52 protein-coding genes, 3 tRNA genes and 9 pseudogenes (1 of these 64 running past the window's edge) are annotated in these 57,671 nt (G+C 38.4%); 25 read left to right on the top strand and 39 right to left on the bottom strand.

The genetic code is table 11. The annotated features are described in order from the left end of the window. Both AEX56_RS00320 and aspS read right to left on the bottom strand, forming a co-directional pair. A protein-coding gene (locus AEX56_RS00320) for a YitT family protein (RefSeq protein ID WP_049617459.1) crosses the window boundary here: on the bottom strand, positions 1 to 633 show its 5' portion. 315 nt of this gene lie to the left of the window's left edge; the window shows 633 of its 948 coding nt (coding positions 1-633); its start codon is at positions 631 to 633; its stop codon lies beyond the left edge, outside the window. Positions 634 to 723: 90 nt separating this feature from the next. Beyond that, positions 724 to 2,420: pseudogene (aspS, locus tag AEX56_RS00315) on the bottom strand (aspartate--tRNA ligase). A 128-nt stretch (positions 2,421 to 2,548) separates the two neighbouring features. On the opposite strand from aspS, the gene AEX56_RS08490 reads away from it, so the two are divergent. Further along, positions 2,549 to 2,725: a hypothetical protein gene (locus AEX56_RS08490; RefSeq protein ID WP_160315152.1), complete on the top strand. Its 177-nt coding sequence runs from the start codon at positions 2,549 to 2,551 to the stop codon at positions 2,723 to 2,725. Positions 2,726 to 2,741: 16 nt separating this feature from the next. Here the strand turns inward: AEX56_RS08490 and AEX56_RS00305 are convergent, their stop codons facing one another. From AEX56_RS00305 to AEX56_RS08065, 19 genes and pseudogenes are all read right to left on the bottom strand, one after another. Beyond that, the gene (locus AEX56_RS00305) at positions 2,742 to 3,185 is read right to left on the bottom strand and encodes a GNAT family N-acetyltransferase (protein WP_049617457.1); all 444 of its coding nucleotides are present in this window, start codon (positions 3,183 to 3,185) and stop codon (positions 2,742 to 2,744) included. Between the two features lie 10 nt (positions 3,186 to 3,195). Further along, a pseudogene (locus AEX56_RS00300) lies at positions 3,196 to 4,093 on the bottom strand (aldo/keto reductase). 370 nt (positions 4,094 to 4,463) lie between these two features. Next, positions 4,464 to 5,075 carry a 30S ribosomal protein S4 gene (rpsD, locus tag AEX56_RS00290; RefSeq protein WP_049617455.1) on the bottom strand — a complete coding sequence of 204 codons (612 nt, stop codon included), beginning with the start codon at positions 5,073 to 5,075 and terminating at the stop codon, positions 4,464 to 4,466. A gap of 374 nt (positions 5,076 to 5,449) precedes the next feature. After that, positions 5,450 to 5,701, bottom strand: a complete 252-nt coding sequence (locus AEX56_RS00285) for a Veg family protein (protein ID WP_049617454.1) — start codon at positions 5,699 to 5,701, stop codon at positions 5,450 to 5,452. 5 nt (positions 5,702 to 5,706) lie between these two features. Beyond that, a pseudogene (locus AEX56_RS00280) lies at positions 5,707 to 6,998 on the bottom strand (replicative DNA helicase). A 66-nt stretch (positions 6,999 to 7,064) separates the two neighbouring features. Next, the gene (gene rplI / locus AEX56_RS00275) at positions 7,065 to 7,517 is read right to left on the bottom strand and encodes a 50S ribosomal protein L9 (protein WP_049617453.1); all 453 of its coding nucleotides are present in this window, start codon (positions 7,515 to 7,517) and stop codon (positions 7,065 to 7,067) included. 1 nt (position 7,518) lies between these two features. After that, the gene (locus AEX56_RS00270) at positions 7,519 to 9,480 is read right to left on the bottom strand and encodes a DHH family phosphoesterase (RefSeq protein ID WP_049617502.1); all 1,962 of its coding nucleotides are present in this window, start codon (positions 9,478 to 9,480) and stop codon (positions 7,519 to 7,521) included. Between the two features lie 112 nt (positions 9,481 to 9,592). Next, positions 9,593 to 11,500: a tRNA uridine-5-carboxymethylaminomethyl(34) synthesis enzyme MnmG gene (gene mnmG / locus AEX56_RS00265; protein ID WP_049617452.1), complete on the bottom strand. Its 1,908-nt coding sequence runs from the start codon at positions 11,498 to 11,500 to the stop codon at positions 9,593 to 9,595. 3 nt (positions 11,501 to 11,503) lie between these two features. Then, a complete protein-coding gene (locus AEX56_RS00260) occupies positions 11,504 to 11,959 on the bottom strand; it encodes an NUDIX hydrolase (protein ID WP_049617451.1) in 456 nt (151 codons plus the stop codon). A gap of 149 nt (positions 11,960 to 12,108) precedes the next feature. Continuing rightward, positions 12,109 to 13,171: pseudogene (gene mnmA / locus AEX56_RS00255) on the bottom strand (tRNA 2-thiouridine(34) synthase MnmA). A 279-nt stretch (positions 13,172 to 13,450) separates the two neighbouring features. Next, entirely contained in the window at positions 13,451 to 13,678 is a 228-nt protein-coding gene (locus AEX56_RS00250; protein ID WP_049617450.1) for a PhoU domain-containing protein, read from the bottom strand. Between the two features lie 9 nt (positions 13,679 to 13,687). Further along, the gene (locus AEX56_RS00245) at positions 13,688 to 14,104 is read right to left on the bottom strand and encodes a phosphate signaling complex PhoU family protein (protein ID WP_049617449.1); all 417 of its coding nucleotides are present in this window, start codon (positions 14,102 to 14,104) and stop codon (positions 13,688 to 13,690) included. A 9-nt stretch (positions 14,105 to 14,113) separates the two neighbouring features. Then, positions 14,114 to 14,866 carry a phosphate ABC transporter ATP-binding protein PstB gene (gene pstB, locus AEX56_RS00240; protein WP_049617448.1) on the bottom strand — a complete coding sequence of 251 codons (753 nt, stop codon included), beginning with the start codon at positions 14,864 to 14,866 and terminating at the stop codon, positions 14,114 to 14,116. 2 nt (positions 14,867 to 14,868) lie between these two features. Next, the gene (pstA, locus tag AEX56_RS00235) at positions 14,869 to 15,684 is read right to left on the bottom strand and encodes a phosphate ABC transporter permease PstA (RefSeq protein ID WP_049617447.1); all 816 of its coding nucleotides are present in this window, start codon (positions 15,682 to 15,684) and stop codon (positions 14,869 to 14,871) included. Next, positions 15,681 to 16,541 (bottom strand): phosphate ABC transporter permease subunit PstC, encoded by an 861-nt coding sequence (gene pstC, locus AEX56_RS00230; RefSeq protein ID WP_049617446.1) that lies wholly within the window; start codon positions 16,539 to 16,541, stop codon positions 15,681 to 15,683. The genes pstA and pstC overlap by 4 nt, the downstream gene beginning before the upstream one ends. A gap of 57 nt (positions 16,542 to 16,598) precedes the next feature. Next, positions 16,599 to 17,453, bottom strand: coding sequence for a substrate-binding domain-containing protein (locus AEX56_RS00225; protein ID WP_049617445.1), 855 nt, complete (start codon positions 17,451 to 17,453; stop codon positions 16,599 to 16,601). Between the two features lie 27 nt (positions 17,454 to 17,480). Next, on the bottom strand, positions 17,481 to 17,918 hold the full coding sequence (locus AEX56_RS00220) for a sensor histidine kinase (protein WP_049617444.1): 438 nt from the start codon (positions 17,916 to 17,918) through the stop codon (positions 17,481 to 17,483). Between the two features lie 151 nt (positions 17,919 to 18,069). Then, the gene (locus tag AEX56_RS09410) at positions 18,070 to 18,177 is read right to left on the bottom strand and encodes a hypothetical protein (RefSeq protein ID WP_131542301.1); all 108 of its coding nucleotides are present in this window, start codon (positions 18,175 to 18,177) and stop codon (positions 18,070 to 18,072) included. Positions 18,178 to 18,343: 166 nt separating this feature from the next. After that, positions 18,344 to 18,886, bottom strand: a pseudogene (locus AEX56_RS08065) (winged helix-turn-helix domain-containing protein); the annotation flags it as partial. 109 nt (positions 18,887 to 18,995) lie between these two features. Here AEX56_RS08065 and AEX56_RS00205 point away from each other — a divergent pair. Beyond that, on the top strand, positions 18,996 to 19,559 hold the full coding sequence (locus AEX56_RS00205; protein ID WP_049617443.1) for a histidine phosphatase family protein: 564 nt from the start codon (positions 18,996 to 18,998) through the stop codon (positions 19,557 to 19,559). Positions 19,560 to 19,604: 45 nt separating this feature from the next. On the opposite strand, the gene AEX56_RS00200 is transcribed toward AEX56_RS00205, so the two are convergent. The 10 genes and pseudogenes from AEX56_RS00200 to AEX56_RS08700 all read right to left on the bottom strand — a co-directional run bounded on the left by AEX56_RS00200 (position 19,605) and on the right by AEX56_RS08700 (position 26,524). Continuing rightward, a complete protein-coding gene (locus tag AEX56_RS00200; protein ID WP_082326122.1) occupies positions 19,605 to 20,156 on the bottom strand; it encodes a LysM peptidoglycan-binding domain-containing protein in 552 nt (183 codons plus the stop codon). 113 nt (positions 20,157 to 20,269) lie between these two features. Next, positions 20,270 to 21,082 (bottom strand): energy-coupling factor transporter transmembrane component T family protein, encoded by an 813-nt coding sequence (locus tag AEX56_RS00195; protein WP_049617441.1) that lies wholly within the window; start codon positions 21,080 to 21,082, stop codon positions 20,270 to 20,272. Continuing rightward, positions 21,075 to 21,917: an energy-coupling factor transporter ATPase gene (locus AEX56_RS00190; RefSeq protein WP_049617440.1), complete on the bottom strand. Its 843-nt coding sequence runs from the start codon at positions 21,915 to 21,917 to the stop codon at positions 21,075 to 21,077. Before AEX56_RS00190 ends, AEX56_RS00195 begins: the two co-directional genes overlap by 8 nt. Then, positions 21,893 to 22,729, bottom strand: coding sequence for an energy-coupling factor ABC transporter ATP-binding protein (locus AEX56_RS00185; protein WP_049617439.1), 837 nt, complete (start codon positions 22,727 to 22,729; stop codon positions 21,893 to 21,895). Before AEX56_RS00185 ends, AEX56_RS00190 begins: the two co-directional genes overlap by 25 nt. Then, entirely contained in the window at positions 22,729 to 23,268 is a 540-nt protein-coding gene (pgsA, locus tag AEX56_RS00180) for a CDP-diacylglycerol--glycerol-3-phosphate 3-phosphatidyltransferase (protein ID WP_049617438.1), read from the bottom strand. Before pgsA ends, AEX56_RS00185 begins: the two co-directional genes overlap by 1 nt. Positions 23,269 to 23,277: 9 nt before the next feature. Beyond that, positions 23,278 to 23,583 carry a hypothetical protein gene (locus tag AEX56_RS08705; RefSeq protein WP_236682927.1) on the bottom strand — a complete coding sequence of 102 codons (306 nt, stop codon included), beginning with the start codon at positions 23,581 to 23,583 and terminating at the stop codon, positions 23,278 to 23,280. Further along, positions 23,531 to 24,067: a helix-turn-helix domain-containing protein gene (locus tag AEX56_RS00175; protein WP_236682926.1), complete on the bottom strand. Its 537-nt coding sequence runs from the start codon at positions 24,065 to 24,067 to the stop codon at positions 23,531 to 23,533. Before AEX56_RS00175 ends, AEX56_RS08705 begins: the two co-directional genes overlap by 53 nt. 82 nt (positions 24,068 to 24,149) lie before the next feature. Next, positions 24,150 to 25,378: pseudogene (gene yfmH, locus AEX56_RS00170) on the bottom strand (EF-P 5-aminopentanol modification-associated protein YfmH). Next, entirely contained in the window at positions 25,284 to 26,099 is an 816-nt protein-coding gene (locus AEX56_RS00165; protein ID WP_236682925.1) for a M16 family metallopeptidase, read from the bottom strand. The pseudogene yfmH and the gene AEX56_RS00165 overlap by 95 nt, the downstream one beginning before the upstream one ends. Positions 26,100 to 26,125: 26 nt before the next feature. After that, on the bottom strand, positions 26,126 to 26,524 hold the full coding sequence (locus AEX56_RS08700; RefSeq protein ID WP_053093880.1) for a hypothetical protein: 399 nt from the start codon (positions 26,522 to 26,524) through the stop codon (positions 26,126 to 26,128). Positions 26,525 to 26,598: 74 nt separating this feature from the next. Between AEX56_RS08700 and yaaA the strand changes: the two genes are divergently transcribed. Together yaaA and recF are read left to right on the top strand one after the other, a co-directional pair. Then, complete coding sequence (yaaA, locus tag AEX56_RS00155; protein ID WP_049617437.1) at positions 26,599 to 26,982, top strand: S4 domain-containing protein YaaA; 384 nt, start codon at positions 26,599 to 26,601, stop codon at positions 26,980 to 26,982. 2 nt (positions 26,983 to 26,984) lie between these two features. Further along, the gene (recF, locus tag AEX56_RS00150; protein WP_049617436.1) at positions 26,985 to 28,076 is read left to right on the top strand and encodes a DNA replication/repair protein RecF; all 1,092 of its coding nucleotides are present in this window, start codon (positions 26,985 to 26,987) and stop codon (positions 28,074 to 28,076) included. A 38-nt stretch (positions 28,077 to 28,114) separates the two neighbouring features. Here recF and guaB read toward each other — a convergent pair whose 3' ends face one another. From guaB to AEX56_RS00130, 4 genes and pseudogenes are all read right to left on the bottom strand, one after another. After that, positions 28,115 to 29,596 (bottom strand): IMP dehydrogenase, encoded by a 1,482-nt coding sequence (gene guaB / locus AEX56_RS00145; RefSeq protein ID WP_049617435.1) that lies wholly within the window; start codon positions 29,594 to 29,596, stop codon positions 28,115 to 28,117. A gap of 231 nt (positions 29,597 to 29,827) precedes the next feature. After that, positions 29,828 to 31,117 carry a metallophosphoesterase gene (locus AEX56_RS00140; protein ID WP_082326121.1) on the bottom strand — a complete coding sequence of 430 codons (1,290 nt, stop codon included), beginning with the start codon at positions 31,115 to 31,117 and terminating at the stop codon, positions 29,828 to 29,830. 45 nt (positions 31,118 to 31,162) lie between these two features. Beyond that, entirely contained in the window at positions 31,163 to 32,185 is a 1,023-nt protein-coding gene (gene trpS / locus AEX56_RS00135; RefSeq protein WP_049617433.1) for a tryptophan--tRNA ligase, read from the bottom strand. 32 nt (positions 32,186 to 32,217) lie between these two features. Next, positions 32,218 to 32,785: pseudogene (locus tag AEX56_RS00130) on the bottom strand (GNAT family N-acetyltransferase). Between the two features lie 368 nt (positions 32,786 to 33,153). Here AEX56_RS00130 and AEX56_RS00125 point away from each other — a divergent pair. From AEX56_RS00125 to AEX56_RS00115, 3 genes and pseudogenes are all read left to right on the top strand, one after another. Continuing rightward, positions 33,154 to 34,026 (top strand): YitT family protein, encoded by an 873-nt coding sequence (locus AEX56_RS00125; protein ID WP_049617432.1) that lies wholly within the window; start codon positions 33,154 to 33,156, stop codon positions 34,024 to 34,026. 69 nt (positions 34,027 to 34,095) lie between these two features. Then, positions 34,096 to 35,651, top strand: a pseudogene (locus AEX56_RS00120) (ATP-binding cassette domain-containing protein). A gap of 425 nt (positions 35,652 to 36,076) precedes the next feature. Beyond that, a complete protein-coding gene (locus tag AEX56_RS00115) occupies positions 36,077 to 38,671 on the top strand; it encodes a YfhO family protein (RefSeq protein ID WP_049617431.1) in 2,595 nt (864 codons plus the stop codon). 38 nt (positions 38,672 to 38,709) lie between these two features. Here the strand turns inward: AEX56_RS00115 and AEX56_RS00110 are convergent. Together AEX56_RS00110 and AEX56_RS00105 are read right to left on the bottom strand one after the other, a co-directional pair. Further along, positions 38,710 to 38,782 (bottom strand) — tRNA-Asn (locus AEX56_RS00110). Between the two features lie 5 nt (positions 38,783 to 38,787). Next, positions 38,788 to 38,859: transfer RNA gene (locus AEX56_RS00105), tRNA-Glu, on the bottom strand. A gap of 105 nt (positions 38,860 to 38,964) precedes the next feature. On the opposite strand from AEX56_RS00105, the gene AEX56_RS00100 reads away from it, so the two are divergent. After that, a tRNA-Arg gene (locus tag AEX56_RS00100) sits at positions 38,965 to 39,038 on the top strand. A 16-nt stretch (positions 39,039 to 39,054) separates the two neighbouring features. Here AEX56_RS00100 and AEX56_RS00095 read toward each other — a convergent pair. Continuing rightward, the gene (locus tag AEX56_RS00095) at positions 39,055 to 39,729 is read right to left on the bottom strand and encodes a YoaK family protein (protein ID WP_049617430.1); all 675 of its coding nucleotides are present in this window, start codon (positions 39,727 to 39,729) and stop codon (positions 39,055 to 39,057) included. A 24-nt stretch (positions 39,730 to 39,753) separates the two neighbouring features. Beyond that, on the bottom strand, positions 39,754 to 40,233 hold the full coding sequence (gene rlmH / locus AEX56_RS00090) for a 23S rRNA (pseudouridine(1915)-N(3))-methyltransferase RlmH (RefSeq protein ID WP_049617429.1): 480 nt from the start codon (positions 40,231 to 40,233) through the stop codon (positions 39,754 to 39,756). Positions 40,234 to 40,373: 140 nt separating this feature from the next. On the opposite strand from rlmH, the gene AEX56_RS00085 reads away from it, so the two are divergent. From AEX56_RS00085 to ftsH, 17 genes and pseudogenes are all read left to right on the top strand, one after another. Further along, positions 40,374 to 41,570: a S1C family serine protease gene (locus AEX56_RS00085; RefSeq protein ID WP_049617428.1), complete on the top strand. Its 1,197-nt coding sequence runs from the start codon at positions 40,374 to 40,376 to the stop codon at positions 41,568 to 41,570. A gap of 61 nt (positions 41,571 to 41,631) precedes the next feature. Then, positions 41,632 to 42,393, top strand: a complete 762-nt coding sequence (locus AEX56_RS00080) for a ParB/RepB/Spo0J family partition protein (RefSeq protein ID WP_049617427.1) — start codon at positions 41,632 to 41,634, stop codon at positions 42,391 to 42,393. 193 nt (positions 42,394 to 42,586) lie between these two features. Next, on the top strand, positions 42,587 to 43,954 hold the full coding sequence (gene dnaA / locus AEX56_RS00075; RefSeq protein WP_131542297.1) for a chromosomal replication initiator protein DnaA: 1,368 nt from the start codon (positions 42,587 to 42,589) through the stop codon (positions 43,952 to 43,954). Positions 43,955 to 44,110: 156 nt separating this feature from the next. Further along, positions 44,111 to 45,247: a DNA polymerase III subunit beta gene (gene dnaN, locus AEX56_RS00070; RefSeq protein ID WP_049617425.1), complete on the top strand. Its 1,137-nt coding sequence runs from the start codon at positions 44,111 to 44,113 to the stop codon at positions 45,245 to 45,247. 184 nt (positions 45,248 to 45,431) lie between these two features. Continuing rightward, positions 45,432 to 45,641: a DUF951 domain-containing protein gene (locus AEX56_RS00065; protein WP_049617424.1), complete on the top strand. Its 210-nt coding sequence runs from the start codon at positions 45,432 to 45,434 to the stop codon at positions 45,639 to 45,641. Positions 45,642 to 45,748: 107 nt separating this feature from the next. Beyond that, positions 45,749 to 46,132, top strand: coding sequence for a helix-turn-helix domain-containing protein (locus tag AEX56_RS00060; protein ID WP_049617501.1), 384 nt, complete (start codon positions 45,749 to 45,751; stop codon positions 46,130 to 46,132). A gap of 20 nt (positions 46,133 to 46,152) precedes the next feature. After that, positions 46,153 to 47,271, top strand: a complete 1,119-nt coding sequence (gene ychF / locus AEX56_RS00055) for a redox-regulated ATPase YchF (RefSeq protein ID WP_049617423.1) — start codon at positions 46,153 to 46,155, stop codon at positions 47,269 to 47,271. Positions 47,272 to 47,337: 66 nt separating this feature from the next. Further along, on the top strand, positions 47,338 to 47,907 hold the full coding sequence (pth, locus tag AEX56_RS00050; RefSeq protein ID WP_049617422.1) for an aminoacyl-tRNA hydrolase: 570 nt from the start codon (positions 47,338 to 47,340) through the stop codon (positions 47,905 to 47,907). Continuing rightward, positions 47,908 to 51,344 (top strand): annotated as a pseudogene (mfd, locus tag AEX56_RS00045) (transcription-repair coupling factor). A gap of 121 nt (positions 51,345 to 51,465) precedes the next feature. Further along, positions 51,466 to 51,888: a helix-turn-helix domain-containing protein gene (locus AEX56_RS00040; RefSeq protein ID WP_236682924.1), complete on the top strand. Its 423-nt coding sequence runs from the start codon at positions 51,466 to 51,468 to the stop codon at positions 51,886 to 51,888. A gap of 198 nt (positions 51,889 to 52,086) precedes the next feature. Then, positions 52,087 to 52,359 (top strand): RNA-binding S4 domain-containing protein, encoded by a 273-nt coding sequence (locus AEX56_RS00035; protein ID WP_049617421.1) that lies wholly within the window; start codon positions 52,087 to 52,089, stop codon positions 52,357 to 52,359. After that, a complete protein-coding gene (locus AEX56_RS00030; RefSeq protein ID WP_049617420.1) occupies positions 52,346 to 52,717 on the top strand; it encodes a septum formation initiator family protein in 372 nt (123 codons plus the stop codon). Before AEX56_RS00035 ends, AEX56_RS00030 begins: the two co-directional genes overlap by 14 nt. Then, positions 52,714 to 52,842, top strand: a complete 129-nt coding sequence (locus AEX56_RS00025; RefSeq protein ID WP_049617419.1) for an SP_0009 family protein — start codon at positions 52,714 to 52,716, stop codon at positions 52,840 to 52,842. Before AEX56_RS00030 ends, AEX56_RS00025 begins: the two co-directional genes overlap by 4 nt. Before the next feature lie 12 nt (positions 52,843 to 52,854). Next, positions 52,855 to 54,135 (top strand): serine hydrolase, encoded by a 1,281-nt coding sequence (locus tag AEX56_RS00020; RefSeq protein ID WP_049617418.1) that lies wholly within the window; start codon positions 52,855 to 52,857, stop codon positions 54,133 to 54,135. Then, positions 54,132 to 55,403 carry a tRNA lysidine(34) synthetase TilS gene (gene tilS / locus AEX56_RS00015; RefSeq protein WP_049617417.1) on the top strand — a complete coding sequence of 424 codons (1,272 nt, stop codon included), beginning with the start codon at positions 54,132 to 54,134 and terminating at the stop codon, positions 55,401 to 55,403. The genes AEX56_RS00020 and tilS overlap by 4 nt, the downstream gene beginning before the upstream one ends. A gap of 8 nt (positions 55,404 to 55,411) precedes the next feature. Next, entirely contained in the window at positions 55,412 to 55,954 is a 543-nt protein-coding gene (gene hpt / locus AEX56_RS00010; RefSeq protein WP_049617416.1) for a hypoxanthine phosphoribosyltransferase, read from the top strand. 21 nt (positions 55,955 to 55,975) lie between these two features. Beyond that, positions 55,976 to 57,671, top strand: a 1,696-nt coding sequence (gene ftsH, locus AEX56_RS00005; protein ID WP_049617415.1) for an ATP-dependent zinc metalloprotease FtsH, incomplete at its 3' end; no start/stop codon positions are given.

The raw sequence follows: 57,671 nt of genomic DNA, 5'->3' as shown, positions 1-57,671 counted from the left end.
GACCATTGAGTAGAGTGCGGATTGCCAACCAAAGAGAATTCCCGCGATAATCATAATCATGACATTGACGATAAGTGAGATACTACCAACACTTCGTCCTGTTTTTCGTCGAACGGTCAGACTGACAATATCGGTCCCACCACTTGAAATATTATTTTTCAGGGCAAAACCAATCCCCGAACCCATGAAGAGACCGCCAAAAACGGCATTAATCAGAGGGGCCGTTGTTAGTACCACTTCCGGCATGAATTGAATAAAGATCGAGCTCATGGTAACCGTAATAAAAGTAAAAATAGTGAATTTTTTACCAATGGTATGCCAAGCTAAAATCAAGAGAGGAAAGTTAATGGCATAAAAAGCTAAGGAAACAGGAATCCCAAAGTCAAAAAGCTGGTGGCTAACGGTTGATATAATCTGAGAAATCCCTGTCACACCGCTCGAGTAGACATGTCCTGATTGAAAGAAAAAATTTACAGCGATAGACGACAAAAGTCCATACAAAATCGAAGCAGAAATTTTCTCATCGTATTTTTCACGAGAAATACTGCGAATAGTTTGCCAAAGGCCAAATTTCTTGGCCCATCGACGCACAGAGCGCTTTAATTTTTTCCAAAAAGTTGTTTTTTTAATCATATCGCTAGGAAATTCTCTCTATCAGGTGACTGATCAGAATCGGATAGGATCGAAGGCTGAGGACTTCGTCCCAGCCTTATTCCTTTTTATTTATTGATTATCATTTGAAAGTGCTACATGGAGTGCCAACTCGTCCAACTGCTTCTCTGCAACCATGCTTGGAGCCTGTGTCATTGGGTCAGATGCCTTGTTGTTTTTAGGGAAAGCAATGACTTCACGAATATTGTCCTTACCAGCAAGTAGCATCACAAAGCGATCAAGACCAATAGCAAGACCACCATGTGGTGGAAAACCGTAGTCCATAGCTTCCAAAAGGAAACCAAACTGTCCATTGGCTTCTTCAGCCGAGAATTCAAGAGCTTTGAACATGCGCTCTTGCATCTCTTTTTGGTTAATACGAAGGCTTCCACCGCCGAGTTCGTAACCGTTGAGGACGATATCGTAGGCTACAGCACGCACATTTTTGAGTTGACCTTCCAACTCATGAGCAGATTCTTGTGTTGGCAAGGTAAATGGATGATGAGCAGACATGTAGCGTCCCTCTTCTTCAGACCACTCAAACATTGGCCAATCCACAACCCAAAGGAAGTTGAACTTAGAGTTGTCAATCATGTCAAGCTCTTTGGCAATGCGGCTACGCAGAACACCAAGCGTATTATTAGCTACTTCAAGCGTATCTGCTACAAAGAGTACTAGATCATTTTCTTCTAACTGTAAACTTGTTGTCAACTTTTCTTCGACAGCTGTCAAGAATTTAGCAACTGGTCCTGCAATGGCACCGTCTGTGACTTTAATCCAAGCTAGACCTTTGGCACCAAACTGCTTAGCGAATTCTGTTAATTTATCAATGTCTTTACGAGAATACTTATCTGCATTATTTTTGACCACAATAGCTTTGACTGCCTCTGCTTCTGCAAAAACTTTAAAGTCAACACCTTTGACAACTTCTGTCAAGTCCTGCAAAAGCATCTCAAAGCGTGTATCTGGCTTATCAGAACCATAGCTACTCATAGCAACATCATAGGCCATACGAGGGAATGGCAGAGCCACTTCAATTCCCTTCGTATCTTTCATGACTTTAGCAATCATACCCTCAACAATATCTTGGATTTGTTGCTCAGATAAGAATGATGTCTCCAAGTCTACCTGTGTAAATTCAGGCTGACGGTCTCCACGCAAGTCTTCATCACGGAAACATTTGACGATTTGATAATAACGGTCAAAACCAGCGTTCATCAAAAGCTGCTTGGTAATCTGCGGACTTTGAGGAAGTGCATAAAAATGCCCTTGACTGACGCGCCAATAAACTCAAGCTCATCCAGATAATTGCGAATAGAATGTGTCACTTTAGCACGGAGTTTAAAGTTTTCTAACATCTCTGGACGACGAAGATCCAAGTAGCGGTAACGCAAACGGTTATCATCTGATACTTCTACTCCATCCTTGATTTCAAATGGCGTTGTTTTTGCCTCGTTGAGAACTGTTAACTCAGAAACTTTCAGTTCAACTGCACCCGTTGGCAGATTTTTATTTTCTTGCTCACGCGCAGCTACAAGACCTGTCACTTCAATAACAAATTCACTACGTAAGCTTTCTGCAGTTGCCATCACTTCCTTAGATACTTCCTCAGGATTGATGACCAGTTGCATAACCCCTTCACGATCACGCAAATCAATAAAGATTAAGCCCCCAAGGTCACGACGGCGGGCCACCCAACCCTTCAAAGTCACTTCTTCACCAATGTGCTCACTACGCACACGACCAGCATATAGGCTACGTTCTTTCATGTTTTTCCTCTTTTTTCATCAATAGTATACTCTTTTTATTCTACCACAAAAGCCACTATTTTGGGATGATTCTGCGTATTTTCTTTGCCAAAGATGATATAATAGAAAAAAATATTTTTGGAGAAACTATGACCCATATTAATCAATTAAAACTGTCCTTAGCACTAAATCTCATCACTATTTTGATTGCTGTTCCACTAATTTTCATGACCAAACGCTACCTTCTAAGCATCATTGTGATCTTCTGCGCCAGCCGTTTTTGGACCAATTGGCAACAGTACAAAAAAGAAAAGCAGTCTCGCTAGACTGCTTTTTCTCTGATTATTTTTTCAAAATCATATCCATATGGAGGATGCCATCCTCCAAATAGGCTTCTGAGACAGCTTCAAATCCAAGCGAAGCATAAAAATACTTAAGATAAGTCTGAGCCGAAATTTGAATCCTATTTTCCTGCATGTCTTCAAAAATGAAGTCAATGGCCCGTTGCATCATAGGACGAGCTAAACCATTGCTACGATAGCTTTCCTTTACCAGAACACGACCAATAGAAGCTTCAGTAAAGGTCACACCGGGTGGCAATATGCGCAAGTAGGCTACTACTTGTTCACTATCGATGGCAAATAAATGAAGAGAGACCTGATCGCTCCCATCAATATCCTGATGGGCACATTCTTGCTCCACGACGAAGACCTCTGATCGAACAGCTAAAATACCGTAGAGCTCATCTAAGCTCAATTCTTCAAATCGCTTTAGATAAAATTCCATGTCTTACTCCCTAAGGCAAGATATTGCCTGCACTCTTATAGATGTCGTACCATTCTGGACGAGTCAACACCACTTTTTCAGCATCCGCAATCCGAGCAATCCGTTCTGGATTCATGGAGCCGATGACAGTCTGAATCTTAGCCGGATGACGCATGATCCAAGCGACAACAATGGCTTCAGAAGACACACCATATTGTGTCGCCAATCTATCAATGGTCGCATTGAGCGCAGCATAATCCGGATGGCCTGCAAAAATTCCCTGATTAAGGTTAATTAAAAATGGTGACCAAGCTTAGATGGTAATGTTTTTCAGCTGACAGTAATCAATCAAACCTCCATCCCGCATAGTTGCAGCATCGTCTTTCATATTGACATGGATTCCTGCATCAATCAGCGGCGTGTGGGCTGGCGACAACTGCAGTTGATTGATAGCCAATGGCTCATCCAAGTAGGATTGTAAAAGCTCCATTTGGTAACTGTTTTGATTGCTAACGCCGAAATGAAGGACTTTACCGCTTTCTTTCAAGATTCGAAAGGCTTCCGCCACCTCTTCTGCCTCCACCAAGGCATCTGGACGGTGGAGAGCCAAGACATCCAAATAATCTGTCTCTAAACGAGATAAAATCCCATCGACAGATTTTAGAATATGTTCTTTTGAAAAATCAAAATATCCTTTTCGGATACCACATTTTGATTGGAGAACTATGTCTTCGCGCTTAAGTCCCATTTCCTTGGCAGCTGTCGCAAATGGCACCACCATAGATATCTGCATGGTCAAAAAAGGTAATACCGTTTTCAATCGCGGCAGCTAAAACCTTACCAGCTTCTACTACAGATAATGCGTCCATTCGCATACATCCCAAGGCGATACGCGATACTTCCAAACCAGTTTTTCCTAATAATTGCATGATAACCTCCTTTACCGTTCACGCTATAAAACAAGAAGTCTATACCTTTTAATTAAAATCTTAGATTCTTTAGACAATTTCATATATAACAATCGAAATTGAACTGATTGTGTAAACTGTCTAGCATTTACATTTATTTTAGCATATTTTTTAGATGACATGGCTATTTTGCATCTATTCTCTCCTTGCTCAAAATATTCTTGAACCTGATTGTTGTCCCATACCAACTCAAATTCTACCCCTATCTATAGAGTGTGTATCTAAAATTGTATAGTATTAAAAAAATACGAACGAATATATCTTTATAGAAATATTTTTCAATAAAGAAAAAGCCCACTGTCGCAGGCTTTTTGTAAAATATATCTTGAAATTAAAGCATTTTGTTATAGAACTCAACCACAAGTGCTTCGTTGATTTCTGGGTTGATTTCATCACGTTCTGGAAGACGAGTCAATGAACCTTCTAATTTTTCAGCATCGAATGATACGAATGCTGGACGTCCAAGAGTTGCTTCAACAGCTTCAAGGATTGCAGGAACTTTGATTGATTTTTCGCGAACTGAGATCACTTGACCAACTTCAACGCGGTATGATGGGATATCAACACGTTTGCCGTCAACAAGGATATGACCGTGGTTTACGAATTGGCGAGCTTGACGACGAGTAGTTGCAAGACCAAGACGGTAAACAACGTTGTCCAAACGACGCTCAAGAAGAACCATAAAGTTGAAACCGACAGTTCCTTCTTTAATTTTAGTTGCTTGTACGAACAATGTACGGAATTGTTTTTCACCCAAACCGTATGAGAAACGAAGTTTTTGTTTCTCAGCCAATTGCAAACCGTATTCTGATAATTTAGAACGGTTGTTAGGACCGTGTTGACCAGGTACGTAGTTACGACGTGCCAATTCTTTACCTGTGCCTGTAAGTGACAAGCCGAGGCGACGTGATTGTTTCCATGATGGACCAGTATAACGTGACATTTTCATGTCCTCCTATAAAATAAATTTTTTAGGAAATAACGTCTTGAGCAAACCTAATTCGTGCAGATACCCTTCGCCTAAACAGCCAAGGTTACTTATATTTCAAGATATCTGTTGACGAGCTTTATTTTGCTCTGCTGCTATTTCACACAAAGGTTAGTATACCATAGAAAAAAGGCTTTGTAAAGCCTCATTTGCACTTATTTCTATCTATAAGACCAAGCTACCAGTTCATTTCGCGTAGGACTCTTGAGATGAAAACGACATCCACCAGACTTTCCTTACAATCTGCAGAAATTCAATATAGTCAAAGTGTTTTAGAACACTTGAGACAATATTTCTCCATGGTTGAAACAATGGCAAGTGAAAGTGATCTAGTCCAAATAATGAATCAAAATTTTCTCTGTCAAAATATCTGAATAAGTATACGATTCTACAAAGGTATTATTAGGGTCTTGATATTCTACGATAAAGAGGGATTGATAAACTTCTATGATTCGACCTTGTTTATTTTTCTCACGTTTACGACCATTTTCCAGAGTCAATTCTACAACCTGTCCTTCATGGCTCTTAATATCTTCTTTGATTTGCTTCATCTTGGCAACATCTGTAAATGCATCACTCATAGGTATTATCCTTCCTCCATCTTGGAAATGCTTGAAAATTTATTGTACTCTTTTTGGAACATGAGTTCCACGGTACCACGCGCACCGGAACGGTTTTTCTCGATAATGACCTCAACCGTATTATTTGGAATGCCTCCTTCTTCTTGCTCTCCGCGTTCATAGTAATCATCACGGTACAAGAAGGCAACGATATCGGCATCCTGCTCGATAGATCCAGATTCACGGATATCGGACAAAACAGGTCGCTTATCCTGACGTTGCTCTACACCACGAGACAGCTGACTGAGGGCAATGACCGGTACCTTCAATTCCTTGGCCAAAATTTTCAACTGGCGAGAAATTTCAGAAACTTCTTGTTGGCGATTTTCCCGACTAGTTCCTGTAATCAGCTGCAAGTAGTCAATTAATTGATACCAGGCGTGTCGTCAATATAAATGCTGGCACGAGCCAGATTAGACTGGGCAATCATCAATTTTTGCCATTCTTCATCATTAAGCTGACCTGTACGGATGGAGCGAGAATTGATAACTCCTTCTGATGCCAACATCCGATCCACCAAGCTTTCCGCACCCATCTCAAGGGAGAAGATAGCAACAGTTTTGCCCAATTTTGTGCCGATATTTTGGGCAATATTGAGGGCAAAAGCCGTCTTACCAACCGCAGGACGTGCTGCAAGGATAATCAATTCTTCCTCATGAAGCCCCGTCGTCATGGCATCTAAAGCTGGATAACCGGTCGCAATACCTGTGATAGAAGAGGTTTGCTGCGACCGAATCTCCAAATTTTCAAAGTTGAGATTGAGAATGTCATCAATCTTCTTAAAACCTGCACGACTGTAACCCTCACTAACATCAATCAAAGCTTTCTCAGCCTGAGCAATGATATCGTCGGAACCATCCGCACCTTCATAAGCTGAATTGATAGAATCTGTTAACCGATCAATCAGTTTACGCAGATTAGATTTTTCAGCGACAATTTTGGCATAATACTCCGCATTCGCGGAAGTCGGCACAGAAGAGATGATTTCGGCCAAATATCCTAAACCACCGATGTTCTCCAAATCACCATGACTATCTAGATAATTCCGCATGGTGGTTGCATCAATGGCTTCATTGCGATCCGCCAGAGCAATCATAGCACGGAAGATAATTTTGTGCGCATACTTGAAGAAATCATCCGCTTCAATGTACTCTCGAACGAAGACCAATTTACCTTCATCAATGAAGATCGCACCTAGAACCGATTGTTCCGCCAAAATATCTTGCGGTTGCATACGCAATTCATCTACTTCTGCCAAAATCTCACCTCCTTCAACTTTATTTCACTTTACAATAGTTTACAATGTTGTCAACTCACAAAACTCTTAACCTTCTTTAACGATTAGGTTAATCAACCCTGTTACATCTTGGTAAATCTTGACAGGTACGTCAATCAAGCCAATAGCACGAATAGGATGACCCAATTGGATATGACGTTTATCGACTTTGATACCGAATTGTTTTTCCAACTCTTCTGCAATTTTCTTGCTAGTAATGGAGCCAAATGTGCGCCCATCTGGACCAACTTTTTCTATAAACTGGATAAGTGTCCCTTCTTCAGCCAATTTTGCTTTGATGCTTTCAGCTTCTGCAACCATTTCTGCGTGGGCTTTTTGTTTAGATTTTTCTTGACCACGCAATTCTCCAATCGCTTGATTCGTTGCTTCTTTAGCCAGATTTTTCTTAATCAAAAAGTTTTGTGCATAGCCAGTTGGAACTTCTTTGATTTCGCCTTTTTTTCCTTTACCTTTAACATCTGCTAAAAAGATAACTTTCATTCTATCCTTCCTCCATTTCCTGACGGATACTTTCCTTCAGTCTTTCCACAATTGAGTGAATATCTTCGTTATTAATTTGAGCAGCTGCCAGATTAAAGTGGCCGCCTCCGCCCATCTCCTCCATAATACGTTGTACATTGACCGTGCTACGACTCCGCGCTGAAACCGCTACATACTCTGAGGTACGACGTGTTACTACAAAAGAAGCCTCAACACCTGCCATATCTAGCATTGTATCTGCTGCTTTACTTGGAATGACATTATCGTATTCCTGTTCTTCATCCCCAACTGCAATGATAATATGGTCCATAAAGGACTGTCCTCTTAGTACCAATTCATTGACTTGGCGATACTCATCAAAATCCGTTGCTGCAATGTGCTGAATTTCCAAACTATCACTACCACGCGTGCGCAAGTAACTTGCCACATCAAAGGTTCTGCTTGTCACCCGTGCTGTAAAGTTTTTGGTATCCAACATAATACCAGCCATCAATAGACTAGCTTGCAACCGATTGAGTTTATGATGTTTATCGTTCTGAAACTGAATCAATTCAGTAACTAATTCGCTGGCCGAACTAGCTCCACTTTCAATATAGGTTAAAACCGCATTGGTAGGAAAGTCCGCATCTCGACGATGGTGATCCACTACCACTACTTGATCAAATAATTGATACAAGTCTTTTGATAAAGTCAAACCAATCTTAGAATGGTCCACCATAATCAAGAGAGAATTTTCTGTTACACGCTGCATTGCTTCAGCAATAGGAATCAAATTGGAACAATTTTCATCTAGTAATTTTTGAACAGCTCGCTCAATATCAGAAGACATTTCTCGCTCATCATAAACTGTATAAGCATTATTCATGATATTTTGAGCAAAATGCTGCATGCCGACAGCCGATCCCAGAGCATCCATATCCAAGTTCCGATGTCCAACAACAAAGACTGCATCAACTGTTTTTAGTTTATCAGAAACAGCCGTCATCATAGCACGAGTACGGGTACGGGTTCGTTTAACAGACGATGCAGAGCCACCACCAAAGAAAATAGGCTGCTTACTTTCATCCACTTCTTTAACAACTGCTTGGTCGCCACCGCGAACTTCAGCCATATTCAGATTTTGAAGTGCAACTTGCCCAATTTGTAAATGCTTTCCTTCACCGAAGGCAAGACCCATGCTCAAAGTCAATGGCAACTCTAAATTTTTAGCTTCTTCGCGGAATTTATCAATAATGCTAAAACGATCCTCCATCAACTTTTCAAGGACTGCATAATCCGTGAAAAAGTAAAAACGATCCATCGTTCCACGACGGTAATAAACACCGTTATCATGTGCAAAATCAGACACAAACTGAGCCAAGAAGGAATTGACCTGACTAATTTGCGAGTCAGAAAAACGGTCTTCCAGTTCATCATAGTTATCAATGGAAATAATCCCGATAACAGGTCGGCTACCAATCAAATTAGAGGCCGCCTTGTATTCATTTGAGGCATCAAAAAAGTAGAAAATCCCTTGATTGAAGTCCACATGGACAGCATAACGCTTACCACAAAACTCTGCATAAGCACGGTCTTCATCCAAACCAACATCAACAATTTCACGTAGTTTTTTAGGATCAAACTCCCCATTATCTTTAGCGAAAATCAATTCAGCATAGGGATTAAACCATTCTACCTGATTGTCATCTTGATTGATCTTAATCACACCAACTGGCATTTGCTCGAGAAGTAACATGAGACCAGTGTTTGCTTCTTCGTTTAAATATTCAATCTTCTCAATCTCACTAATTTCGTAAGAATTTTTTTGGAATAAAAAGAGCAAAATAAGCAGAACAAAAGAGAGAAAAATAGAGAGATGGGTGATGGGGGAGTCCTTAAAGACACTAATCATTACAGCTAAGAGACCAAATAATATAAGCCCGATCATTACAAAATGAAAGATCGTTAATCGAAATTTTTTCATCATAAACCTCTGACTGCCATTCTACCATAATTGTCCTCAAAAATCCACTTTTCTTCTGCTTATCTACCTCTTGTTTTCAGCAAAAAAGGCGCCATTTTCAGCACCTCTTTCACTACTTATTCTGATTTTTCGAAATAGAACGACTGCGACCCTCTAGATAGACCATAAGAATAGAGACGTCCGCTGGATTAATACCAGAAATACGGCTAGCTTGTCCAATAGTTTCTGGATTGATTTTCTTGAATTTTTGACGCGCTTCTGTCGCGATAGAGTCGATATCATCCCAGTCAATATCTGCGGGGATGCGCTTTTCTTCCATCCGCTTCATCTTGGCAACTTGATCCAAAGCTTTTTCAATATAACCTTCGTACTTAATTTCGGTCTCAAGAAGCTCAATAACTTTGCTATCTAATTCTTCTGCCGCTGGTCCAACAAACTGTGTCACTACCTCATGCGTGATATCTGGACGACGCATGAACTCTTTCGCTATCATGGCATCTGTCAAGGGTTTAAAGCCTAAAGAAATAACCTTATCATTGGTTTCCTTTACAGGTTTCAGTTTGATAGTTGACAACCTTGTCAACTCCGTGTCAAATTGACTTTTCTTGTTTTGGAAGACAGCCCAGCGCTCATCATCCACTAGTCCTACTTGGCGCCCAATCTCTGTCAAACGCATATCGGCATTGTCATGGCGTAAAACGAGACGGTATTCAGCACGAGAAGTCAGAAGACGGTAGGGTTCCAAGGTTCCTTTGGTCACCAAATCATCAATCATGACACCAATATAGGCGTCGCTACGTTTGAGAATCATCTCTGGTTTTCCTTGTACTTTGAGCGCAGCATTGATTCCTGCGACAATCCCTTGACCCGCTGCTTCTTCATAACCAGAGGTTCCGTTGGTTTGACCGGCTGTAAAGAGACCAGAAATGACTTTCGTTTCCAAAGTTGCCCGCAACTGATGAGGAAGGACAATATCATACTCAATAGCATAACCTGTCCGCATCATTTCTGCATTTTCAAGTCCTTTAATCGAGTGCACCAAGTCACGTTGCACATCTTCGGGAAGACTCGTTGACAGGCCTTGAATATAGATTTCTTCTGTATTACGTCCTTCTGGCTCCAAGAAGAGCTGATGGCGTTCCTTATCTGCAAAACGCACAATTTTGTCTTCAATAGAAGGGCAGTACCGTGGGCCAACACCTTTTACAATACCTGAAAACATAGGTGCACGATATAGATTTTGGTTGATAATATCATGGCTTGTTTGGTTGGTATAGGTTAACCAACAAGGAATCTGCTCTTGCAGGTAATCTTCGTCTTTAGATAAGAATGAAAAATGGTTGGGTAGTGTATCTCCTGGCTGAATCTCTGTGACAAAGTAATCAATGGAAGATGACTTAACCCGAGGTGGTGTACCTGTTTTAAAGCGACCAATTTCAAGACCCAACTTTTTGAGATTATCAGCAAGAGTAACAGAAGCCAAACTATTATTAGGACCTGATGAGTATTTAAGATCGCCCAAAATAATCTCGCCACGCAGGGCAGTCCCTGTCGTTACTACAACGGCTTTAGCGCCGTATTTCATACCTGTTGAAGTAACAACGCCAACCACTCTACCATCTTCCACCAAAATATCATCAATCATGGTTTGGCGCAGGGTCAAATTTTCTTGTTGTTCAACGGTACGCCTCATTTCCGCAGCGTATTCAGCCTTATCTGCTTGCGCACGCAGGGCACGGACTGCAGGACCTTTACCGGTATTAAGCATTTTCATCTGGATATAGGTCTTATCAATATTGCGACCCATTTGTCCGCCAAGGGCATCAATTTCACGGACAACAATTCCCTTAGCTGAACCACCAATAGATGGATTACACGACATAAAAGCTAACATATCCAAGTTGATAGTTGCAAGTAATGTTTTACAGCCCATACGAGCAGCTGCCATACTAGCTTCCACGCCTGCATGTCCCGCCCCAATCACAACAACGTCATAGTTTTCTATAAATTCATGTGTCATTCTTTATTCCTCCTTCATGTTAATAATATGTTTCATTTGTCCATTCCAAATTGGTAATTCCTCTTTCAAAAATGCTGGCACTATATCTAGGTTGACAATTTTGTCAACTTCAATCCACTCGCAGGCTCGCTTTTGTCCACACTCAATCATTTCATTTGGCGTCTCACCAATTGGTTCAACAATATAGTGAAATTCAATATTATGGAAAGAAAGCTCACCTTGTGTAAACTTGTTTTCCACAATAAAAGCTAAATCTTTGACTAGACAATCAATATCAAGTTCTTCCTTGACTTCACGAATTGCAGCCTGACTAGACTCCTCATTGACCTCTATAGCGCCACCAATCGTGTAGTATCGTCCTTTTTTATCTTTGGTTAGAAAAATCTTGCTATTTTTGATAATCAAAGCAGTCGCGCGTATTCCAAATATCTGGCGACTCTCTTTTATTCTAAAATCCATTTTTCCTCCCTAGAGCATAAAAACGGTCAAAACTCTAGAAAATTGTACACCAAAAAAGCATACAATTCCCATGAGCTTTGACCATCATGATGATTTGTTAGATTTATTGTAGCAAATTGAGTAATTTTGTCAATCTTAAAGCTGTACCTTTAAATATACTGACACGCAACTCCGTCTTTATAAGCCATATCAATCATGCCTCCACCAAGGCACTCATCACCCTGGTAGAATACTACAGCTTGTCCAGGGGTAATAGCACGTTGTGGTTCCGCAAAAATGACTTCTGCTTTATCACCTTTAACCTTTACAGTGACTTTACTATCAGTTTGACGGTATCGGAATTTCGCTGTGCATTCTAGTGTGAATGTATTAGGCATGTCGCGCGTAAAGTGGATGGTTGAAGCGTCAAGTGAGGTTGACATCAGCGACTCATGGTAGAAACCTTGACCGACATAGAGAATGTTTTTGGATAAGTCTTTTCCGACGACAAACCACGGTTCATTGTCCCCCCCGATTTGTCCACCGATACCGAGTCCGCCACGTTGCCCAATTGTATAGTACATGAGACCAGCATGCTCGCCCATATCACGACCATCAACAGTCATCATGCGACCAGGTTGAGCTGGCAAGTAGTGCCCAAGAAACTCTTTAAAATTCTTTTCACCAATAAAACAGATTCCAGTCGAATCTTTCTTTTTAGCGGTTAAAGAGTGTTTTTTGTAGTTGCTCTTGTGATAATTGGCTAAGAAAGTAGGTCTGATCTTTACCATTATCAACCCCTCGCAGCATATGAACTGTTCCGTCCTCATCACGAGTTACCTGCGCATAGTGACCTGTTGCCACACAATCTGCTCCGAGGGTCATAGCATAATCCAAGAAAGCTTTAAACTTGATTTCCTTGTTACACATCACATCTGGGTTTGGCGTGCGTCCTGCACGATACTCCGCTAGGAAATACTCGAAAACGCGTTCCCAATACTCTTTTTGAAAGTTGACAGAATAATAAGGAATGCCAATCTGATCTGCCACTGCAGCCACATCTTTATAATCCTCGGTCGCTGTACAGAAACCATTCTCATCTGTGTCATCCCAGTTTTTCATGAAAACTCCGATGACATCGTAGCCTTTCTCTTTCAATAGCAGAGCGGTTACAGAGGAGTCAACCCCTCCACTCATGCCGACAACGACACGAGTTTTTGAATTATCAATCATGTGATAAGCCTCCCATCAAATTAAGATACAAGCCCGTGAAAAAACAAAGTGTTCTAGGAGACTCGATGAACCTTGGACTCAAGGAAATCTATCTTCTTCACACTGTTTTTAGGACATGTTCAGTTTTTAACGTACGATTTGAAGGTCGTCGTTCTCAAAAGTCGATTTGAAGGTCGATTTTGAAATGCACAAAAGCGCACAGTGTATTATACCACAGTACGCTTGCATTTTCATCATTCTATCTTGATTTTACGTAAAGTTTACAATTAATTGACAATTTTATCCTAGTTCGACAATTTGTCCTGTTTGAATATAGATGACACGCTCACAGATATTGCTTGCATAGTCCGCAATTCGTTTCAAATGCATCATGACAGAGATACATTCAGCTCCGTTGAAGACATTTTTTGTATCCTCCTTCATGGCCAATCTGCAATCTTCAACAATTTCCTTGCGTAATGTTTCAATTTGTTCAATCGGAATACTGATTTGATTAGCTTTCTCCACATTCATTTCTTAATAAATACTTAAAGTTTCCCGTGAAACATTCAAAACCTTTTGTCCCATATCAATGAATTTTTCTTCAATAGCTGGAACTTGCTGATGCTTAGTGACTTTGATACTAGATTTAGCTACAGATGCCACATGATCTCCCATTCGCTCCAAATCAGAGCTAACCTGCATAATGGAAATAACTAAACGCAAATCTGCCACAACTGGCTGCTGAAGAGCTATCAAACGAGCGCAATCCATTTCAATGTCTTGCTCTTTTTGGTTAATGAGTCGGTCGTGCTCCATAATGGCTTGTGCACGCAGATAATCCTGATCTGCAAAAATTGCTAAAGTATCTTCTAGCGATAGATTAACCTCTTGAAACATTGTGGACAACTGTCCTTGTAAGTAGGTTAGTTCCTGTTGAAATTGTTCTCTCATATGATCTTCCTAACCAAATCGACCTGATACATAATCTTCAGTCCGCTTATCTTTTGGATTCGTAAAAATTTCTGTTGTTGGACCAAACTCACACACCTCACCAGACAGGAAAAAGGCTGTTTTATCCGAAATACGCGCTGCTTGTTGCATATTATGAGTGACAATGATGATTGTATAATCCTTCTTGAGCTCTTGCACTAAATCCTCAATTTTTAAAGTAGAAATTGGATCTAAGGCAGAAGTCGGTTCATCCATGAGTAGGACATCAGGTTCAACCGCTAAAGCACGCGCAATACAGAGCCGTTGCTGCTGTCCTCCGGATAAAGATAAGGCACTCTTTTTAAGTTTATCCTTTACTTCATCCCAAATAGCTGCGCCGCGCAGACTTTTTTCCACCAAAGCATCCAGAGTTTCCTTATCATGAATGCCATGGGTTCGAGGTCCATAGGCCACATTATCGTAAATAGACATAGCAAAGGGATTGGGCTGCTGAAAGACCATACCAACGCGCTTACGAAGATGATTAAGGTTGGTATCCTTTTTACGAATATCCTGCCCATCCAACAAAATATTCCCTTCAATTCGACAGTCCGGCACTAAATCATTCATGCGATTAAGTGATTTTAGAAAGGTTGACTTCCCACAGCCAGATTGTCCTATCAAGGCTGTTACTTGATTCTCTGGTAAATCTAAGGAAATATTTTTAAGAGCCTGAAAATCTCCATAATATAAATCCAAATTTGAAATCTGAAAATTTCCCATTGTTAGGATGCTCCTTTACTGAGTTTATTGGATAAAGTGGTGGACAAAAAGTTGATAATAAGAACAACTACGATGAGGACAACACCAGTTGCATAGACTTCATTAACATGCATGCCTTCACTTGAAAGAACATACATATGAAGCGCAAGGGATCGACCTGATGATAACAAACTAGACGGTAAATTAGTCGCCGTTCCTAAGGTATACATAAGCGCCGCTGTTTCCCCAACAATCCGTCCAACGGAAAGAATAACGCCTGCTAGAATCCCTGGTAAAGCACTAGGCAAGACAATCTTGAAAATTGTTCGCAGCTTTCCCGCACCAAGTGCAAAACTCGCTTGACGCACACTATCTGACACAGAAAGCAAGCCTTCTTCTGTCGCCCGAATAACCAAAGGTAAAACCATAATGACTGAAGTTAAAATCCCAGATAGCAAAGAATATTCGAAACCTAAGAAAATAACGAAAAACAGCATACCGAAGAGACCGAAAACAATAGACGGAGTCCCTGATAAGGTATCTGCCGCAATCCGAATTAAGGATAAAAACTTGGAATCTGGTTTGGTGTATTCAACTAAGTAGAAACCTGCAAAAACACCTAAGGGAACAACAATCAAAAGCGAAGCCAACACCAAGATAAGCGTCGTAATAATGGCTGGCATCAAGGAGACATTTTCACTGGTATAAGTCCATTCAAATAAACTTGGTGTCAAACTTGGAATTCCTTGCCAAAAAATGAAACCGATAATCAAAAACAAGGTTCCAAAGGTCAAAGTGGTCGCCAGATAAACTAGCGTTCGAATCACATACTTACTCATTTGACGGTTCTTCCTTTCATACAGGCAAATGCTCCGTTAATGACCAAAATGAAGAGGAATAGGACCGCAGATGTTGCAATCAAAGCCTCTCTATGTTCACCCGCTGCATAGGCCATTTCCAAAACGATATTAGTCGTCATGGTCCGTGTTCCACTAAATAGACCTGACGGAATGATCGGCTGATTCCCAGCAACTAAGATAACCGCCATCGTTTCACCAATTGCTCGACCAACCCCCAAAATGATAGCGGATAAAATACCTGAACGCGCCGCTGGCAACATAACCTTCATAACTGTCCGTTCATGAGTAGCTCCCAAAGCGAGGGAGCCGGTGTAATAGTGTTTGGGAACGGCCCGCAGAGCTGTCTCAGACAAAGTAATAATGGTTGGTAAAACCATAATTCCCAGCAAAAGAGAAGCTGTTAGTACACTCATTCCGTTTCCCCCAAAGGTCCGGATCCAAGGCATCAAAAGCTGTAAACCAAAAAAACCATACACAATAGAGGGAATACCCGCCATTAGACTAATCGCAAGTTTGACAAGTTTGTAAACTTTCTCTGGGCAAAAATAATCCAAGAATAAAGAGGTCAAAATCCCAACCGGAACACCCATCACGATGGCTCCCAAGGTAATGACCAAAGAACCAGCAATCATAGATAAAATTCCAAAACTCGCTGGGCTATTTGATGGTGACCAATCTTGTCCAAATAAAAAATTTGTAACGCCATAGCGTGCTATAAAAGGTAAACCATTAGCGAAAATAAAGAAGCAAATCACTAGAATCGCAACTACTGACAGGGTTGCGCTGCCTAAAAATAATCCCTCAAAGAATTTTTCTTTGAATTTTTGTTCTTTCATAATCCATCCTTTGATGATAAGAATGCGAGGCTATATTAGCCCCACATCTTTCTTTTTCTATTTCAAAGCTGACCATTCTGTCACTTTACCCACAAAGATCTGATTGACTTGATCCATCGATAAGGTTGACAGTTTGTTTTCAGTGTTGACAACTACTGCAATTCCGTCAAGAGCAATAGCATCATGCTCTACAGTAGAAACTTCATCGTCCTTCAATTCACGGGACAACATCCCGATATCAGCTGTCCCTTCTTGAGCAGCCGTCATCCCAGCAGATGATCCATTTGAGGTAATGTCAATCGTCACATTTGGATTGAGTTCCTTGTAGGCTTCTGCTAACTTTTCCATGAGAGGTGTGACTGAGGTTGATCCGACAATCGAAATTTTTCCTGAAAGATTAGCGGGACTGTAGCTGTTGGTCTCTGTTTTGGCTTGAACGTACTTATTGTCTGTTACAATTTTTTGACCTTCCTGAGAATGAATAAATTGGATAAAGTCTTGGGCTTCTTTTTTAAGCTCAGATTTCCAGACGATATTGAAAGGACGCTGAAGCGCATAAGAACCATCTAAAATCGTCTTCGTAGATGGCTCCACACCGCCGATAGATACCGATTTTACCTTATCATTTAGGGATCCGTATGAAATGTATCCAATAGCTGATGGATTCCCAGATACTGTTGAAATGACAACTTCTGTATTGTTTTGAATAATGGCTGTCTTAACAGTATTGTCAACTTCATTGTCTCCGACTCCTGTAATTTCAGTGAAGGCGCCATGCGTTCCTGAACCATCTTCACGTGAAACAACTTCAATGGTTGAGTTAGTTTGTCCCCCACTGTTATTTCCACAAGCGACAAGTGAGATAGACGCCACGGTCACGAGACCAATTTTTGCTAAAGATATAAGTTTCATATATTTTCCTTCTTTCTGTGCGTAGCCTTAAACTACATCTTCATTGTAGCAATCGTCTATCAATTTTTTATGTGGATTTTTGTAAAGATTTTGTAAAGAAAAAGTTGGGAAAATTCCCAACCTCAGTTTTTTTATAGTGATTGTAAAAGTGGTACCCTTACTGAGCTGGCTATCAACTTCCAGCTGATAGCCAAGTGCATCCAGACTTTCTTTTACAAGGGAAAGTCCAAGACCAGTTCCACCTGTCTGCCGACTTCGTCCTTTATTGGCCCGATAAAATCGATCAAATATTTTATCAATATGCTGCTCAGAGATCCCAATTCCCGTATCCCAAATCTTTAATCTATAGCCAGTGACAGTCTGCTGTAGCTCCACGCCAATCTTGCCACCTTTCTCCGTATAGCGAATGGCGTTGGATAGGAGATTTGCCAAAATTTGTTGCCACTGAAAGGCATCTGTCTGCAATAAAGCAGAGCTAGGAAGCTCGGTTTCTACTGCTAACTGCTTATCTTCTAATTAGCTGGTCAAACGCTCCCTAATCAACACGACCAAATCAACTTCTTCTAGTTGTAAATGTTTATCTTTCTGATCCAGCTTTGCCAAATTCAATAGATCACTAACGATTACTCTCCAAATGGATGATTTCTAGGAAATGACGCGAAACGGATGCATCTTCTAATCCACCATCCAGCAAGGTTTCAACAAAGCCTTTGATAGAAGTAATAGGAGTCCTAAGAGGCGTTCAAATGCGAGTGTTTCCTGATGTTCCGCATCTTCCATTTCCTATAGCTGATTTTTCAAAGATTGCAACCGTCGTTCCGCATTCTTCAAATTTTTTTGAAAAGTTTTCTTTCCACTCAGTAGAAGGTAAAGTAGTAGCAATACTGGTCCTAGTAGCCATAGCCACGCACTGTTTTAATATATTGAGGATTCTTAGTATCCTGCTCGATTTTTCACGTAAATTGCCGATATGGACATCTACCATGCGTGTTTCACCCGCATAATCGAACCCCCATATTTTTTCCAACAATCGATCTCGACTGAGTGTGCGACCAGATTGCTTAGCCAGATAGAGTAAGAGTTCAAATTCTTTAGGCGTTAAATCTACTTCTTTTTGAGCTAAAAACCTGATGACGCTCTGGAAAAATCTGCAAGTCACCAAAACATAACACTTCCTCTGTTTCATCATCTGCCTCATGAGTAGAAGATTTCACTCTCCGAAAAATCACCTTGATCCGCGCTAGCAATTCTCTTGGACTAAATGGTTTGGTCATATAATCGTCTGCTCCTAATTCTAGACCAATAATTTTATCCAATTCGTCATCCTTCGCTGTCAACATTAGAATCGGGGTATCCAACTTAGCTTGCCGAATTCGCTTACAGATTTCGATACCGTCCAAACCAGGTAACATCAAATCTAAAATAATAAAATCATGCTGCCCGTAACGCTATGGCTGTCAATGAATTAAATGCCAAAATGGGCTTGGTTTGTGCAACACCAACTGGACGACGTTTAGCACAAGAAATATTTGGAGAATAGTCATGGTAACAAGCGTTTATTTTATCAGACATGCAGAACCAAATTATGAAAATCATGATGATTTTTCGCGTGAGCTAACTCCAAAAGGTTTACAAGATAGTCAAAACCTTGTAAACCTTTTCACCACTATTCCCATTAATTTATTCTTTTCAAGGCCTTATAAGCGTTCAATTGATACCATTTCGCCACTAGCTCATTTTTTTGAAAAAGAGATTGTTCAAATAGATGATTTAAGAGAACGAAAAATCACTGATAGCTGGATTGAGGACTTTACAGGTTTTACAGAAAAGCAGTGGCTTGATTTTTCTTATCATCTTCCTGGAGGGGAATCCTTACAACAAGTTCAAGAGCGCAACATAAAGACTCTTGAAAAAATTTTACAGGTATATAGGCAACAAACGATTGTCATTGGGACACATGGAACAGCCCTGTCAACTATCCTCAACTTTTATAGTCCAAATTTTGGCCTAGCTGATTTCAACAAAATCAAGCGTATCTTTCCTTATATTATCCGCCTAGGCTTTGATAACTTGACACTCTTGTCAATCAATGAAATTCCTCTTTAGATAATGAAAAAAAGCTTTCAGTTTAACTGAAAGCTTTTTATTTTCTTAATACCAGCCGTTTGCATTCCAAAAAGCAAGTGCTGCTGACCAAGATACGTAACGATTTGCCACATAGGCATCTGCTACCCGTTCTTGGTTTTCAGCTGAATAATCACCATTCAAGTAAGTATTGGTTAATTGGTAACGACCATAATATTGACCGTTTTGTGCTGTATAAGAGCCACCAGATTCACGACGAGCAATTTCTTCCTTAGCTGCTGCCTCAGAAACATTCAAGTTTGAAGCATATGTAGAAGCTGCTGGAGTTGGAGCTGGTTCTGATACAGGTGCAGTTGCTGCCTCGGCTGCAGGAGCCGCTGCGCCAGCAGTGCCATCTTCGTTGATTTCTAATACTTGACCAACATAGATAAGATTAGCGTCTTGAATTTTATTTTCAGTGGCAATTGCATCAACCGTTGTTTCAAAAGTGACTGCCAATTCAGAAAGTGTATCTCCCGATTTTACAGTATAGGTTTCGGCGCTGGCAACACCAGCAAAAATGATAGCACTTGCTGCCACAGTAGTAGCAATCAAAGTTTTCATTTGTGAAATTTTCATGATAAAAGTCCTTTCTTTCAACTAGAATCCATCATACTCCCTTTTTATTACTTTTACTTTGTGAAACTATGACAAATATTACAAATAGATTGAAATTGGACAATAAAAAACGCCTAAATTGGCGTTTTAGCAGTTGTTTTTAAGAAAAATAGAGCAATCCCGATTAGTATCATAACCAAAATAGCGATAGTATCGGACTGTTTCCATTTAAGCACACGGTACTTACTTCGACCATCTCCACCCTGATATCCACGAGCTTCCATAGCTGTAGCAAGAGCCTCTGCTCGTTTAAAACTCGAAGCAAACAAGGGAATCAAGATGGGAATTACCGCTTTGACTTTTTGAACGATATTTCCTTCCCCAAAATCCACACCACGCGCTCGTTGCGCATTCATAATCCGTGTGGTATCATCCATCAAAGTTGGGACAAAACGCAAACTCATTGAAAACATAAGCCCAATTTCATGGACGGGAACTTTTAGAACACGAAGAGGAGCTAGCCCAGATTCGACACCATCCGCCAAACTAAGAGGAGTAGTCGTCAAAGTCAAAAGCGTTGAAAAGAAAATAATCAAAACAAAGCGCATACAAATGATAGCTGCTTGTCCAATCCCCTCAACTGTCAATTTGAAAATCCAAAATTGCCATAAAACTGTCGCACCACCAGCGAAAAAGAGCTGGAAAAAAGTTGTAAAGAGGATAATTCCCAACATAGGTTTCAATCCGTTGATAAAGAACGAAAATTTTATCTTTGACAAGAAAACCAAACTTATAACAAAAACTAACAATAAAAGATTGGTCACTGCGTTGTTGGCCCAGAAAATAATCAAAAGAAAGATAAACATAGCCAGCAACTTACTACGCGGATCTAGTTTATGAACGGGTGAATCCCCAGGAATATATCGACCTAAAATCAATCTATCCATGACCAATTACCTCCATCAATTCTTCCATAGTAGTCGGCAAGCGATCAAAGACAAAACCACGTCGTTCCAAATTAGCAGCAAACTTAGTAATTTTAGGGACCCCCAATTGAATCTCTTCTAAAAAACCAACTTCTTGGAAAATCTCTCTAGGAGAACCAGATAAAACAACCCTTCCATTTTCCAAGACATAGACAAAATCTGCGAAATCTGCCACATCATCCATCAAATGTGTCACCAAGACGATGGTCATCCCCATTTCATGCAATTGTTTAAAAATAGCCATCAATTCCTTACGGCCTGCCGGATCAAGACCAGCGGTTGGCTCGTCCAAAACTAGAACATTAGGCTCCATAGCCAAAATGCCTGCAATAGCCACACGGCGCATTTGCCCGCCTGATAGCTCAAAAGGACTACGCTCAAATAGGTCTTCTGAAATGCCTACTAACTCCAATTTCTGACGTGCAATCTTTTCGGCTTCTTCCTTTGAAACACCAAAATTTAGTGGACCAAATGCTACGTCGCGTAGTACAGTCTCATCAAAAACTTGGCTTTCAGGAAATTGGAAAACCAGACCAACTTTTTTACGAACTTGTTTGATATCTTTATTGACAGAGTCTGACGTAATGACCGTCTCATCAATCACCACTGTGCCCGAAGTTGGTACATTCAGACCATTCAATAACTGTAAAATCGTTGACTTCCCAGAACCAGTATGCCCGATTAACGCCGTGTAAGGGCCATCCACAATTGATAAGTCCACCCCCAAAAGCGCACGTCCCTCAAAAGGCGTGCCAGCTTGATAGGTGTAACTTACTTGTTGGAGAGTAATTCCCATAATTTTTCTTCTAGTTCCTCTTCTGTAAAATAGCAGAGCGGTATATCAAAACCTTCCTGACGTAGGCGATCTGCCAAATCTGTTGTAAAAGGTTCATCCAAGCCCAATTGTCCCAAATCCTTGCGCATAAAGAGTTCTGCTGGAGAGCTACTGGACTCTACTTCCCCTTTTTTCATGACAATGACACGGTCACTCAGTGCAACCTCATCCAAATCATGAGTAATGGAAATAACCGTCATTCCATGTTGGTCCTTAATTTCTTTAACAATACGAATAAGTTCTAAACGACCCTCAGAATCCAGCATGCTGGTTGCTTCGTCTAGAATAATAATCTGTGGGCGTAAAGCAACAACTCCCGCGATAGCCACACGTTGTTTTTGACCTCCTGATAAGCGTGCAGGTTCACGAGTCTTAAAGTCCGCCATACCCACCAATTCCAAAGCTTCTTGAACACGCTGGCGCATTTCTTCCAATGGAATTCCCTGATTTTCTAAACCAAAGGCTACATCATCTTCCACAGTTGCTCCGACAAACTGGTTATCTGGATTTTGAAATACCATACCAATCTGATGTCGTTTTTCCCAGATATTTTCATGAGTCAATTCCTCACCAGAGATGATGATATTGCCTGACTCAGCTTCTAAGAGTCCATCAATCAAGCGAACAGTTGTTGATTTTCCAGAACCATTGTGACCGATAATTGACAGCCACTCACCCTGTTTCACGTGAAACGAAACATCCTTAAGCGTATACTCTTGCGCATTCGCCTCATATTTGTAAAATAAGTTTTTTACTTCGATAATATTTTTCATTAGCTAAAAATGTCTTTAAATAGATAAGGCGCGCCTTTAAAATAATCATAACCTGAGTAAAGGGTGAAAAAAAGCGCGATATAAAGAGTAATTTGACCAAGGATTGTCCAGTGCAATAGAAGGAAAATAATGGCAAACATTTGTGAAAAAGTTTTAATTTTACCTGGCATTGCCGCTGCAAGAACCATTCCACCATTTTCCACTAAAAGCAAGCGAAGCCCTGTGACTGCTAACTCACGGCAGATAATGATAGCTACAACCCACGCAGGAGCAAAACCGAGCTCCACTAACATAATGAAAGCCGTCATCACCAAAATTTTGTCTGCCATCGGATCGGCAAATTTACCAAAATTCGTCACAACTTTCCATTTGCGAGCGAGATAACCATCTAAATAATCAGTGGCACTAGCCAAGGCAAAGAGAAGAGCTGCTACAGCATGGACTCCCAAGTTATTCCAAAGTGTTAGCATAAGGATAAAAATGGGAATAATCAAAATCCTTCCCAGGGTTAAGGCATTTGGTATATTTTCTTTTTTCATGATATTCCTTTACTCGATTGTCAAGTTGATTGTGGCTGTTTCTGCCGTCAATCCAGAGATATCTAGTTTTTGACCATTGACAGTTATGTCAACTCCCTTTACGACTCCTAGAGTGATGGCCGTGCTAGAAACCCCTTCTGGTATACTTGTTGTAACTGTTTTATTTTCAGGTGATAAGACAACTCCTCCTGCCAAATCTGTCTCCGCCAGACTAATCCAGCTTGTCACATCAGTAACCGTTAGTGTAACTTCTGTCGCCCCATTATTTCCTGTCAGGTTGGCAAGCAATTGATTGCCACTTCCAGAGACTGTCAACTGCCCTGCTGATGGCGCTCGAACTGGTGGTTTGAGGAACCACTTGATAAGAACTAGAGATTTTTGGTAAACGCGCTTGATTTTGAACCCGGCTGTAAACGACATAGGTCACAAAAATTAGGATAAAACTTGCTGCCAACAAAAGATAAATGAGGGGTAAAACAGAGCCTTTTTTTTGTTTGGTCTTTTTACGACGACTCCGTTCAACATCAACATTGGCTTCCTCACCAGCTTCATAATATACTACTAACCGATGATGATCATAAGCATCTAACAATACTGCTGCATCCAACTCCAATGTTTCTGCGTAGCGCTGAAGAAAAGAGCGGGTGTAGGCTTGGTCAGGAATAAATTCAAAATCATTATATTCCAAAGCCTGCAAATATTTGACTTGAATTTTTGTCATCCGCTGCAATTGATCTAAGGATAAACCTTGACTCTCACGCGCAGTTTTTAGAACTTCTCCGATACTTTTTTGCCTCATGAAGACCCCTTTCTTATTTTTTCATACAATTCAATACAATATTTTAACAGATTTTCCGTAAAAATTCGATGACTAGTTTCTATTATTTTGGAAAAATTGTAAAATCTGTCATATCACAGTTGTTAATAAAACGATGCCCTGCCTCTAAGATATCTTGTAAATTCAAATTTTTCAAGAGAGAAGGCAGATCAAACATGGACTGTCCCTCAGCTTGCTGGGCAACAAATTGACTTGCGGTTGCTTCTAGGGAATTGAGACTACGGATAAAGTCACCATATGCCTCTTTTTTGAGCAACTCGAGATGCTCTTCTGTCATATCTGGACTATTTTCAAAATCACGAATAGCTTTTCGGACAAGGTTGCATACTGCAATTGGCTCCTTGGTATCCAAAGTCATCACCATAAAGTGGCAAGCCGAATGAACCTCCAAATGAAGAGAAAATGAAGAATCAATTTTTCCAGCTTCATACAGTGTCTGATAAACCTGAGAAGCTCTTCCGAGGCAATCACATCTCGACCAGCTAAACCGATAGCCAGCTTAGGCGATGCCACATCCAGATGTATCTTGCGATGAGCTAATATATCTTCTGCATACATAGGCTGCCGCTCAATCTGCGGCTCACTCACCTCGTTCACAGGCTGATTTCGTTCCAGTAAATCCCGCCATACTTCTTCAGCACCAAAATTTCCAATTAAAAAAAGAGACATGTGTTGAGGACGGTAAAATGCGTCGTAATTCTCTGTTAAAGCCTGTACGCTTATCTCTTTAATGGAGTCTACCGTTCCCGCAATGTCCTGTGCAAGAGGCGTCTGAGGATATAGACTAGCTAAAATTTCAGTATAGAGACGATAATCGGGGTCATCTTGATACATATCAATTTCCTGTTGAATTATGTCCTTTTCTCTCTCTACTGACTCTTCTGAGAAATGAGCTTGTCCCACAAATTCTTGGAGTAATTGCAGAGCTTCTTTTACATTTTCAGTCGTTGAAAACAGATATGAAGTTTGATAAAAACCTGTATAAGCATTGATACTGGCACCAATCTTAGAAAATGCTGTCATAGCATCTTCTCCACCCTCTTGCTCAAATAATTTGTGTTCCAAAAAATGAGCAATACCAGCGGGATAGGTAGAAAATTCCTTATCCCCTACTACTTTAAAAGTCGTATCCAGAGCACCAAAATCCGCCGTTAATATCCCACAGGTTTCTGAAAAATCAGTTTTTGGAAACAAATAGAGACGCAATCCGTTCGAGAGAACAGCTTGATAGAGAGTGTCTTCTAGATAGGTATAAGTCTTTTTTTCCAGTATTCCACGAACATTTTGTTCTTACATCTTCTTTGGTCACAGCAAGGATTGCTTCTGTAAACTTCTCTTTATTCAAAAACCGCGGTCCCAGTAATTCTTGATGGTAAGTTGTCTCAACCAAATTTCGTCCCTTATCTTCTGCTACTTGAACAGCATGTAGTAGCATTTTCTTAGTCATTTCAAGCTCTTGGTCTGATATTTGACCACTCTTAATTTTGCGAACTTCTCGCTGAATGGCTTTAAGGACTGTCAACCGTTTATCCTTGTCAATTCCAGCGTAAACTCTTAGTAAACCTGAGAGAATGTTGATTTGTGTCCCAACAGTGTAGGCTAGACCTTCTTTTTCCCGGACATTAACAAATAGTTTTGAATGCGAAAAAGCTCCTAGAATACCGTTTAAAATCAAAAGAGCAGGATAATTGACATCGTTGTAAACAACCTGTAAATGATAAGCCAACTCTAAAATGGACTGGTTCGCTTCTTTTCGCTCAGCCCTTTCCTGTAAAACACTTGCAAAACCTTGGTTGTACTCAAACTCTAATTTAGGATTACGATAGGAAAATTTGAAGTTCTCAAAACGCGCGCTCACCAATTCCCTGTCCACTTGCCCCATAACAAAGATATCGATTCTATCAAAACGCAACATATCCTGTAGCGCTTTATAGGCAGTTTCAGCAGTTTCTTCTTGAGCCAATCCAACAGTGGACACTCTTGGAATCTGCAAAGATTTATCTATAAAGAAAAGGCGATTCAACTCCAAATCTGCATGGTGTGAGGAACAAATCCGTCTTTTTCGATCAAAGGTTTGAAAAGCGTAGCCTCTAAAAATTCCAAGATCTGACTAGTCAGATCTTCTTGATCTAATAGATGTTTTTTATTGATATAAGACAAGGTCACATCTACCAAGTGAACAGCTCCACAACGTGAAATACTGGTCGAAAAACTTGCTCCGTACAAACTAGCCATATGCTTACGAATAGCTTGCTGACTGGGAAAATGTTGATTTCCCATTTCTAGCATATTAGCCGCTAAAACACGACCAGCAACCGTCTTTTCGTCCATAGGTGCTGCAAATCGCAACTTTATCTGATTGGTTGTAAACTTATCTGTTGAAATAAAATGGAGATGAACTCCCTCCTGCAGCTTCATTTCTATCCCTCTTTCAAACATTGTAAACTACATTATACCATTTTGTGTTATAATATTCCCTAACGAGGTGACTTATGGAATACAAATTATTTGATGAATTTATCACATTACAAGCTTTACTAAAAAATGTCGGCGTCATTTCTTCCGGTGGAGCAGTCAAAGGATTTTTAGCTGAAAATACTGTTTTATTTAATGGGGAAGATGAAAACCGCCGTGGCAAAAAGCTACGCATAGGAGATGAAATTACTCTACCAGCACAAGGCTTAACCATTCAATTAGTAGCGCCAAGTCAAGAAGAAATCAAAGAACATCAGGAAGACCAAGCTGAAAAAGAACGCGTTGCTGCTCTCGTCAAAAAGATGAACAAAAACAATAAGAAGCAAGCTCCGCAATTAGCAAAAAAACAAAAAAATGGCCAAAAAGATAAGAAGCAACCTGTGCGCTTTCCTGGTGCCTAGACATGTGGATCGAAGAATTAAGACTCCAACACTTTCGTAATTATCAAGACTTAACTGTCACATTCCACAATGGTCTCAATATTTTTCTTGGAAAAAATGCTCAAGGAAAGACCAATATTCTAGAAAGTATTTACTTTCTAGCTTTGACGCGAAGTCATCGAACACGCACAGACAAATATTTAATTCATTTTGCTTCAAAGACGCTTGCTGTACATGGTATCGTTCATCGGACAACCAGTAAATTGCCACTTGATATTGAATTAACAGAAAAAGGTCGGACAACCAAAGTCAACCACCTCAAGCAAAATCGTCTGTCAGACTATATTGGTCATATGAATGTGGTTCTATTTGCACCTGAAGATTTACAGCTCATCAAAGGGGTACCCGCTCTTCGCCGTAAGTTTATTGATGTAGAACTAGGACAGATGAAACCCATTTATCTTTCTGATTTATCCACTTATAATCATGTTTTGAAGCAGCGTAATACCTATCTTAAACAAGCTATTAGCGTCGATGAGGATTTCCTATCCGTTTTAGATTTACAATTGGCAGAATATGGCAGTAAAGTTATTGAGCATAGATTAGACTTTCTTAAGAAACTTGAAAGCTTCGCACGAGACAAGCATGCTGAGATTTCACATCTATCTGAAGCACTTTCCTTATCTTATCAGTCATCAATAGACTTTACAAAAACTGACAACCTAGTTGACAGTTTTTTGACAGAGTTGCAAAGAAGTCGTAAACGTGATTTGTTCAAAAAGAATACAGGTGTAGGCCCCCATCGTGATGACTTGCAATTTTTCATTAATGATATGAATGCTCATTATGGTAGTCAAGGTCAACATCGTAGCTTAGTTCTGTCACTAAAATTAGCCGAAATCGAACTAATGAAAGAAGTTACTCGCGAATATCCCATTTTATTACTAGATGATGTCATGAGCGAATTAGACAATTATCGCCAAGTAAAATTACTGGAAACGATCTCTGATAAAATTCAAACCTTTATTACGACTACAACCTTAGAACACCTCCACAACTTACCTGAGGACTTGAAAATTTTCCATATTGATACCGGAAAGTTGACAATAGATTGACAAACTTGTAAAGAAAAAGAGACGCAAAGCGCCTCTTTTTAATGTGCTGAATAATTTGGTGCTTCGTTGGTAATTTGGACATCATGTGGATGACTTTCTTTCAAACCTGCACCAGACATTTCGATAAATTGAGCATTATCGTGTAGCTCTTGCAAGTTTGCGGCACCGACATATCCCATACCCGAGCGAATTCCCCCAAGCATTTGGAAGACGATATCAGCTGCTGCACCTTTGTAAGCTACACGGCCCTCAATTCCTTCTGGAACCAATTTATTGGCTTCATTGACAGAACCTTGGAAATAACGGTCACTTGAACCTTTTTTCATGGCAGCGATAGATCCCATACCACGGTAAGTCTTGAATTTACGACCTTGGTAAATCTCGGTTTCACCTGGTGCTTCGTCTGTTCCAGCAAACATAGAGCCAAGCATAACAGCATTTCCACCAGCTGCCAAAGCCTTAACAATATCACCTGAATATTTAATACCACCATCGGCAATGATGGTTTTGCCATATTCACGAGCAACTGCTGCTGCATCGTAGATAGCTGTCACTTGCGGAACACCAACACCTGCGATAACACGAGTTGTACAGATGGAACCTGGACCAATCCCGACTTTAACCACATCTACACCAGCATCATAGAGCGCACGCGCACCTTCCGCTGTCGCAATATTTCCAGCAATCAGTGTGCGATCTGGGAAGTGAGCACGAATTTCTGCGATTTTACGAAGAACTCCCGCTGAATGACCATGAGCTGTATCAATGACAATAGCATCCGCACCAGCTTCAAAGAGTGCTTCTGCACGCTCAAAGGTGTCAGAAGTAACTCCCACGGCACCAGCTACTAAGAGACGACCAAATTCGTCTTTTGCAGCATGCGGGAATTCAATAACCTTTTCAATATCTTTAATCGTAATCAACCCTGATAAACGACCATTACTATCTACCAAAGGTAACTTTTCAATACGATGTTCGTGAAGAATACGCTCCGCTGTTTCCAAGTCTGTGCCAACAGGAGCTGTCACTAATTTTTCACTGGTCATATGATCTGAAATCAGATAATCGTAGTTTGAAATGAAGCGCATATCACGGTTCGTGATAATCCCAACCAATTTACGATTAGCAAGCGTGTCCACAATTGGAACACCTGAGATACGGTAGCGCTGCATTAATTCTTCTGCTTCGTAAACCTTTTGCTCTGGTGTCAAGAAGAATGGATCAATGATTACACCGTTTTCTGAACGTTTTACCTTACGAACCTCTTCTGCTTGATCGGCGATAGACATGTTTTTGTGAACCACACCAAGGCCACCCGCACGCGCAATCGCAATCGCCATTTTGCTATCTGTTACAGTATCCATGGCTGCAGTAATAATAGGGATGTTGAGGGTCAAATTTTTAGCCAACTTTGTTTGTAAATTAACTTCGTTTGGAAGAACATGACTTTCCGCTGGAATCAGCAAAACATCATCAAATGTAAAGCCTTTTTTCAAAAATTTAGTGTCCCAATTTGACATTGATTATTCCTCTTTTCTTCCCTCATACTTGGGTGATTTATATTTTATATATGATAACATTTTGAAAATATTTGTCAATAAAAATGAGTGGATTTCCGAACAAAAAACTTATAGTCAGAATATTTAAAACAGCATCTTTTTTAAAACAGAATGTTTTTGTTGAAATATTAATTATTCATTCTTTTTTTACCTTATTAAAAACGTTTTCCTTTTTTTAATATTCGATGATATTTAAGGTACTTGTATCGAATAGCTGTGCTGGTTTTGAGTATTTGCAGATAAGACTACATCCAAATAAGAATTGAAAAATTTGTTTTCTTGTTGGGACCACAAAGCAATACCGTCAGCATATTTTTCTTGATCAATAGTATTTCCTGCAAAATAATCTGCGTTAACCTGAGCAAATGTATCGCATAGTAAATCCTCATCTTTTTTTGAGAGAGTATCCTCTTTAATAAATTGTTCTGCCTTATGCTTAGCAACTTGAATCATAAAATCTCTTGAAGACTGGCTAAAATTCAGCAATTTTGGATCCTTTGCTCCATTTTCCTTCGCCCGTCTGTCAATAGACAGAGGTTGTACATCGTAAGACATTTCCTTACCATCATATTCTATAACACCATATTGATGAGGGGATACAGCTAATGAAGTCGTCAAAATTTCAGGAATTACTTCTTTCTCAATATGCTGAATATGAATATGTCCACTCAGATTGAGCAAAACAGGAGAATCTTTAAAGATGTCCTTTAGTTGACTAGCTTGATTAAGTTGGAAACCTCGTGTAAAGTTTGGATGGTGCACTAAAATATTTTGATGGGTGACAGAAATGACCTTTACTCCCTTTTTCTCTGCTTGCTTCAATATATCTTCCATCCAATGAAGTGTTCCAACAGATAATTCGTTTTCCTTGTCACTATTAGAATCTACCAAAAGTAGCCAAGTGTCCTTTCTTGCTTCATAAATATAAGACAAGGAATTGTCATCTTTTTGTAAAGATTGCTGTAAACCAAATTCTTTATATAATTCTGCGAACTGTTTTTTTGACAAGGTAGCCACCAACTGAAAATCATCTCCGAAAAAACTAGCTGCACTGGAACGTTCAATGTCATGATTTCCCGGAATTACAAAAATCTGTGTTCCTTTTTTCTGGATACGGTCAAGTTTTCTCTTTAAATCCAAGTGACTTTCTTTTTCCCCATTAAAAGTTAAGTCCCCACTCAATATGAGAATTTCAGGCTTTAAAGCAATCATTTCATCCACAAAACTGTCTGTAATTTCTTCAATATAGTACATATTTTTCCCATCAGCATAGTCAACCATGTCAGAAAAATAGCTCCCTTTATCTGTCAAATCACTTGACAGATAGTGTAAATCTGTCGCTAAGACTATTGAAAGTAGTTTATCATTACTACTAACTGTCGCAAATAACTGCTCCCGCTCCGCTTCTCTTTTTAGAAAAAGGAAAGCCATCAATGAAATACCAATTAATAAGATGGTCACTAACTGAATTCTTTTTCTCATGATTGCAAAAGATGGGATAGTATCAAATCTATCCCAATACTCCTTTTAAAAATAATTGATCCCCATTGCTGCCTTCACTTCTGAAAGTGTTTGTCCCGCAACAGCTCGTGCTTTTTCGCTACCTTTCTCAAGCATTGAAAATACTTGACCCATATCCTTAGCATATTCCAAACGACGCTCACGAATCGGAGCTAATTCTCGTTCTAAGATTTCTAGTAAGTAACGCTTGGTTTTCACATCTCCAAGTCCACCACGTTGGTAATGTTCTTTCATAGCTGCAATGTCTGATTGATCTTCCTCGCGACCAAAAATATCCAGATAATGGAAAACCATATTCCCTTCAATCTGACCTGGATCTTCGACACGGATATGATTCGGATCTGTATACACGCTCATCACTTTTTTACGAACCGTATCTGCATCATCAGATAGATAAATACCATTTCCAAGCGATTTGGACATTTTGGCATTACCATCTAAGCCCGGTAAACGTCCAGTTCCTTCATTTTCAGGATAAATACCTTCAGGTTCTACCAGTACATCACAATTATAGGTATGGTTGAAACTGCGTGCAATTTCACGCGTCTGCTCAATCATCGGTTTTTGATCATTTCCAACTGGGACAAGATTCGCCTTAAAAGCTGTAATATCAGCCGCTTGCGACACTGGATAAACTAAGAAACCAGATGGAATAGATTCGCCAAATCCTTTTTGAGCAATCTCTGTTTTAACCGTTGGGTTACGTTCTAAACGAGCAACAGAAACCAAATTGAGATAGTACATGGTTAATTCGGCTAATTCTGGAATTTGACTTTGGATAAAAATAGTGGATTGACTAGGATCTAGACCAACTGACAAATAGTCCAGAGCAACATTGCCAATAGATTCCTTGATTTGCGCCGCTTCTTTGGCGTGATCTGTCAGTGCTTGCTGATCTGCTAAGAAAACGAACATATCATATTTCTTTTCATCTTGTAGGATAACACGATTTTTCAAACTCCCCACGTAATGCCCTAAGTGCAACTTCCCTGTAGGACGATCCCCTGTTAAAATAATTGGTTTTGTCATATTTTCTCCTTTACAATTAATTGACAACATTGTCAATCTTTAAAATAATCTTCTTTTGTCACCACGTAATGCACCATGGTCACCATACGTTCTAGCTCTTTTTTATCGCGCTTAGCATAGGGCTCTTCATGACTAAACACCATGCCAACTTTTTGCATGACACGACCAGAAGCTGGATTATCTTTATCATGCCGTGCAACCAAGCAATTCATTTCAAATTCCTCAAAAAAGAACTTCACAAATGCTGTAGCAACTTCTGTCATATACCCTTGATTCCAATAACGCTTATCTAAAGTATACCCAAATTCCGCACGACCAACATCTTCTTTCAAATTATGCATGTCAATCGTACCAATAAATGCTCCAGCCCCCTTCAGTTCTATTCCCCAACGCCCCCAGTGGACTAGCAAGGTAAATACTAGCAATAATATTTTTTGTTTCTTCAAGAGATTGATTCGCCACAAATGTCCAGCGGACATTCTCTTCATCCGAAGCGTAAGCAAACATTTCCTCAGCATCAGCTAGTGTTACTGGACGAAGTAAAAGTCTATCTGTTTCAATGACACGATACCGATTTAATTTTTGAAAAGTATTTTCCATATAGCCCCTTTCTTCTTTAATAAACAAAAATCCCCATGCTTAAATAGCATGAGGGCATGAGTGTATCACTACGCGGTACCACCTCAGTTGACAGGTGTTTACAATAAGTTTACAATTCTGTCATCTTTAAAACACGATAAGGAGTGTCAAACCTAAAACTTATGTGTTTGTTTCACGTGGAACATCAGCCCATTTCAACTCACCTATTACTAACTTACAGCGACCGTCAGCTCTCTTAAAATAAGGATAAGTATAATCTTTTTTATTGTATGATTTTTACCTAAAAAAGTCAAGTTATTTCCGACTTGACAAGTGCCTTTCTTTTAGCGATAATATGTAGTCGAATTTTTTTAGAAATGAGTATAATAATGAATAATAAACTAAAGGATTACGCATTTGTGACCCTTGGCGCCCTAATTGCTGCCATTGGTTTCAATACTATGTTCGTGGAAAATAATATTGCTTCAGGAGGTGTAGGGGGACTAGCCATTAGCATGAAGGCTTTACTTGGTTGGAATCCTTCCAACTTTGTCCTCTTTGCCAATGTCCCTCTGCTGATTCTCTGCTGGGTATTACTTGGTCGATCTACCTTAATCCGAACACTCTATGGTGCTTGGATTTACCCTGTTTTCATCAGCTTGACAGATATGTTGCCAACCTTTACACATAATCCTCTTCTTGCTGCGATTTTTGGAGGAGTAATTCTTGGTTTTGGTATTGGCTTAGTTTTCTTGGGAAATTCATCAACTGGTGGGACAGGAATTGTTGTTCAAATATTAAATAAATACACCCCTATTTCCCTTGGAATCTTAATTGGTATCATAGACGGGATAATTGTTGTCATTGGTTTTGTGGCTTTTGATCCTGATACAGTCATGTATTCGATTATCGCTCTGCTATGCATCACTTATATTACAAATCTGATGATGGCTGGATCCGATTCATCACGTAATATGTTGATTATTTCCAAAAAGCATGTGGCTATTAAGGAATACATTACTAAGATTGCTGATCGTGGCGTCACCGAACTACCCGTTGTAGGTGGTTATACTGGTAGTGAGAAGCGAATGCTGATGACAACTGTTTCTCGACAAGAAGTACAAATCATCGAGCAAGAAATTATTTCTATAGATGAAACAGCCTTTATGGTCATCATGCCAGCCACTCAAGTTCGTGGACGTGGCTTTAGCCTCCACAAAGACCACAGCCATATTGATGATGATATCTTGATTCCAATGTAGTTTTCATTGAAATATCAGCCATTTTCTAGTACAATAAAAAGATAGACTAAAGACAAGAGGTAACCAATCGTGCTAACAGTTTCAGACGTATCCCTACGTTTTAGTGACCGCAAACTTTTCGATGATGTCAACATTAAATTTACATCAGGCAATACTTATGGTCTTATCGGTGCCAATGGTGCTGGTAAATCTACTTTCCTTAAAATCCTAGCAGGTGATATTGAACCATCAACAGGCCATGTTTCACTTGGTCCTGATGAGCGCTTATCTGTTCTTCGCCAAAACCACTTCGACTATGAAGATGAGCGCGTGATTGATGTTGTTATCATGGGAAATGAGACTCTCTACAACATCATGAAAGAAAAAGATGCTATCTACATGAAGGAAGATTTCACTGATGAGGATGGTGTTCGTGCTGCCGAACTTGAAGGCGAATTCGCGAAGATCTTCACTGCCAAAATATGAATGAATTGGCAAATGGTGACAAGGTTAAGGTCCTCCTTGCTAAAGCCCTCTTTGGTAAACCGGATGTCCTTCTTCTCGACGAGCCAACCAACGGTCTTGACATCCAATCCATCACTTGGCTTGAAAATTTCTTGATTGACTTTGACAATACCGTTATCGTTGTATCCCATGACCGTCACTTCCTCAATAAAGTGTGTACGCACATGGCTGACTTAGACTTTGGTAAAATCAAACTCTTCGTTGGTAATTATGACTTCTGGAAACAATCTTCTGAATTGGCTGCTCGCTTACAAGCTGACCGTAATGCCAAGGCTGAAGAAAAAATCAAAGAATTGCAAGAGTTCGTTGCACGTTTCTCTGCCAACGCTTCTAAATCCAAACAAGCCACTTCTCGTAAGAAAATGTTGGACAAAATTGAATTGGAAGAGATCGTTCCATCAAGCCGTAAATATCCATTTATCAACTTTAAAGCGGAACGTGAAATCGGAAATGACTTACTTCGTGTAGAAGATTTGAAAGTTGTTATCGATGGCGAAACGATTTTAGAAAACATCAGCTTTATTCTCCGTCCAGGTGATAAGACGGCTCTTATTGGACAAAATGACATCCAAACTACTGCACTCATCCGTGCTATCATGGGAGAAATTCCTTACGAAGGAACTGTCAAGTGGGGTGTCACAACTAGTCAATCTTATCTTCCGAAAGATAACAGCGCTGACTTTGCAAGTGGGGAATCAATTCTCGACTGGCTCCGTCAATTTGCTGCTAAGGAAGAAGATGACAATACTTTCTTGCGTGGTTTCTTGGGTCGCATGCTCTTCTCTGGTGATGAGGTTAACAAACCTGTTAACGTTCTTTCAGGGGGCGAGAAAGTCCGCGTTATGCTCTCTAAACTTATGCTCTTGAAATCAAACGTGTTAGTACTCGACGATCCAACTAATCACTTAGATTTGGAATCTATTTCAAGTCTTAATGACGGTCTCAAAGCTTTCAAAGAATCAATTATCTTTGCCAGCCATGACCATGAATTTATCCAAACACTTGCCAATCACATTGTTGTCATCTCAAAAAACGGTGTCATTGACCGAATTGATGAAACCTATGATGAATTCTTAGAAAATGATCAAGTACAAGCAAAAGTGCAAGAATTATGGAAATAAGATAAAAGACGAATTTTCGTCTTTTTCTTTTTCTTAAGTTGACAGAAATTTTCTATTACTTTACAATACTAGTAAATTTAATCTTTAAAAAGCAATCACTCTTTTAGAAGAGAATAAAATGAAAACTGCAATCAATTAATAGAATTGTCTGGATAGCAATTTCTATAATCAGTATCAGAAACGAACAGCTATTACTTGGATTTCTTCTACAAAATGAAATCTGATTTGCTTCAAAAATACCTTGAGATGATTCACTAGTAACCAAATACCAAAACCGCTAATAAATTAAATCGTCTTTAGAAAAAAAGAAAGAACATTTAACCTTTACAATGTGATTTACACCTTTATCAAGTTCTTGTCGCCCGTATTGACTAGACAAAAGCGATTTATCTCTTTTTTCTCTCTAAAAATGGTAAAATAAACTTATGAAATTACTTAAAAAATATTCCAAAATCATCTACGGATTAATAGCCTTTTTTCTCCCTTTACTCTTTATTACAATTATTTTGGCTTTAAAGGGAGTCTGGCTCTTTGGTGATACAACTATACTAGCAAGCGATGGTTTCCATCAATATGTGATTTTTCATGAAACATTGCGCAATGTTTTGCATGGTGATGGTTCTATTTTTTATACATTTACAAGCGGATCAGGTCTTAATTTCTATGCTCTTATGTCTTACTATCTAGGCTCTTTTCTGTTACCACTTCTATTTTTCGCTGATATGAAGTCTATGCCTGACTTTCTCTATCTCTTTACAATCATTAAATTCGGATTGACAGGTCTGTCAACCTATATCAGTTTAAAAGAAATTCATAAAAAACTTCATCCAATAGTGACACTATTTCTTTCTACAAGCCTATCTTTAATGAGTTTTATGACTAGTCAACTAGAAATTTCTAGCTGGTTAGATGTCTTTATTTTACTTCCTCTTATCCTACTAGGTTTACACAAAATCGTTATTGAAAAAGGACGAATTCTTTATTTTGTGACGCTCACTTGTCTATTTATCCAAAATTATTACTTTGGGTATATAGCTGTTATTTTTCTGAGTTTCTGGTTTTTGTTAAAACTCTCGTGGGACTTCAAAAAAAGGTGGCAAACAATTATAGACTTTACAATAGTGTCAACATTAGCTGCTCTTACTAGCCTTGTCATGCTCCTCCCAACTATTCTTGATTTACGAACCCACGGCGAAAAATTTACAGAAATTGTCAAATGGCAAACAGATAATTCTTGGATCCTAGATTTCTTTGCAAAAAATATGGTGGGTGCCTATGATACGACAAAGTTTGGTGCTCTTCCCATGATTTTTGTTGGACTACTACCACTCATTTTAAGTTTGCTATTTTTCACAATTAAGTCCATCAAATGGCAAGTTAAATGCACTTATGCATTCTTCATTATTTTTTTAATAGCTAGTTTCTATCTACAGCCTCTGGATTTATTCTGGCAAGGAATGCATGCACCAAATATGTTTTTACACAGATATGCTTGGGTATTTTCATTTCTCATCATTTATATGGCTGCTGAAGTTTTGATCCGTATTCGTTGTGTGAAACCTTGGGCTGTATTTACTAGTATGGCTTTTCTCACTATTGGTTATGTGCTGACTTATCTATTCAAAGAGCACTATACTTTTCTAGAAAATATTTCCTTTATTTTAACTGCCGAGTTTCTATTAGTCTACCTTATTCTTCTCTTGATTGTTATCAAAAAAAGAATCTCTTATATTGTCTTTTCTTCCTTAATCCTGTTTTTCGGACTCTTTGAAATGGGTATTCATTCACAATATCAGATTGAAGGCTTAGCAGAAGAATGGAATTTTCCTAGTCGATCAAGCTACCTCTATCAGGCTGACGATATGCTGAAATTAGTTGAAACCACTCAAAATGATGCTGATCAGTTTTATCGTACAGAGCGTCTTCTACCTCAAACAGGGAACGATAGCATGAAGTACAATTATAATGGTATTTCACAATTTTCTTCCATTCGTAATCGTTCGTCCAGCTCCACTCTTGACAAATTGGGCTTCCGCTCCGATGGAACCAATCTTAATCTTCGTTATCAGAACAATACCTTGATCGGTGATAGTCTTCTGGGTATTCGCTACAATTTATCTGCTACAAATCCACTAAAATTTGGCTTTACAGAGATTGACAAGACTAACACACTTTCTCTATACGAAAATCAATTTGCATCCTCTTTAGGAATTCTGACCAATAGTGTTTACCAAGATGTCAAGTTTACAAATTTGACACTCGATAATCAAACTAATTTTTTAAATGCTTTGTCAGCCAATGAATTTAAATATTATACAAGTCTGCATCCGATCTCTATAGAAAATGTCAATCAACTTGACAATCGTGTCACTGTGAAAGCAAAAGAAGGAGAAGATACAGCTAGGGCTACATACACCTTTACTGTGCCTGCTAACAGTCAATTGTACATCAGTCTTCCAAATTTAAGTTTTACAAATGAACATGATAAGGGAGTAAATGTTACTGTCAATAATGTGTCAAACGAGTTTACAACGGATAATAGTTTCTCAATTTTTTCAGCCGGTTACTTCTCCTCAGAGAAAATAGTAACAATCGACCTGACATTCCCTCAAAATCAGCAAGTTTCCTTTGATACTCCTCAATTCTATAGATTAGATTTAATAGCTTATCAGGCTGCTATGGCCTCTATCTTAGAAAAAGACATCACAACAACAGTTGATGGAAATCAGGTCACAACAACCTATAATAGCCAAAATAAGGCTTCTATCTTCTATACGATTCCATACGATAAAGGTTGGTCAGCAACCTTAAATGGCAAAAAAATAGGCCTTAAAAAGGCCCAGAATGGTTTTACGAAGGTGGATGTCCCTAAAGGAAAAGGAATACTCGTTCTAACTTTCATTCCTAGTGGTTTTAGAATAGGTTTAGCTTCCTTTTTCATAGGTATTGGGAGCTTTATAGGCTATGATAGCTATCGAAAAAAGACAACTTCAAAAAAATCAAAAGATTGCAATAAATAAAAGAAAATACCACTCCAAATGGAGTGGTATTTTTGTGACTCCGCCAACAGGGCTCGAACCTGTGACATCATGATTAACAGTCATGCGCTCTACCAACTGAGCTATGGCGGATTCTATAGTCCGTACGGGATTCGAACCCGTGTTACCGCCGTGAAAAGGCGGTGTCTTAACCCCTTGACCAACGGACCAAAATAAGACATTTATTAGTATAATATAGTGCTCTTTCTTTGTCAAGACTTTTTTTAACGCCTTGACATTATAAAATAATTGTTTTAGAATGGTAGGGCTAGAACGGTTCCATAGCTCAGCTGGATAGAGCATTCGCCTTCTAAGCGAACGGTCGCAGGTTCGAATCCTGCTGGAATCATCTAAACACATAAAGCTTAGCGATTGCTAAGCTTTTTTTCTAACCATAATTGAACGTTCATATAAATGAGTGGAAGCAGGACAACTATTAGGGCTTGCTCCTTAAAAGTTTGTGTCGAAAAAGTCGCTACAACTACACCTAACATAAACGTTAAAATCGCATAAAAAATGTGAATTCGTCTTCTTGTCAATTGAGCATTTTTTTCAATGATTCCCTTAAACCATAAAAAAGCAGCGTTTTTAACATTGCCTATCATCATGACATTGGCATAAGGTAACCCATGAATATTTCTAAACGTCTCCACTTGAATAGAGGCAACAAAAGCCAGTACGGCAATCGTAAAGGAGTGCCCTACTAAAGGGTTGAGAAGAATGTCGAGAATAACAAGTCCCATCATAACAAGAGTACTGGTCAGATGCCAAGGGATACTATGCACAATACAAAATCGTTTCAAGAGATATGTAAACCACTGACCAAAGACAAAAAAGAGAATGGGAATCAAAAAAGCTACTGCTTCCTTCATATTTCTATTTGCAACATAATAAGCCAGATAAACAACGTTTCCTGATTGAACACCAGCAAAACGTCCACCCTGAGTAATAAAGGTAAAAGCATTTAAAAAACCACTAATAAAGGTTAGACAAGTGGCAAATCTCAAACGTTCAAAGATATGATAATTTTTCTTGGTCATATTTCTCCTGTGTTTCACGTGAAACTACTTATGGTAGGGACTTCCTTGTTGAATCATAAAAGCACGGTAAATTTGTTCTGCTAGCACTAATTTCATTAGCTGATGAGGTAAAGTCAATTTTCCAAAACTAATCAAAGTATTTGCCCTCTTTTTGACTTCTGGTGAGAGCCCTAAGCTACCACCAATGATAAAGGTCACATCCGAAAAACCTCTCATTGTTACATCTGCTAATAATTGACTAAACTCCTCGGATGGAAATTGTTTGCCTTCAATCGCAAGAGCAAAGACATAATCTAGCTCCCCAATTTTGGAAAGAATTCGACTTGCCTCTTTCTCTAGAATTTGCTGATTTTCTGCTTGGCTAGCTTTATCCGGAGTCTTTTCGTCAGGTAACTCAATCATTTCTAACTTAGTGAAACGACTGAGACGCTTGCTATATTCTGCAATCCCATCCTTTAAATATTTTTCTTTTAATTTTCCAACCGTAATAATTTTTATCTTCATAAGAAGATTGTATCACAGCTTTTAGACTTTTTGAAGATGCAAAAAAGTTATCCACAAGCTCCGAATTGATTTTTCACTGATTTAAGCTATAATTAAGAAAATGGATTTATGATAAAGAAAAATCTGGAGGAGTTAGTCTCATGAAAAAATTTTTTAAATTATCTCTTGTTCTCCTTGTCGGCTTTATTGGTGGTATAGCAGGTAATTTTGCCGCTCCGCTACTATATTCTACACCAACTACGAGCACAACTGCCCATCAATCAACTGATGGAAAAACGACCGTTAGCAACGTTACCTATGACAATGAGACATCTGTGACAAAAGCAGTTAAAACAGTTCAAGATGCTGTTGTATCGGTAATTAATTACCAACCAGCGACATCTGGTACAACTTCTATTTTTGGAAATAGTGGTCATTCAGATGAGTTAGAAGTTGCCAGTGAGGGATCTGGTGTCGTCTATAAAAAAGATGGTGATACCGCTTATATCGTGACCAATACCCACGTTATTGCTGGTGCTGAAAAAATTGATATACTTTTATCCTCTGGTGAAAAAATCGAAGGGAAATTAGTCGGTTCAGATACTTATTCTGATATTGCCGTCATTAGCGTAAATGCAAGTAAAATTACTACCGTTGCGGAATTTGCTGACTCTGATTCTATCAATGTAGGTGAAACAGCTATTGCTATCGGTAGTCCACTTGGAACTATCTACGCCAACTCTGTTACCCAAGGAATCGTCTCTAGTTTGAGTCGTACCGTGACTTCAAAATCTGAAGATGGTCAAACGATTTCTACTAATGCTATCCAAACAGACACTGCCATCAATCCAGGAAATTCTGGTGGTCCACTGATTAATATTCAAGGGCAAGTTATCGGAATTACCTCTAGTAAGATTGCTACGACTTCTGCTGCTTTGAACAACGGAGTAACTGTAGAAGGACTGGGATTTGCTATTCCATCAAATGATGCTGTTACAATCATCAACCAACTTGAGAAAAATGGAAAAGTCATTCGTCCAGCTCTTGGAATTCAAATGGCTAACGTGACAGACTTATCAACTAACCAACTAGCAACGGCTGGTTTAGAAGATAGTAATATTACTTCAGGTGTGCTGGTTGTTTCTACTCAAGCAGGTCTTCCAGCGGATGGCAATTTTGAACGCTATGATGTTATCACAGCTATCGATGGTGATACTATTGAATCAACAGGTGACCTCCAAAGTGCCCTTTACAAACATAGTATTGGTGATACCATTGAGGTTTCCTTCATGAGAAATGGTAAAAAACAAACTGTCAAGATAGAACTTAATCATTCAACGGAAGATTTATCCCAATAAAGCGATGTCAATCTAAATTTACAACATTGTAAAGTTAGATTTTTTTTGCTAGAATAAGCCTATGGAAGAATTACAGTACCTAGCCATTGAAGAAATCAAACCAAATCCCTATCAACCAAGATTGCATTTTGAACCAGAAAAATTAAAAGAATTAGCTCAATCTATTCAAAAAAACGGCATTATTCAACCACTGATTGTACGCAAATCAGCTATCATTGGCTATGAATTACTAGCAGGTGAACGACGCTTACGTGCCAGTCAATTGGCAGGTTTGAAAAAAGTTCCTGTTATCATAAAAGTATTGTCTGATGAAGAAATGATGTACCAATCCATCATTGAAAATTTGCAACGTGCGGATTTAAATCCAATTGAAGAAGCAAAGTCTTATCAGCATTTGATAAAACGAGGACTGACACATGAAGAAATCGCACAGATTATGGGAAAATCACGTCCCTACATCACAAATAGCACGCGCCTTCTACAACTCTGTCCTATGCTACAAAATGCATTGGAAACTGGTCTTATTAGCCAAGGTCATGCTCGTCTTTTAAATTCTTATACCGATGTGGAGCAAGAACAATGGCTTCAAACTATCTTAGAAAAAGAATTGAGTGTCCGATCACTTGAAAACTTGCTAACTGAGCAAAAGAAAAAAAAGAAAAAAAAGAAAAAAACTTCTTTCATCAAAGAAGAGGAAGAAAAACTCAGACAGATACTCGGTACTGATATTCAAATTCAACAGCAAAAAAATGGAAAAGGAAAATTGACAATCTCCTTTTCCAGCTTAAAAGAATTCGAGAGAATTATCCAACATTTAAAATAAGCATGTGCATAATTCTTTTTTACAAACAGACTTATTCACATCCCATATTTTGAAGGAATCCCTTAATAGAGGGGTTTTTCTTTTTTATTCACATTCTGTGGATAAGTATTATGAACAGTGTGGAAAAACTCTTTCCTTGTGGATAACTTTTTGATATAATAAGAAAACAATGATCCTGAAAGGAGGAAAGCCTGTGAATTTGGAAGATGATTTTTGGAATCGTGTTCTACAATTAGCCCAAGCAACTTTAAAACCGTCTGCATTCGACTTTTTTGTCTCCACTGCCAGACTCGTAAAAGTAGAAGGAAATCAAGCAACTATTTTCTTAGATAGTCCCGTAAAACAACTCTTTTGGGAAGAAAATTTAAAAGGAGTGTTGTTGACAGCTGGGTTTGAAATTTATAATGATCAACTACAAGTACTCTATGAGTTTTCAATGCCTGTTCAAAAAGAATTCCCAACTCCCGTAGAAAAAGTGAATCCGCTAGAAGTTCGCGAAACATTGATAGAACAACCTATTACAAATCCACCAGTAGCTTCTAACTTAAATGCTGATTATACCTTCGACAATTTCGTCCAAGGAGACAATAATCAAATGGCAAAAGCTGCTGCTATGGCGGTTGCTGGTGCACCTGGTAAAGTCTACAATCCACTTTTTATCTACGGTGGTCCAGGTCTTGGAAAGACTCATTTACTTCACGCTATTGGTAATGAGGTACTCGCTCGGAACCCGCAAGCTCGTAGCAAATTTGTATCTTCAGAAACCTTTATCAATGATTTTCTAGAACATCTACGACTCAATGATATGGAAAATTTCAAAAAGATATACCGTCATTTAGATATTCTCTTGATTGACGATATTCAATTTTTGAAAAACAAGGCCTCCACTCAGGAAGAATTTTTCCATACTTTCAATGCACTTCATGAAAATAATAAGCAAATCGTATTAACCAGTGATCGTGATCCAAGTAAACTAGAAAATCTTGAAGAACGGTTGGTTACACGCTTTGGTTGGGGGACAATGAGTGACATTACACCTCCTGATTTTGAGACGAGGATTGCTATTTTGCGAAATAAATGTGAAGTCTATCCTTACAACTTTACAGATGATACCTTGAATTATCTAGCAGGACAATTCCATTCTAATATTCGTGATTTGGAAGGTGCTCTGAAAGATATTGACCTCTTAGCTAAGTTGAAAAAGGTATCCGAAATCTCTGTTGATATTGCTGCCGAAGCGATTCGTTCCAGACGACAAAGTGATTTACAAACTACAGTCATTCCTATTGAAAAAATTCAAACCGAAGTTGGTCAATTCTACGGTGTCAGTGTCAAGGAACTGAAAGGTCCAAAACGTCTGCAAAATATTACTCACGCGCGACAAGTTGCCATGTACCTGGCGCGTGTCCTAACAGACAATTCCCTTCCGAAAATCGGAAAAGAATTTGGTAATCGTGATCATACAACAGTTATGCACGCCTATAATAAGATAAAAGGGCTTTTGGAGCAGGATGAAAATTTAGAAATTGAACTCACGACCATTCGTAATAATATCCGTTAGTTGTGGAAAACTCTCCTTTCTTGTCTCTAGTTTTCCACATTTTACCAACAAGTCTGACAACTTATCCTAACTGGGATAAAACCATTTATCCACAGAATACACAGACCCTACTACTACTATTAACCTTAACAATCTAGAATAAATAAAGGAGAATCCATGATTCAATTTTCAATTAACAAGAATGTTTTTCTTCAAGCCTTAAATACTACCAAACGGGCTATTAGTCATAAAAATGCTATTCCTGTTTTATCCACAGTCAAAATAGATATTCATCAGGAAGGAATTACTTTAACTGGTTCAAATGGTCAGATTTCTATTGAAAATTTCATCTCTATTCAAGATGAGAATGCAGGTTTATTGATTTCCTCAACAGGATTTGTCCTCTTAGAAGCATCTTTCTTTATCAATGTGGTTTCTAGTTTACCTGATATTGTTCTGGATTTTAAAGAAATTGAGCAAAAGCAAGTTGTCCTGACCAGCGGCAAATCTGAAATTACCCTCAAGGGGAAAGAAGCTGAGCAATATCCACGTTTGCAAGAAGTTCCTACATCGAATCCTCTAGTTCTAGAAACAAAGGTCTTAAAAGAAACAATTAATGAAACAGCATTTGCGGCATCTACTCAAGAAAGTCGTCCTATTTTGACAGGTGTTCACTTTGTCTTGACAAACAACACTTCTTTGAAAACAGTAGCTACCGATTCTCACCGCATGAGCCAGCGTAAACTGACTCTTGAAAAATCTGGGGATAACTTTGATGTGGTTATTCCAAGTCGTTCTCTACGTGAATTTACTGCTGTTTTTACAGATGATATTGAAACGGTGGAAGTCTTCTTCTCAAATAATCAAATGCTCTTTAGAAGTGAGCACATCAGCTTCTATACTCGTCTCCTAGAAGGAACTTACCCAGATACAGATCGTCTGATCCCAGCCGAATTCAATACTACAGTTGTTTTTGATACAGCCAATCTGCGTCAAGCAATGGAACGTGCTCGTCTCTTGTCTAATGCGACGCAAAACGGAACTGTCAAATTAGAAATTGATAGTAAAGTTGTTTCAGCACATGTAAATTCTCCAGAAGTTGGTCGAGTGAATGAAGAATTAGATACTCTGGAAGTGAACGGTGAAGATTTAGTTATCAGCTTTAACCCAACTTACTTGATTGAAGCATTGAAAGCTGTAGATAGCGAACAGGTTAAAATTAGCTTTATTAGCCCTGTACGTCCATTTACATTGGTACCAAATGCAGATCAAGAAGATTTTATTCAATTGATTACCCCAGTTCGTACAAACTAAAGATAAAAGGGTCTATTCTGCAAAGAATGGCTCTTTTTTTAAATGTACAATCTAATCTGTGGTATAATACTGGCTAGTATTATAATTTATTTGTAAATCCTCGTGTGGGAAATCCAAACGCAGAATTCATTCCCCAGAGAATTCAATAAAAATATATTTTTAGAATTTAATCAGTGAGGAAAACATGTATCAATTAGGAACTTTAGTTGAAATGAAGAAGCCCCATGCTTGTACAATTAGGTCAACAGGGAAGAAGGCAAATTGTTGGGAAATTACACGTCTTGGTGCAGACATCAAAATCAAATGTACCAATTGTGACCATATCGTTATGATGAGTCGGCACGATTTTGAACGAAAAATGAAAAAAAATCTCTCACAACCTGAAAATGCTTGATTTTAAGCTATTTTGAGAAGCTTTGCAACTGACAGTTGCCATGAAAAGTGCTGGTTTTTATTGATGAGAGAGATTTTTTTAGAGAAAAAAGAGAAGTAGGTGGAATCATTTCACAATTTTCAACACAACTGAAAAACATCCGTCAAGCTAAAAATTTGTCTCAGGATGCCTTAGCGGAGCAACTCTTTATCTCTCGCCAGTCGATATCGAAATGGGAAAATGGAGATGCGACACCAGATTTGGAGAATTTGATCAAGTTGTCTGAGGTTTTAGGAGTGTCTTTAGACGAATTGGTAAAGGGGGAAAAGAAAGTTTCTTGTCAAAAAGGCGAAGATGATGACAATTTACATTTACTAAAAGGTCGTGAATATGTTATGAATCCTGAAACAGGAAAATATGAAAAGAGAGACGGTTTTGCAATCTTTCTGGATATATTTTCACTGGGCAAGCTTTTTTTCTTATTTTCTGCTATAATAGTCACGATTGAATAAAAATGATGGAGAAATAAATAATGGCTTTAACAGCAGGTATCGTGGGTTTACCAAACGTTGGTAAATCAACCCTATTTAATGCAATTACCAAAGCAGGAGCAGAAGCTGCCAACTATCCTTTCGCAACCATTGATCCAAATGTTGGAATGGTTGAAGTACCCGATGAACGTCTACAGAAGTTGACAGAGCTGATTACTCCCAAGAAAACTGTTCCAACAACCTTTGAATTTACAGATATTGCGGGTATCGTAAAAGGAGCATCTCGTGGTGAAGGTTTGGGAAATAAATTCTTGGCCAATATTCGTGAGGTGGATGCGATTGTCCATGTCGTACGTGCCTTTGACGATGAGAATGTCATGCGTGAACAAGGACGTGAGGATGCCTTTGTAGATCCTATCGCAGACATCGATACGATTAATTTAGAACTGATTTTAGCGGACTTGGAGTCTGTCAACAAACGCTATGCGCGTGTTGAAAAAATGGCGCGTACCCAAAAAGATAAAGATTCTGTTGCTGAATTTGCAGTCTTAGAAAAAATCAAACCTGTTCTTGAAGACGGAAAATCAGCTCGTACAGTCGAATTTACAGAAGAAGAAGCGAAAATTGTTAAGCAGCTATTCCTCTTAACGACAAAACCTGTTCTTTATGTGGCCAACGTGGACGAAGATAAAGTTGCAGATCCATATGGTATTGCTTATGTACAAGCTATTCGTGAATTTGCAGCAACTGAAAATGCAGAAGTTGTTGTGATTTCAGCGCGTGCCGAAGAAGAAATTTCAGAGTTGGATGAAGAAGAAGAACGCCAAGAATTCTTGGAAGCTATTGGCTTAACAGAGTCAGGCGTGGACAAGTTAACACGTGCAGCTTATGATTTACTTGGTCTAGGAACCTACTTTACAGCAGGTGAAAAAGAAGTTCGTGCTTGGACTTTCAAACGTGGAATCAAAGCACCGCAAGCAGCGGGGATTATCCACTCAGATTTTGAAAAAGGCTTTATCCGTGCTGTGACCATGTCTTATGATGATTTGATGAAATATGGATCTGAAAAAGCTGTTAAAGAAGCTGGACACTTACGTGAAGAAGGAAAAGAATATATCGTTCAGGATGGCGATATCATGGAATTCCGATTCAATGTGTAATACAAAATAATAAAAAAAATAGGTTGGAAATCTTTTTCCAACCCTTTTGGTGTTTAGGAGAGACAAATGGTAAAAATGATTGTTGGTCTGGGAAATCCAGGTTCAAAATATGCAGATACCAAGCACAATATTGGTTTTATGGTTGTTGACAGTCTTATAAAGAATCTTGACGTCAACTTTACAGAAGACAAAATTTTCAAGGCTGAGATTGGCTCTGTCTTTCTTAATGGAGAAAAAGTTTATTTTGTTAAACCGACAACTTTTATGAACAATAGTGGACAAGCAGTCAAGGCTTTATTAACCTATTTCAATATTGATATCAGTGACTTGCTGGTCATTTATGATGACTTGGATATGGAAGTAGGAAAAATTAGATTTCGCCAAAAAGGTTCTGCAGGGGGCCACAACGGTATTAAATCTATCATTGCACACATTGGAACACAGGAATTTGATCGTGTCAAAGTAGGGATTGGTCGTCCTCCACAAAAAATGACGGTCATCAACCATGTTATGAGTGGGTTTAAAGGGGATGATGCTATTGTCATGGAACAAACAATTGATAAAGTTGACAGTGCTGTCAACTTCTATTTACAGGAAAATGACTTTGAAACAGTTATGAGAAAGTATAACGGATAAATGAATATAATTGATTTATTGAGCCAAAATCCTCAAATTGGAAAATGGCAGAGCAACTTAAATAAATACACGCGTCAACTCTTAACTGGGCTATCTGGTTCAAGCAAAGTATTGACAATGGCATCAGCATTTGAACAATTAGATGAAAAAATAGTTATTGTGACAGCTAGCCAAAATGAGGCGGACCGTATTACGCAAGAACTGTCAAATATTCTAGGCTCGGAATACCTTTACAACTTCTTTACAGATGATAGTCCATTAGCAGAATTTGTGTTTACTTCGAAAGATAGGACACAATCCCGAATAGAAGCTCTCAATTTTTTGCTAGATTCTAAAAAGCAAGGGATACTTATTGTCAACTTGGCAGCCTTTAGAATTCTGTTACCAAAACCTGAAAATTTTCAAACTGCTCAGTTTCATCTGACACTCAATCAAGAAATTCAACTTGACAATATTGTCAAGTTACTAATTCAGACTGGTTATAAAAAAGTTTCACGAGTTCTCAGTCAAGGTGAGTTTAATCTTCGAGGTGATATATTAGATATTTACGAAATCAATAGTGAAAATCCTTATCGCATTGAATTTTTTGGCGACGAGATAGATGGGATAAGGACATTTGATCCAGAAAATCAACGTTCTCTAGAAAATATTGAGAATGTCTCTATATTACCTGCCTCCGAGATGATTCTGACAGCCTCAGAATATGAGAGAGCAACTCAAAAATTAGAAGCAGCCATATCTACTAGTAAAGATGAAGTCCAAATTTCGTATTTGAAAGAAGTCACTGCTGATATAAAAATAGCTGACCGACATCCAGATAGTCGAAGATTTTTATCCTATTTTTATGAAAAAGAGTGGACTTTGCTAAATTATTTGCCAACACACACAACTCTATTTTTTGATGATTTTCATAAAATGATGGATAATTATGCCTTTTTTGAAAAGGGAGCAGCAGAGTTGTTGACATCTGATTTACAAAAGGGTAAAGCTGTATCAAATCTAAATTATTTTGCTTCTCCCTATCAGCAATTACGAGAATACAAACCATCTAGTTTTTTCTCGACCTTTCAAAAAGGTTTAGGCAATTTGAAATTTGATGCCTTACATAATTTTAATCAGCATTCTAAGCAGGAATTTTTCAATCAGATTCCGTTGCTGAAGAATGAAATTCGCCGTTTTGAAAAATCAAACTACACTGTTATTCTGCAAACAGAGAATGAAGCAAGTTTACATAGTTTACAAGATATTTTACAAGAATATGATTTACATATTCCATTTACTAAGCCTCATGAACTCCTAAAAGGTCAGACTCAGATAACTTATGGGAATGTTAGTCAGGGATTTCATTTTTTAGATGAAAAATTAGTTCTGATTACGGAACATGAATTGTTCCATAAAAAAGTGAAGCGAAAAATTCGTCGAAAAAACATCTCCAATGCAGAACGGTTAAAGGATTACAATGAATTAGAAAAAGGTGATTACGTCGTCCATCATGTTCATGGAATTGGTCAATTTTTAGGGATTGAAACGATTGAAGCGGCAGGTATTCATCGTGATTATTTGACCATTCAATATCAAAATGCTGATCGCATTTCTCTGCCGATTGATCAGATTGATTTATTGTCAAAATATACTTCGTCTGACGGAAAAATGCCAAAAATCAATAAGTTGAATGATGGCCGTTTCCAAAGAACTAAACAAAAAGTGCAAAAGCAGGTGGAAGATATTGCAGACGACCTCATTCAGCTCTATGCAGAGCGTAGTCAGCTGACAGGGTTTGCTTTTTCAGAAGATGATGCTCAACAAGAAGAATTCGATAATCATTTTACTTATGCAGAGACGGAAGATCAGCTACGATCAATTGATGAAATTAAAAAGGACATGCAAAAATCATCACCCATGGATCGTTTGTTAGTAGGAGATGTTGGTTTTGGTAAGACAGAAGTGGCTATGCGAGCAGCTTTTAAGGCAGTAAATGATGGTAAACAAGTAGCTATTTTAGTACCAACAACTGTACTTGCTCAGCAGCATTACACTAATTTTCTCGAGCGTTTTGCAGAATTTGCAGTCAATGTTGATGTTTTAAGTCGTTTTCGAACAAAGGCAGAGCAGACCACAACACTTGAAAAACTCAAAAAAGGACAAGTGGATATCCTGATTGGGACGCACCGTATTTTGTCAAAAGATGTTGTTTTTTCAGATTTAGGTTTACTGATAATTGACGAGGAGCAACGCTTTGGTGTTAAACATAAAGAAGCCTTAAAAGAGCTGAAAAAGAAAATTGATATTTTGACCTTGACAGCTACCCCAATTCCAAGAACTCTCCACATGTCCATGCTAGGAATTCGCGATTTATCTGTTATTGAAACGCCACCAACTAACCGTTATCCTGTCCAAAACTATGTCATGGAGACTAATCAGACAGTTATTCGCGATGCTATTTTACGGGAAATAGACCGTGGTGGACAAGTTTACTATCTTTACAATAAAGTTGACACTATAGAGAAAAAAGTTTCCGAATTGAGGAAATTAGTTCCAGAAGCTTCTATCGGTTTTGTCCATGGTCAAATGTCAGAAATTCAGCTAGAAAATACACTTTACGCATTTGTTGAGGGAGAGTACGATGTCTTAGTAACGACTACTATTATTGAAATAGGGGTAGACATTCCAAATGCTAATACTCTCGTGTAGGTCGTTCCAATCGAATTGCTTACGCCTACCTCACGTATCGACCAGATAAGAACTTGACAGAGGTATCTGAAAAGCGTCTAGAAGCCATCAAAGAGTTTACAGAACTTGGATCTGGTTTCAAGATTGCCATGCAAGATTTGTCAATTCGAGGTGCTGGGAATATCCTGGGAGCCTCTCAAAGTGGTTTTATCGATTCAGTAGGTTACGAGCTCTATTCTCAATTATTAGAAGAAGCCATTATAGCGAAGCAAGGCAAACAGAAGAAGCGTGAAAAATCAAACAGCGAAATCAATCTGCAAATAGATGCTTATTTACCAAGTGATTATATTTCTGATCAGCGACAGAAAATTGAAGTTTACAAGAAAACAAAGGAGATTGACAGTCGTGTAAACTATCAAGAATTACAGGATGAACTCATTGATCGCTTTGGTGAATATCCAGATGTGGTGGCTTATTTGCTGGAAATTGGACTCTTAAAATCGTTAGCAGATCAGACCTTTACTCATCTAGTGGAACGCAAACAGGAATACATTTTTATTACCTTTGAAAATAAAGCAGGTCAAATTTTCCTCACACAAGACTATTTTAAAGCCTTGTCTGAAACCAATTTAAAAGCTAGGATTTCAGAACATCAGGGAAGTTTACAGGTCGTTTTTGATGTTCGTAAGAAAAAAGATTTTGAAATTTTGGAACAACTCATGCTCTTTTTCGAAGGACTATCGGCCATAAAAGAAGAAAAATTTTAAAGAAAAATAAACTTTTTTCTTCTTGACAAAGGTTTTTGACAAGAAAAAGTTCATTCGTCTAAATTCTTGTATGATAAACTAGTGGCAGTTAATCTAAAATGATAGAACAAAGGAGCAAGATATGGATTTTCATAGGAGACTAGTTGAATTAAGAAATCAAAAATACATTTCCCAAGAACAATTGGCTGAAAAACTCTATGTTTCACGTCAAACAATTTCCAACTGGGAGAGAGGAAAAACTTATCCTGATATCAATAGTCTCTTGATTATTTCAGTCTATTTTGATGTTTCTTTAGATTATCTTATTAAAGGAGATGTGGTTATTATGAAACATCAGGTTAGTCAGTCGCAGTTAAGAAATTGGCTCATTTTAAGTGGGATTTTATTCTTTGCTATGTCAGTTATTTTCCCAACCAGATATTTGTCTGATAGCAATATTTTTTCAATCTATTTTCCTATTGTTGGAATGCCACTACTTTGCTGTCTTTTCCAAGTTTTTTATATTCTTGGTAATAAAAAAACAATACTTTTACCGACATTTTGAATTTTTTAGAGAATAAGGAACATCCATTCAAAGTCAGGCATGAAATTTGGTGGTTTATCGTCTTTTTAATGGGCATGTTTCTAATTTTCTTCAACTTTCCTTTTCTGGTAACAATCTGCAGCTGACTGTTTGTTGGCTGTTTTTTGCTCTGCTATTTTTCAAAAAAGTGGTAAAATAGAAGAGATTGTGAGGTGTATCATGAGACTAGATAAATATTTAAAAGTATCGCGGATTATTAAGCGTCGAACTATCGCTAAGGAAGTAGCGGATAAAGGACGTATCAAGATAAATGGGGTGCTAGCCAAATCGTCAACCGACGTAAAAATTGACGATCAAATTGAAATTCGTTTTGGAAATAAATTACTAATCGTCAAAGTTTTGGAAATGAAAGATTCTAACAAAAAAGAAGATGCACTGAAAATGTATGACATCATTAGTGAAACAAGGATTGAAGCAGATGAGGAACTCTAAAGTTTTACAGTTTAATAATGCCTATATTCAAGATGAATATCGTAAAAAACAAATTCGAGAAGAAGAAAATCGTAAGAAAAATCGTTTTATGGGTTCGATTTTGATTCTAGCGGTGTTCTTATTTGTCTTGCCAACCTATAATTTAGTTGAAAGTTATAATAGTTTAAAACAAAAAGAGCAACAACTGGTCGATTTAAATAATCGTTATCAAGAATTATCTGAGGAAGAAGAGTTAGAATCTTCTTTGGTGAAAAAATTAGGAGATAATGATTTTGCAGCTAAGTATGTCCGAGCCAAATATCAATATTCGAAAGAGGGGGAATTTGTGTATAATATCCCAGGGTTATTACCAAAATGACAGATTCTATTGTAAAAACAGTTGAAATTTTTTTATCATATTCAGATCAAAAGTTAGAAGAATTATCCCTTAAAAATAAAAAACTCCAGCTCAATGAAAAGAAAGAAGGAGAAAAGGAAAAATAGGAAGGAGGAATCATGCGAAAATCATTAGTCGTTCTGATGTTACCGGTGCTATTTGCAAGCAGCCGAGTGGACAGTACAGAAATTCCCTTTGCTCTAAGCAATCAGGAAAAGTATGAATTGAATCAAAAAAACTACCAAAGTAATTTTGGCACCGTTCCTCAAAATCCAAATGTTTCTTCTGCTGTGTTCACTTATCTTGACGTAAATTTGACAGAAGCTGACAAGGTATTACAACCTAATCAACCTTTTGAGATCGTGGCCGCGTTGGTAAATAACAAACAGCAACAAATCTTTCAATTATCAAATAACACATTTATTCTTGCCGATTCTTCTATTATTTTCGATGATGTGATATTAGAAGAAACTAGTAGTAATCAAGTATATTGGACAAAAAAAGATTTTATAGTCTATACAAGTCCAATCGGGAATCAAGCCGAGAAAAAGAACGTTTCAATAAAAGCTTATCAGTCTATTGCAGCAAAGTCTCTTTTTAAGACATATTTGGGAACTTTTGCAAAAATCGATGAGAAAACCTATATAAAACTAAGTGATTTATCTGATACAGACAACCGTATAGAAGCTGTCCAAACCATGCTTGATAAGAAGTATAATTCATCTAAGTATGGCATATATGTAAAACAATTAACAACTGGTAGGACAGCTGGTGTCAATCAAGAACAGAAAATGTATGCAGCCAGTATTTCAAAATTACCTGTACTTTATTACGCTCAAGAACAGATTGACAACGGAAAATATAACTTGACACAAGATTTACAATATCGTAAAGAAGTGATGAACTTTCCTGGATCCTATTCAGCCGAGGGAAGTGGCGTACTTTCTAAAACGGCAGATGATAAAAATTATGAAATCAAGGATTTAATAGATAAAATTTCAAAATTATCCGATAATGCTGCTAGTAACCTCTTAGCTTACTATACCACCAACCAATTTGATTCGGAATATTATCAAAAAATAGATGCAATAACTGGAAAACATTGGGATATGAAGAGTCGTCAAGCTTCACCCCAAATGGCTGGTCTCATGATGGAGGCTATTTATGAACAAAATGGCTATGCACTTGAGAGTTTAACAGGGACTAATTTTGATAACCAGCGAATTGCACGCAATATCCCTGTTCCAATCGCCCATAAAATAGGAGATGCTTATGATTTCAGACATGATGTTGCTGTTATTTATGCTGATTCTCCCTTTATTCTTTCTATCTTTACTAATCAGTCGGATTACGACACTATTTCAACTATTGCAAACGATATATACAGCATTTTAAAATGAAAAATGAAAAATTTTTAAAAGTGGCACAAGAACGTCACTTTTTTGATAAACACAAACATGTTTTAGTAGCAGTTTCAGGCGGGAAAGATTCTATGTGTCTGCTTCAAACTTTATATGATTCACGTGAAACGTTAGAAATCAACTTAGGAATTGTCCATATTAATCATGGTCAGCGAAAAGCTTCTGAGAAGGAAGAGGACTATCTTAAAGATTGGGCTCACGAACATGGAATTCCTATTTTTATAGATTATTTTCAAGGGAAATTTTCTGAGATGGCTGCGCGTGATTTTCGATATGGCTTTTTTAAAAAAGTGATGAAAGATAAAGGTTACACCGCATTGGTAACAGCCCATCATGCTGATGATCAAGCAGAAACTATTTTTATGAGATTTTTGCGAGGGAGTCGCTTACGTCACCTATCTGGTATTGCTCCTGTTCAGTCTTTTGGTCCTGGTCAGTTAATTCGACCATTTTTGGATTTTAGAAAAGACGAGCTAGAAGTTTTATTTTATTTCGAAGATGAGTCAAATAATGGGACTGATTTTTTGCGTAATCGTGTGCGTAACCTTTATTTGTCCGACTTAACAAAAGAGAATCCTAAGTTTGAACAAGCATTGGTTGATTTTGGTCAGGAAACAGAACTCCTCTTAACTGCCTTGAAGTTTTTAACAAAAAACATAATAGTGACAGATATGCAACAATTTTTGGTACAAGAAGAAGCTATTCAGTATTTTTTATTACAAGATTACATAGAAAAAATTCCTGATTTAGAACTAACGAAGGCACAATTTCAAGCAGTGTTACATATTTTAAGAACTAAAGCGAATTACTGTCAGCATCTGAAGAAAAATTACTATCTGATTAAAGATTATAGGAATTTTACTATTGAAAAAATAGTTCCAAAGACGGATGAATTTCTCGAAAATCTTACGATAAAATCACAAGGTCTTTATTCTTTCGGCAAATTTATTTTTTCTTTGGATCAAGTTTTAGAAAATGCAGATCAAGTTTTATTTCTGGAAAAAAATCAGCCCCTTGCTATCCGAAAACGACAAAATGGGGATGTTTTGCTCTTAAACGGCTATCATAAAAAAGTAAATCGCTATTTTATAGATCAAAAAATTCCTCAAAAAGAACGGGACGAAACATATATTATTGAGCAAAATAAAAAGGTTTATGGAATTGCTAATATTGTTGCTAGTGATTTGAGTAAATTACTAAAAAATGATACAATGAAATCTACACTATATATAAAAATGAAAGAGTAAATAGATTTATGTTGGAAAAAGATATTCAAAAAATTCTGATTACACAAGAAGAAATTGTTGCCCAGAGTAAAATTCTGGGTCAAAAATTGACAGAAGAATACAAAGATAGAAATCCATTGCTCGTTGGTATTTTGAAAGGATCTATTCCTTTTATGGCAGAGCTTGTCAAACATATTGACACGCATGTTGAGATGGAATTTATGGTAGTTTCCAGCTATTATGGTGGGACAGAAAGTAGTGGTTCTGTAAAAATTATCAAAGACGTTGATGCAAATGTGACAGGTCGTGATGTGATTTTCGTGGAAGATATCATCGATACAGGTCGTACTTTGAAGGAGTTAAAAGAACTCTTTGAATTGCGTGATCCAGTCTCTATTAAAATTGTTACCATGCTGGATAAACCAGAAGGTCGCATTGTTGAAATTGATGCAGATGTAACAGTCTTTACCATCCCAAATGAATTTGTGGTCGGTTTCGGCTTAGATTATAAGGAAAATTACCGTAATTTACCATACGTTGGTGTATTAAAAGAAGAAGTCTATTCAAAATAGAAAAAAGGTTATTCGACACATATGAACAATCCAAATAATAAAGGATTCATTCGCAATCCTTTTCTCGTTATCCTGCTAATTGCTACAATCATTACAGGGTACCAGTTTTTTGCTGCGGGAAGTCAGGTTTCAACTCATGAAATTAGCTATTCTGAAGTCATCAAGGAACTAGAAAATGGTAATGTAAAAGACATTACTTATCAACCAGATAGCAGCATTATTCAAATCACGGGTACTTATAAAAAAGCAGTAGAAGAAGATAGTGAATTAACTTCTGCTATTCAATTATTCCCAGTCAAAGAAAAAACTACTTATAAAAAGTTCTCTTCTATTATATTGGCAGCAGATTCGACTATTTCTAATTTGCAAACATTAGCTGATAAAAATGACGTGAAGGTGACCATTAAACCAGAAAGTACAAATGGGATTTGGTTCTCTCTTCTTATCAATTTATTACCACTTGGAATTTTCGTGGCTATTTTCTTCATGATGATGAACCAAGGCGGAGGAGGCGGTGCTCGAGGCGCCATGAACTTTGGCAGGAACAAAGCTAAAGCGCTTGAAAAAAGTACTGTAAAAGTTCGTTTTTCTGATGTTGCAGGTGCAGAGGAGGAAAAACAAGAACTTGTTGAAGTTGTTGAATTCTTGAAAGATCCAAAACGCTTTACAAAACTTGGAGCTCGTATTCCGGCTGGTGTTCTTTTAGAGGGTCCTCCGGGGACAGGTAAAACTTTATTAGCGAAAGCTGTCGCTGGTGAAGCTGGTGTTCCATTCTTTTCTATTTCTGGTTCAGATTTTGTTGAGATGTTTGTTGGTGTTGGTGCCAGCCGTGTACGTTCTTTATTTGAAGACGCTAAGAAAACCGCACCAGCCATTATCTTTATAGATGAAATTGATGCAGTTGGTCGTCAACGCGGAGTTGGTATGGGTGGTGGCAACGATGAACGTGAACAAACTCTTAACCAATTGCTGATTGAAATGGATGGTTTTGAAGGAAACGAAGGGATTATCGTTATTGCGGCGACAAACCGTAGTGATGTTCTTGATCCGGCTCTTCTTCGCCCAGGACGTTTTGACCGTAAAGTATTAGTAGGACGTCCAGATGTTAAAGGACGTGAAGCTATCTTGAAAGTTCACGCTAAGAACAAACCACTGGCAGATGATGTCGATTTGAAACTTGTAGCACAACAAACTCCTGGTTTTGTTGGTGCAGATTTGGAAAATGTTCTAAATGAAGCAGCGCTGGTAGCTGCTCGTCGTAATAAAACAGTTATTGATGCTTCGGATATTGATGAGGCGGAAGACAGAGTTATTGCAGGACCATCTAAGAAAGATCGTCAAATTTCAAATCGTGAACGTGAGATGGTCGCTTACCATGAAGCAGGACACACAATTGTTGGTCTTGTATTATCAAATGCTCGAGAAGTGCATAAGGTAACAATTGTTCCTCGTGGGCGTGCAGGCGGATACATGATTGCCCTTCCTAAAGAAGACCAAATGCTTCTTTCCAAGGAAGATATGAAAGAGCAATTAGCAGGTTTGATGGGAGGTCGTGTAGCAGAAGAAATCATCTTTAATGCTCAAACTACAGGAGCATCGAATGACTTTGAACAGGCTACTCAAATGGCGCGTGCTATGGTTGCTGAATATGGTATGAGTGCCAAGATGGGCCCGATGCAGTATGAAGGAAACCATTCTATGTTTGGTGGTTACACGA

The sequence above is a fragment of the Streptococcus sp. X13SY08 genome (genome assembly GCF_001182825.2).
Taxonomy (GTDB): domain Bacteria; phylum Bacillota; class Bacilli; order Lactobacillales; family Streptococcaceae; genus Streptococcus.
This window is presented reverse-complemented; position numbering and strand designations above follow the sequence as displayed.

Bases quoted from the DNA above. Each gene is read 5' to 3' on its own strand.
- AEX56_RS00225 (WP_049617445.1), bottom strand. From the start codon at position 17,453: ATGAAACTTATATCTTTAGCAAAAATTGGTCTCGTGACCGTGGCGTCT.
- AEX56_RS00115 (WP_049617431.1), top strand. From the start codon at position 36,077: ATGAAATTACTTAAAAAATATTCCAAAATCATCTACGGATTAATAGCC.
- pstC (WP_049617446.1), bottom strand. From the start codon at position 16,541: ATGAAAGAACAAAAATTCAAAGAAAAATTCTTTGAGGGATTATTTTTA.
- AEX56_RS00260 (WP_049617451.1), bottom strand. From the start codon at position 11,959: ATGGATTTTAGAATAAAAGAGAGTCGCCAGATATTTGGAATACGCGCG.
- pgsA (WP_049617438.1), bottom strand. From the start codon at position 23,268: ATGAAAAAAGAAAATATACCAAATGCCTTAACCCTGGGAAGGATTTTG.
- guaB (WP_049617435.1), bottom strand. From the start codon at position 29,596: ATGTCAAATTGGGACACTAAATTTTTGAAAAAAGGCTTTACATTTGAT.
- AEX56_RS00025 (WP_049617419.1), top strand. From the start codon at position 52,714: ATGACAGATTCTATTGTAAAAACAGTTGAAATTTTTTTATCATATTCA.
- AEX56_RS00205 (WP_049617443.1), top strand. From the start codon at position 18,996: ATGGTAACAAGCGTTTATTTTATCAGACATGCAGAACCAAATTATGAA.
- AEX56_RS00140 (WP_082326121.1), bottom strand. From the start codon at position 31,117: ATGAGAAAAAGAATTCAGTTAGTGACCATCTTATTAATTGGTATTTCA.
- AEX56_RS00125 (WP_049617432.1), top strand. From the start codon at position 33,154: ATGAATAATAAACTAAAGGATTACGCATTTGTGACCCTTGGCGCCCTA.
- AEX56_RS00190 (WP_049617440.1), bottom strand. From the start codon at position 21,917: ATGGGAATTACTCTCCAACAAGTAAGTTACACCTATCAAGCTGGCACG.
- pth (WP_049617422.1), top strand. From the start codon at position 47,338: ATGGTAAAAATGATTGTTGGTCTGGGAAATCCAGGTTCAAAATATGCA.
- AEX56_RS00020 (WP_049617418.1), top strand. From the start codon at position 52,855: ATGCGAAAATCATTAGTCGTTCTGATGTTACCGGTGCTATTTGCAAGC.
- AEX56_RS00065 (WP_049617424.1), top strand. From the start codon at position 45,432: ATGTATCAATTAGGAACTTTAGTTGAAATGAAGAAGCCCCATGCTTGT.
- AEX56_RS00305 (WP_049617457.1), bottom strand. From the start codon at position 3,185: ATGGAATTTTATCTAAAGCGATTTGAAGAATTGAGCTTAGATGAGCTC.
- AEX56_RS00270 (WP_049617502.1), bottom strand. From the start codon at position 9,480: ATGAAAAAATTTCGATTAACGATCTTTCATTTTGTAATGATCGGGCTT.
- AEX56_RS00030 (WP_049617420.1), top strand. From the start codon at position 52,346: ATGAGGAACTCTAAAGTTTTACAGTTTAATAATGCCTATATTCAAGAT.
- pstA (WP_049617447.1), bottom strand. From the start codon at position 15,684: ATGAGTAAGTATGTGATTCGAACGCTAGTTTATCTGGCGACCACTTTG.
- tilS (WP_049617417.1), top strand. From the start codon at position 54,132: ATGAAAAATGAAAAATTTTTAAAAGTGGCACAAGAACGTCACTTTTTT.
- rplI (WP_049617453.1), bottom strand. From the start codon at position 7,517: ATGAAAGTTATCTTTTTAGCAGATGTTAAAGGTAAAGGAAAAAAAGGC.
- AEX56_RS00285 (WP_049617454.1), bottom strand. From the start codon at position 5,701: ATGAGTGATGCATTTACAGATGTTGCCAAGATGAAGCAAATCAAAGAA.
- AEX56_RS00035 (WP_049617421.1), top strand. From the start codon at position 52,087: ATGAGACTAGATAAATATTTAAAAGTATCGCGGATTATTAAGCGTCGA.
- mnmG (WP_049617452.1), bottom strand. From the start codon at position 11,500: ATGACACATGAATTTATAGAAAACTATGACGTTGTTGTGATTGGGGCG.
- AEX56_RS00175 (WP_236682926.1), bottom strand. From the start codon at position 24,067: ATGAGGCAAAAAAGTATCGGAGAAGTTCTAAAAACTGCGCGTGAGAGT.
- AEX56_RS00080 (WP_049617427.1), top strand. From the start codon at position 41,632: ATGGAAGAATTACAGTACCTAGCCATTGAAGAAATCAAACCAAATCCC.
- rpsD (WP_049617455.1), bottom strand. From the start codon at position 5,075: ATGTCACGTTATACTGGTCCATCATGGAAACAATCACGTCGCCTCGGC.
- AEX56_RS00185 (WP_049617439.1), bottom strand. From the start codon at position 22,729: ATGAAAAATATTATCGAAGTAAAAAACTTATTTTACAAATATGAGGCG.
- AEX56_RS08700 (WP_053093880.1), bottom strand. From the start codon at position 26,524: ATGAAGCTGCAGGAGGGAGTTCATCTCCATTTTATTTCAACAGATAAG.
- AEX56_RS08490 (WP_160315152.1), top strand. From the start codon at position 2,549: ATGACCCATATTAATCAATTAAAACTGTCCTTAGCACTAAATCTCATC.
- AEX56_RS00200 (WP_082326122.1), bottom strand. From the start codon at position 20,156: ATGAAAATTTCACAAATGAAAACTTTGATTGCTACTACTGTGGCAGCA.
- yaaA (WP_049617437.1), top strand. From the start codon at position 26,599: ATGGAATACAAATTATTTGATGAATTTATCACATTACAAGCTTTACTA.
- trpS (WP_049617433.1), bottom strand. From the start codon at position 32,185: ATGACAAAACCAATTATTTTAACAGGGGATCGTCCTACAGGGAAGTTG.
- dnaN (WP_049617425.1), top strand. From the start codon at position 44,111: ATGATTCAATTTTCAATTAACAAGAATGTTTTTCTTCAAGCCTTAAAT.
- AEX56_RS00085 (WP_049617428.1), top strand. From the start codon at position 40,374: ATGAAAAAATTTTTTAAATTATCTCTTGTTCTCCTTGTCGGCTTTATT.
- rlmH (WP_049617429.1), bottom strand. From the start codon at position 40,233: ATGAAGATAAAAATTATTACGGTTGGAAAATTAAAAGAAAAATATTTA.
- ychF (WP_049617423.1), top strand. From the start codon at position 46,153: ATGGCTTTAACAGCAGGTATCGTGGGTTTACCAAACGTTGGTAAATCA.
- AEX56_RS00095 (WP_049617430.1), bottom strand. From the start codon at position 39,729: ATGACCAAGAAAAATTATCATATCTTTGAACGTTTGAGATTTGCCACT.
- pstB (WP_049617448.1), bottom strand. From the start codon at position 14,866: ATGGGAAATTTTCAGATTTCAAATTTGGATTTATATTATGGAGATTTT.
- AEX56_RS00040 (WP_236682924.1), top strand. From the start codon at position 51,466: ATGGATTTTCATAGGAGACTAGTTGAATTAAGAAATCAAAAATACATT.
- AEX56_RS00195 (WP_049617441.1), bottom strand. From the start codon at position 21,082: ATGGATAGATTGATTTTAGGTCGATATATTCCTGGGGATTCACCCGTT.
- recF (WP_049617436.1), top strand. From the start codon at position 26,985: ATGTGGATCGAAGAATTAAGACTCCAACACTTTCGTAATTATCAAGAC.
- AEX56_RS00245 (WP_049617449.1), bottom strand. From the start codon at position 14,104: ATGAGAGAACAATTTCAACAGGAACTAACCTACTTACAAGGACAGTTG.
- hpt (WP_049617416.1), top strand. From the start codon at position 55,412: ATGTTGGAAAAAGATATTCAAAAAATTCTGATTACACAAGAAGAAATT.